Origin of the sequence: Umezawaea endophytica, assembly GCF_025061645.1 — a bacterium.
GTDB lineage: Bacteria > Actinomycetota > Actinomycetes > Mycobacteriales > Pseudonocardiaceae > Umezawaea > Umezawaea endophytica.
Genome location: NZ_JANYMP010000044.1, coordinates 1 through 56,047 on the forward strand (window position 1 = coordinate 1; position 56,047 = coordinate 56,047).

A 56,047-nucleotide genomic window follows, 5' to 3' on the forward strand; every position below is an offset into this window, starting at 1 on the left:
GGCCACGGTTGTGTAGGCGGCGTGCGGTTTTGTTGGGGTTGGGTGGGTAGGGAAAGATAAAAGATTTAGTTAAAGGCTTTGGCATGTTGTGGTGGTGGTATGGCGAAGGGCCCGACTCCGTGGTGTGGAGTCGGGCCCTTCGTTTTTGGTTTGTGTTGTCTATGCGCCTTCTGCGGCCATTTCGTCGTCGTCCAGGTGTTCCTTGCCTGGGGGCTTCTGGCCGTTCTTGCGGGTGCGGCGCTGGGGCCTTGGGAGGGCCGTGGGGGGTGGGGGTGGGGTGGGGGAGCCGCCGCCCAGGATTAGTTCTGCGAAGGTGGCCATGGCCTCGTCCAGTTGGCCGCCGATGCGCAGTTCGGATTCCTGGTTGCTCTTGCGGACCAGGGACGTGAGGGATTCCACGTCCGGGCGGGCTGCTACTGAGCCCTCTACCTTGACCAGGCCCTGCTCCACTACGCCGGACAGTTCGCCCAGGCGGGCGGTGAAGTCGTCCTCCACCGCGTCGAGGCGGTTGGTCATGGTGTCCAGGCGGGAGGTGACCTGCTCCAGGCGCTGGGCCAGGGCCTCGAGGCGGTCGGTGGCGTCTACCTGGTCGCGGGTTTCCTCAAGCGCGGTGTGCAGTGCTTCGCGGGCCTCGTCCAGTTTGCCGTTGACGGTGCTGCGGGTGTCCGCGAGGGATGAGTGCAGGCTGTCTCGGGATTCGGTGAGGGACGCGTGCAAGCCGTCGCGGGTGTTGTTGAGGTTGTCGCGGTTCTCGTCCAAGCGGCCGTGGAGGGCGTTGGCGGAGTCCGTGAGGGACTTCTGCAGGCCCTCGCGGGTGCCGTCGAGGTGCTCGTGGACGCCCTCGTCGACCTCGTCCAGGCGGCCGCGCAGGGAGGCTTCGAGGGCCTCGATGCGTTCGCGCAGGGGGCCGGTGACGAGAGCGGGGAGCTGCTCGGTCTTGCCGTCCTGCTTGTCGAGGTGGCCGTCGAGGTCGTCGATGCGCTTGTGGATGTGCGCGAGCTTGTCCTCGAGGCCGTCCATGCGGCCCGCGACGCCCTCGAAGCGGCCCGCGACGCCGTCCAGGCGGCCGTCGAGCTGCGCGAACGGCTTGGCGAGCTTGTCGACCAGGCCGTCGACGGCCCGGCTGATGCCCTGGACGGCGGTGTCCTGCGCCTCCAGCTTGGACAGTGCCTCGTCCAGGCGCTCGGCCAGCACGCTGACCTCGGTCCGGTCGGGCAGCTCGGAGAGGCGCTTGCGAACGGAACCCAGCGATTCGAGCGGAGACATCCGCGCGTGGATCTCGTCCAGAGCATCGAAGATCTGCTGCTGCTCGCTCTCACGAATCTCCGCGGCGCGCGTGAGCATGTTGCGCATCCGGTCGAAGGACATCGTGGAGCTGGTGTTCTCGGTCACGGCTGAATGCCTTCGTCCAGGGGAGGGGGAGACTTCCGGGAGCCTATCCAGGTTGGGGCCCGAGTTTGTACCACCCCCCGGCCTGGATCGCCCGGTTTCAGCGAGTGACTACTCCATTCGAGTTAACGGCCATGGGGTTACTCGGCGGTAACTGAGCGGAGGTAGACCACTCCTGCGCGGGATTCGCGACCGTGTGAGTGACTAAAGCCCGATTCCCGATCGCGGTCCGTAGCGCATCACGAGTGCGCAACGTCTTGTGGCCACACGACCGGGTTGTTTCAGGCGATCAAGGTAACGCGAGATTTGATCATAGAGCCTCCAAGATCGTTTGCGGTGCTGATCGCACGGCGTGTCGCCAGGTATAACGTGTCCGACATGTCGACTCCCCTTGCCCTGGAGGCCATCCGCAGCGCGCCCAAGGTGCTGCTGCACGACCACCTGGACGGTGGCCTCCGTCCCCAGACGGTGATCGAGCTCGCCGAGGCGTCCGGCCACCCCGGACTGCCCACCACCGACGCCGCTCAGCTCGGCGACTGGTTCCGCGAGAACGCCGACTCCGGCTCCCTCGTCCGCTACCTCGAGGGCTTCGCGCACACCTGCGGCGTCATGCAGGACGAGGCCGCGCTGGTGCGGGTCGCCGCCGAAGCCGCCGAGGACCTGGCGGCGGACGGCGTGGTCTACGCCGAGGTCCGCTACGCCCCCGAGCTGTTCACCGAGCGCGGTATGGGCCTGGAACAGGTCGTGGAGGCCATCCAGGAGGGCTTCCGCCAGGGCGAGCGCAACGCCGCCGCGACCGGGAAGCGGATCCGCGTCGGCACGCTGCTGTGCGCGATGCGGCAGAACGACGGCTGGCTGCCCTACGCCGAGCTGGCCGTGAAGTACCGCGACGCGGGTGTCGTCGGCTTCGACATCGCCGGTCCCGAGGCGGGCTTCGAGCCCACCCGCGGCCTGGAGGCGTTCGAGTACCTCCGCAAGGAGAACGCCCACTTCACCATCCACGCGGGCGAGGCGGCGGGCGTGGAGTCCGTCTGGGAGGCCGTGCAGCTCTGCGGCGCCGAGCGGCTGGGCCACGGCGTGCGGATCGTCGAGGACATCAAGTTCGACGGCGAGCACGCCGAGCTGGGCCGGGTGGCGAGCTACGTGCGCGACCGGCGCATCGCGCTGGAGGTGGCGCCGACGTCGAACCTGCACACCGGCATCGCGAAGACGCACGCCGAGCACCCGTTCGACAAGCTGTACAAGGCGGGCCTGCGGGTCACCGTCAACACCGACAACCGGCTGATGAGCCAGTGCTCCGCGTCCGGCGAGAACGCCGCGCTGGTCGAGGCGTTCGGCTACGGCTGGGACGACCTGGAGACGTTCGCGATCAACGCGATGAAGTCCGCGTTCATCCCGTTCGCCGAGCGCAACGCGATCATCAACGACGTGATCGTCCCCGGTTACGCGGCCCTGAAGGCCTGATGGCCAACGAAGAGGGCCCCCGTCGACGTCGGCGGGGGCCCTCTTCGTTCGTCACGGCTAGTGGATGTTCAGCCGGTCCTCGAACGCGGCGGACAGCGCGCGCCACGACGTGACCTCGGCCTCGAACGGCGCGCTCGGTGCGAGCCGCGTGGGGTCGGGCTTGAGCACGTAGGACACCAGCCAGCCGAGGCTCTCGGACTTGTTCAGCGCGAGCTTCACGCTGTCGTCGTGCGCCCATTCGGCGGCGTCCTCGAACAGCTCCACCGCGAGGTCGAGCTGCGTCGGGTCTACCGAGTCCGGGCCGTCGGCGATGTCCTCGTCCAAGCCGGTCAGCACGTAGACGTTGTCCGGGTCGACGTCGACCTCCAGGTCGCCGCCGGTCGCCTTGACGACGATCTCCTGGTAGGTCGACACCTCGGCGAGGTCGTTGTCCTCGGCCTCGACCAGGAAGCGCGACAGCGCGCGCGGTGACGAGAACGCGTCGATGCGGCCCTTGCGGCCCAGGAACACCGGCTGGTCGTCCAGGTAGCAGCGCAGCGTGTAGTACTCGCCCTGACCGGTGATGACCTTGATCGGGTCGATGCCGACCTCGGCCCAGAACCCGGTCGGTTCGTCCTCGTCGTCCTCGTCCGCGTCGTCGTCCTCGGCGGCCGCGGCGGTCCGCGCCTCCTCGAGGATCGCGAGTTCCTTCTGCGCGCCGGCGAGCACGCCCTCGTCCACGTCCGGAGTCGTCACGACGCCGTCGATGGCGTCGAGCACGTCGTCCCACTTCTCGGCGATGACCTCGGACAGCTCGGTCCACAGCGCGGCGCCCTCGCGACCGCTGAACGGCAGCGTGCCCTGCGGCAGGAGCGAGAAGCCCTCCGCCGAGTCCAGCACCTCGTGCACCTTCTCCAGGTCGCACACGTCCGCGAGCGAGCGCACGATCGCGATGACGTCGGCCAGCTCGCCGATCACCCACGTGTCGGGGTCGTCCGCGACCAGCTCGGGCACGCCGACCAGGTCGAACTGGTGGTTGTCGTCCGGTTCGAGGTCGCCGACCGACAGCGCGGGCACCGAGTGCCACGCCGGGTGGTCGGTCAGGTCGTGCTCCTCGACCTTGCGGACGAACGCCGCGAGGTGGGCGGCGTCGGGGAACGCGTACAGGTCCTCCTCGTGCCCGAGGAAGGCCTCCCACTCCTCACCCTCTTCACGCCAGCGGGGAGCCCACAGCGTGACCAGGTCCCCCTGGGTCAGCCCCAGTTCGATAGGGACGATGTCCTGCGCCATCAGACCTCCAGGTCACACCATGCCGTGCGGATGCGCGGCAAAGCCTACGGGGTGGATCAAGGGCGGAAACCGCCGGTGCCGAACGGGTCCGCGAAGTACGCGTCGTCATCGTCGTCCACCGGGGGGCGGGGCTTGCGACCGGCCTGCGCGGGCGGCTGCGGTGCTGGTGCGAACGGCCGAGCGGGCGGGGGTTCGGCGGGCGGCTCGATCGTGCCGCCGTACGGCGGCTGCTCGTCGGTCCGGAACGCGGGCTGGACCTCGCCGTGGAACCCGTGGGGCTGCGGGGACATCGGTTGGGCGCCCTGCTGAGGTGGGGCGTCGGTGTACGGCGCCTGGCCCGCGGCGTCGGCGGCGGTGCGGAACGGTGGCGGCCCGGCGAAGCCCTCGATCGCGATGGCCACGCTGTCGCCCAACGATTTCGCCAGCTCGTTGTACCCGTGCTGCACGGCGGCGTCGGTCGCCAGCTTCGCGGTCTCGACCACGAGCTGCCCGACGGCCCGCGGGCCGTGCCCGAGCGCGTGGGGGTGCAGGCGCAGCCACGTCAGCTCACCGGACGCGGTCGCCGTGGCCACCGCCATGCCGCTCGGGTGCTCGGCCGTCCCCGTGGAGCCCGCCAGCACCTCGGTCAACCGCTCCGCCGCCTGCCTGCGCTGTTCGGCGCGGTCGACCTCGTTCACCGGGACCACCGTTCCGGGCCGGGTTCGTCGGCCCTCGGCTCGAAGCCGAGTTCGGCGAGGCCGTTCGCGGTGCCGGGGTCGACGACGCGGCCCAGCGAGCGGTGCAGGCGGGCGCCCGCGTCACGGGCGGCGCGCGCGGCGACGCGGACGATCTCGGCGGCCAGCGCGTCCGGGCCCATGCGCAGCGCGCCGGGCTCGACCTGGACCTCCGACGGCGGGGCGCCGGGCGGCGTGACCACGGTGATGGTGCCGTCCGCTGAGGTCGCGCGGCCCAGCACCGGGCCGCCGCGGGCCAGGAGGTCGGCGACCCTCCGCTCGGTCTCCACCACCCGCTGGTTCGCGCGGTCGATCTCCGCGCCGACCTGGTCGTCGAGATCACTCACGTGCCCACCCCCTTTCCGGTCAGTGTGCCGGAACGGCGGCCACTACGTTGGCCGCATGCTCGTGCTCCGGTCGGTTCTGCTGTTCGCGTTGGCCGCCGTCGCGGAGATCGGTGGCGCCTGGCTGGTGTGGCAGGGCGTCCGCGAGCACCGCGGCTGGCTGTGGATCGGCGGCGGGGTGATCGCGCTCGGCCTGTACGGCTTCGTCGCGACGCTCCAGCCGGACGCCCACTTCGGCCGGATCCTCGCCGCGTACGGCGGGGTGTTCGTGGCCGGGTCGCTGGTGTGGGGCGCGCTCGTCGACGGCTACCGGCCGGACCGGTGGGACGTCACGGGCGCGCTGGTCTGCCTGCTCGGCGTGGGGCTGATCATGTACGCCCCGCGCTGATCAGGCCGTCGGCCGGTAGAAGCCGTAGAACTCCATGCCGCTGTTGCTGGTCCGCAGGTTGCCGACCTGGACGGGGTCGCCCGCCTCCACGATCTGGCCGTTGCCGATCACCATCGCCACGTGCCCGCTCCACACCACGAGGTCGCCGGGCAGCAGTTGGTCGGCGGGCACCGAGGCGCCCATCGCCTGCGACGACGCGGGCCGCGGCAGGTCGAACCCGGCGCCCGCGTAGGCCCACTGGGTCAGTCCGCTGCAATCCGTGCCCTGCGGCGGGTTCGCCCCGCCCCACACGTACGGCGTGCCGAGCGCGGACAGCGCGTTGCGCACGGCCGCGGCGGCCTGCTCGTTCGGCGCCTCGGCGCTGCTGCCGTCCGGCAGGTTCACGCCAACGCCCGAACCGGGCTGCGGCGGGATCGCGACCGGCAGTCGCGGACCGGTGCCCCCGCCTCCTCCGCCACCCCCGCCTCCGGCGCTTCCTCCTCCACCGCCGCCACCGCCGCCGGTACCGCCACCACCCGACCCGCCGCCGCTGTTCGACCCGGTGGACGGTGGGGCGGCCGGGTCGCCGCCGGTGGTCGTGCTCGCGCTGGACGTGGTCGTCGTGGCCTCGCTCAGCTCGATGCCGATCGGCTCGGCCAACGCCTTCAGCGCGCCCGTGTCGGGCTTCTCCAGCCCGTTGAGCTGCGCCACGGCCGCGGTCAACTGGTCGCGCACCTTCTGGAGCTCACCCGCCGAGCGGGCCTCGTACTTGTGCGCCTCGTTCGTGATCGACGCGGCCACGGCGATGGCCGCGCCCGGACCGCCGAAGAGGCCCGCGCCGACCGCCGCCGCCAGCCGCGGCGTCGCATAGGAGATGAACTCGTCGATCACGCCCTGGATGGCCGTGCGGCCGGTCGTCACCGCGGTCACGGCGCTGGTGGCGGCGGTCTGCGCGGTGGTGGCGTTGCGCGCCACCGCCTGCACGCCCCCGGACAGCGTCGCGACCCGCGACTGGAAGGTGTTGGCCTTGTCGCCGTACCAGGTGCCCAGCACCGCGTTGGCGGCCCCGGTGTGCCGACCGTCGATGTCGGTCAGCGCGGTGCTCGCCCTGGTGAACGCGTCCGCGGCGCGCGTCGCGCCACCGGTGTCGCCCTCCAGCTTGGCGAGGTGGTCCCGCATCGGCTGGACCAGCGATGAGATGAACCCCGCAACGTCGACCACGAACCGTTCCCCTTGCTCAGACCTGGTAGCTGCGCTTGATGTCGTCCTTGGCCTGCGTCTGCTGCTCGGCGTAGGCGGTGCCCGCGTTCGCCACGGCCGTCGCGAAGCCCGACAGGCCCGTCGCCGCGGCCGCGACGGCCTCCAACTGGGCCTTGGCGGCCTGCTGGAAGGCCGCGGCCAGACCCACCTCGCCGCCGAGCTTCCCGAACGCGTCGGCGGGCAGCGAGTCGACGCCGGTGAGCGTCGACGTGCCCACCGCGCCCAGTTCGGTGCCCAGTCCCGCCGCGGTCGTGCCGAACGACGCCAGCGCGTCGGTGTCGACGCCGAATGACTTCTCCACCACGGTCCCACCCCCTCCAAGACGTTGGACGGGACCGCCCTCCCCGGCGTTCCCCCGACCCTGCTCCGGGAATCCTGCACCATCCGCCGCGGTGCCGTGTGGGCTTTCGACCAGCCCGTTCGCCCTGATCGTGCCCCGATGAGCGGTACCACGCCCGGCGGGTCGCCTTGATCATGGACACGTGGGTGTTCTGGTGCACTGGAAGCGGATAGTGGACTGGCTCGGAGAGCACGCCCCGGTGACCGGTTCCGAGTTGCGCGATGGTGAGGACCCGGCAGCGGTGCAGGCGCTTTCGCTGGAAACAGGACTCGTCCCCCCGGACGAGCTCCGGACGTGGTGGTCGGTGTGCGGCGGCACGGAGAACCTGGCGTTCGCCGAGGTGCTCCCGCCGTTCTACACGCCGATCGGACCTACTGACGCGCTGCGCTCCTGGCGGCTGAAACGCGGTTTCTGGCCGTCCGAGTTCGACACCGAGGCGGGCACGCCCACCACCGGGTTTCACCCGTTGTGGTTACCGATCGCGTTCGACGGCTGCGGTGACGCGCTGGCCGTCGACATGCGTCCCGGTGTGCTGTCGGGCTGCGTCGTGGAGTGGGACCGGGAGTGCCACGAGATGGTGAAACCGGAGTGGACGTCCGTCACGGAGATGCTCGACCAGGTCGCGACGGCGCTGGAGCAGCGCAGCAGGCTCGGCCACTGCGAACCACTGGTCACGCACGACGGGCGGCTGGACTGGCGCACCGGCTGACCCGCTGGTCCGGTATGATCGGGGGAGCTGAAACCGCAGCTCACGTGGCTTGAGGGGGTGGCATGGCCGACGTCCACGACGTGGCGGCGGCGCTGCTGGCCGCCACCGGGCCCGAGTCGCCGATGAAGCTCCAGAAGCTCCTCTACTACAGCCAGGCGTGGCACCTCGCGCGCCGCGGCACGGCGCTGTTCGACGCGCCGATCGAGGCGTGGCAGCGCGGTCCCGTGGTGCCGGAGGTCTACCGGCGGCACGTCGGCCTGACCGAGGTGCACTCGTGGGACGAGGGCGACCCGTCCGGGCTGTCGGCGGCCGAGCGCGCGGTCGTGGCGTCGGTCGTCGAGCGGTACGGCGGGTTCAGCAGGCACGAGCTGAGCGAGATGGCGCACGAGGAGGAACCGTGGCGCTCCGCGCGCGGCGGCCTCCCGGACTCCGAGCCCAGCAGCGCGCCGATCCCGCACGAGGCGATGCGGCGGTACTTCCGCAGGCTCACCAGCGACCCCGAGACGGCCGTGGCGGAAGCGCGGGCGTCGGTGGGGCTCGAAGGGCTCGCCGTGTCCACCGAGGCGCTGGAGGCCGCGCGAGCGGTCGTGCGCGGCGAGGTCGACGCGGACGAGGCCGTGGCGCGGCGGATCGAGGCACTGCTCCGATCGTGACCGCCGAGGATCCCTACCTCGATCCCGGCTCGAAGGTGCTGATCAACAAGCTCGGCGTGGTCGACGCGGTGCTGTTGCGGCAGGTCGAGGCCGAAGCGACGTTCCTGCGCGACGCGCAGCTCAAGGCCGTGACGCTGCCCGGCCGGTTCGACCTCGCGCACCTGCGGGCGTTCCACCGGCACCTGTTCGGCGACGTGTACCCGTGGGCCGGGGAGGTCCGCCGGGTCGACCTGACCCGCACGGCGACGTTCGCGCACTGGGCGCACATCGAGTCCTACGCCGCCGACGTGTTCGGGCGGCTGCGCGCGGAGCACCACCTGGCCACCGAGGACGACGAGGGGTTCCTCGACCGGTTCACCTACTTCTACGCCGAGGTGAACGCGCTGCACCCGTTCCGCGAGGGCAACGGGCGGGCGCAGCGGGCGTTCTTCCGCCAGCTCGCGCTGCACGCCGGGCGGCGGATCGACTTCGGGCTGCTCGACCCGGCCTCGTACAACGAGGCCTGCCGGATCAGCATGGCCGGTTCGACGGACCCCCTGCGCGGGCTCTTCCGCGAGGCACTGGTCCCTGGTGCGTACGGCTGATCAGTCCACGGGACTACCCGGACGGTCGGCCGAACGGCCGACGGGATGCCCCCGCGGGGGCTCTCCGACCGATGCCCGCTCACGGGGCCCGCTCCTAGCGTCGAAGCATGACGAACGCACAGCTCGTGGCCATCGGATGGGGACTCGTCGGCTTCGCCGTCCTGTGGCCCGTCCTGCTCCTCGCCAAGCCGAAGCGCCTGGTCACCGCGAGCGCCGCGCTGCTGTACTCGTGCGCCCTGGTCGGTCTGGTGCTGCTGCCGCTCGGCGGGCCGACGCCGGAGCAGGTGTTCCAGCCGGTGCCGTTCCAGTGGGTGGCGGACATCGGGACGGAGTTGGCGAAGCACGGGCAACCCGCGTCGCGGGCGCTGGCCACGCTGACGTTCCAGCAGATGGCGTTGAACGTGCTGCTGTTCGCGCCGCTGGGGTTCTTCGGGAAGCGGCTGTGGCACCTCCGTCCGATGAGGACGGTCGCGCTCGGTTTCGCCGTGTCGCTGGGGATCGAGACCGCTCAGTTGACCGCGGGGCACCGGATCTTCGACGTGGACGACCTGATGACCAACACCGCGGGCGCCGCGGCCGGGTGGCTCGCGGCGGCCGCGGTGCTGGTCGTCACGTCACACGCCCGTCGGGTGCCAGACCGTCTTGGTCTCCAGGTACGCCCGCAGGCGGCTGGTGTCCGGCTCCGCGGTGAAGTCCTCGCCCGCTCGGGTGCGCAGGACCCGCTTGACGGTGCCCGCCGCGGACCGCTCCAGGTCGGCGCGGAGCGCGTCGGGGGCACCGGTCAGGTCCAGCGCGTTGACGTCCGCGTGTGACGCCAGCCAGGGCGCGATCTCCGCGGTCCGGCCGGTCAGCAGGTTCACCACACCACCGGGGAGGTCGGACGTGGCCAGCACCTCCGACAGCGTGATCGCGGGCAGCGGCCGGTCCTCGCTGGTGACCACGACGGCCGTGTTGCCGGACGCGATCACCGGGGCCACCACGCTGACCAGGCCCAGCAGCGACGACCGCTGCGGCGCGAGCACCGCGACGACACCGGTCGGCTCGGGCGTGGAGAACGAGAAGTACGGGCCTGCGACCGGGTTCGAGCTGCCGAGGACGGCGGCGATCTTGTCCGTCCAGCCCGCGTACCAGACCCAGCGGTCGATCGCCGCGTCCACCAGCGCCTGCGCCTTCTTCACACCGATGCCCTCGGCGGCGGACACCTCGGCGGCGAACTGCTCGCGACGGCCTTCGAGCACCTCGGCCACCCGGTACAGCACCTGGCCGCGGTTGTACGCCGTGGCGCCCGACCAGCCCGCGAAAGCCTTGCGGGCGGCCGAAACCGCGTCCCGCGCGTCCTTGCGGGACCCCTGGGCGGCGTTCGCCAGGAACGCGCCCTTGCTGTCGGTCACGGGATAGCTGCGAGCGGACTCCGACCGCGGGAACTTCCCCCCGATGTAGAGCTTGTACGTCTTCGCGACGGCGATCCTGTTCTCAGACATCGAGGTACGCCTCCAGCCCGGCCCGGCCGCCCTCGCGACCGAAGCCCGACTCCTGGTAGCCGCCGAACGGGGCGGTGGGGTCGAAGCGGTTGAACGTGTTGGCCCACACCACACCGGCGCGCATCTTCTGCGCCGCCCACAGGATGCGCGAGCCCTTGTCGGTCCAGATGCCCGCGGACAGCCCGTACGGCGTGTTGTTCGCCTTCGCCACGGCCTCGTCCGGCGTGCGGAACGTGAGCACCGACAGCACCGGCCCGAAGATCTCCTCGCGGGCGATCCGCATCGCCTGCGACACCCCGGAGAACACCGTGGGAGCGAAGTAGAAACCCTTGTCCGGCAACGGGCACGCGCTCGTCCAGCGCTCGGCGCCCTCGGCCTCGCCCGCCGCGGCCAGCTCCTGGATCTTGGTGAGCTGCTCGCGCGAGTTGATCGCGCCGACGTCGGTGTTCTTGTCCAGCGGGTCGCCGACGCGCAGCGTCGACACCCGGATCCGCAGCTTCTCCAGGAACTCCTCGGCGATCGACTCCTGGAGCAGCAGGCGCGAACCCGCGCAGCAGACGTGGCCCTGGTTGAAGAAGATGCCGTTGACGATGCCCTCGACGGCCTGGTCGACCGGCGCGTCGTCGAACACGATGTTCGCCGCCTTGCCGCCCAGTTCCAGCGTCAGCTTCTTGCCGGTCCCCGCCAGTTGGCTCTGGATCAGCTTGCCGACCTCGGTCGACCCGGTGAACGCCACCTTGTCGACGTCCGCGTGCCCGACCAGCGCGGCACCGGTGTCACCCGCGCCCGGCAGGATGTTGACCACACCCGGCGGCAGGTCGGCCTGCTGGATGATCTCGGCCAGCACCAGCGCCGTCAGCGGCGTCGTCTCGGCGGGCTTGAGCACCACCGTGTTGCCGGTCGCCAGCGCGGGCGCGATCTTCCACGCCGCCATCAGCAGCGGGAAGTTCCACGGGATCACCTGACCCGCCACGCCCAGCGGCCGCGGGTCCGGCCCGTACCCCGCGTAGGACAGCTTGTCCGCCCAGCCCGCGTGGTAGAAGAAGTGCGCGGCGGCCGTGGGGACGTCGACGTCCCGCGACTCCTTGATCGGCTTGCCGTTGTCCAGGCTCTCCAGCACCGCCAGCTCGCGCGAGCGTTCCTGGATCAACCTCGCGATCCGGTAGATGTACTTCGCCCGCTCGGTGCCGGGCATCTTGCCCCACACCCGGTCGTACGCGCGGCGGGCGACCTTGACCGCCGTGTCCACATCGGACGGTGACGCCGTGCTGACCTCCGCGAGCACCTCCTCGGTGCCGGGGTTGATCGTCTTCAGCGGCTCGCCGGAGCCCTCGACGAACTCGCCGTCCACGAACATCTTGTACGCGGGCTTCAGGTTCGCGATGTCCCGCGACTCGGGAGCCGGGGCGTATTCCCAGAGCTGACTCATCGTCCTCAGTCCACCGTCACGTAGTCGGGGCCGCTGTAGTGGCCGTCCAACTGGGTCCGCCGCTGCATCAGCAGGTCGTTGAGCAGGGTCGAGGCGCCGAACCGGAACAGGTCGGCGGTCAGCCACTCGGGCCCCGCGACCTCGTGCACGGCCACCAGGTACTTGATCGCGTCCTTGGTGCTCCGGATCCCGCCCGCGGGCTTCACCCCGCGCAGCTCACCGGTCTGCCGGTGCCAGTCCCGCACGGCCTGGAGCATCACGTGCGTCACCGGCAGCGTCGCCGCGGGCGCCACCTTGCCGGTCGACGTCTTGATGAAGTCCCCGCCCGCCAGCAGCGCCAGCCACGACGCGCGCCGCACGTTGTCGTAGGTCGCCAGCTCGCCGGTCTCCAGGATCACCTTGAGGTGCGCGGCCCCGCACGCCTCCTTGACCTGCCGGATCTCGTCGAACACCGCGCCGTAGTTCCCGGACAGGAACGCGCCGCGGTCGATCACCATGTCGATCTCGTCAGCGCCCTGCTCCACCGCGTACCGCGTGTCGGCGAGCTTCACGGCCATGATCGACCGCCCGGACGGGAACGCCGTCGCCACACTCGCGACGTGCACCCCCGTACCCTCCAACTCGGCCTTCGCCGTGGCCACCATGTCCGGGTACACGCAGACCGCGGCCACCTTCGGCACCTCACCCCGATCCGGATCGGGCCGCCGCGCCTTGGCCGCGAGCGACCGCACCTTCCCGGCGGTGTCCGCCCCTTCGAGCGTGGTCAGGTCCACCATGGAGATCGCGGTGTCGATGGCCCACATCTTCGAGGCCTTCTTGATGCTGCGCGTTGCCAGACCAGCCGCGCGTTGTTCCACGCCAACTTGGTCGACGCCGGGCAGACCGTGCAGGAACCGACGCAGCGAAGCGTCGTCCCGAACGGCATCGGCAAGGGCCGGTGGCAGCGGTGCCAACGGCGATGGTGACGGAGCGGCAGCCATGGGACCCACTCTAAGCGGACTGGCACGCCCGTCCCAAGCGAACGGGTTTCCGCAGGTCAGGAGAGATCCACACCACACCTTCGGGGGCCCGAAGCGCCGGTCGCGGCGCCACCGCCACCCACTGCCCCCAACGGCTCACCCGCAAGCCCACAACCCACCCGCACGCCGACGCAACTACTTCGAACGCCCGCAACCCACCCGCACGCCTACGCAGCTACTTCAAACGTCCGCAACCCCACCCCGGCGACCCGACTGACCCGGCCCGACGCAACCCGACCACCAGGTCACCCGAGCACACCTCCCGCACCCCGATCCGAAGCGCCCTCCTCTTTGATCTTGGTTTGTCAAGGCATCTTTCCCGCCTTGACAAACCAAGATCAAAGATCGAGACAATCGCGCGAGCGGGGTGAGGGAGACCCACCCCCGACAAAGGCGCGAGCAAACCCCCACCTCAAACGATCAGGACTCCAGCCAACCAACGATCAGCAGTCCAACCAACCAACGATCAGGACTCCAGCTCCGGCCGATCCCGATCCTTGTTCTTGATCTTCTTCCTCTTGGGCCGCTTCACGTCCACGCCCCCCATCAGCGCCAACCCGGTAATCCGCACCACCGGCCCTCCGGGGATCGACGGGGTAGACGTGGTCCGGTTCTCGAACGCCCCCATGAACCCCACACCGCTGACGATCACCGTCACCTCCTCGGGCACGACGATGTCCACACCGCCCCAGAACGCGAACACGTTGATCGTCACCTCGGCCTCGGCGAACCGGGCCTGGGTGAGGTCCAGCGTGACGCCGCCCATGATGGCCACGGCGTTGTGGTAGCGCGGGACGACCCAGTCGCCCTTGCGGTCGCAGCCGGACCAGAACGCGAACGAGATCGACGACCCCGGCGTGCCCCCGATCCGGTCCACCGCGGCGTGCTGCGGCACCGCGGGCAGCAAGGCGGGTGAGGGCACCCCGAGGTCGGAGGTGATCGGCACCAGTTCGCCGTAGGTCTTGGCCGAGTACGTGGCACCCAGCCGTTCGTCCAGTTCGTGCAGGTCCAGCCTGCCCTCGGCGGCCGCCTTGTGCAGCACCTGCGCCACGCGCTCGCGGTCGGCATCGGACGCGCGCATCCGAGTGGGGTCGTTGGGAACCAGCTCGTCGCTCACGCGGGCAAGTCTAGGAGTCGGGAGCCGCCGTGTCCGCAGTTACGCGGGGGTCGGCCGCCGGACCGGCAAACCGGCCGCCCGGTACACCGCGTCGATCAGCGCCATGTTGGCCACGGCGTCGGCGGGTGTGGTGGGGAACGGCGTGCCGTGCAGCACCGCGGAGGTGAAGGCGTCCAACTGGTAGGCGTACGTCGGGCGTCGGGTGAACCGCTCGACCCGGCTGTTCCCGTTGGCGCGCACCGAAAGCCGGTGCGGGGCCTGCGGGGCGAGCGGGTTGAACACGCGCATCGTGCCCTCGGTCCCGACGGCCTTCGCGGACAGCCTCAGCAGCGACCCGGCGGACCACATGGACGCGTGCACCGTCCCCGTGCACCCCGAAGGGAAGACGACTTCGGCCTTCATCGCGCGGTCGACGTCCGGCGTTCGGAGCAGCGCGCGCGCCGACCGCACCTCCGGCTCCCCGCCGCCCAGCAGCCGCACGATGCTCGCGGAGTACGAGCCCGCGTCCATCATCGCGCCGCCGGCCAGTCCGAAGTCGTACCGGATGTCGGAGAACACCGGCAGCGGGAAGCACACGTGCGCCTCGACGTGCCGCAGTTCGCCCAGCTCGCCGCTCGCCACGACGGCAGCCATCCGCTGCGCCAGCGGGTGGTAGCGGTAGTGGAAGGCCTCCATGACGACCAGCCCACTCGCCGAGGCCGCCTCCGCCACCTCGGCCGCCTCGGCGGCGTTCGCCGTGAACGGCTTCTCGCACAGCACGTGCTTCCCGGCCGCCAACGCCTCCAGCGTCCAGCGCCCGTGCAGCCCGTTGGGCAGCGGGTTGTAGACGGCGTCGACGGCGGGGTCGTCGAGCAGCGCCCGGTAGTCGTCGTGGATCCGCCCGATCCCGTGCCGGTCGGCGAACGCCCGCGCCTTGTCCCGCGACCGCGCGGCCACCGCCACCACGACCGCGGCCGACGACGTGCGCGCGGGCTTGATCACCGCCGTGGGAGCGATGCGGGCCGCGCCGAGCACACCGATCCGAACGTGGTCAGCCATGGCGGTGATCGTAGGGCGTCAGCCGACCACCACGACCGCGCTGACCGCGCCCCGGAACCTCCCGGTCTCCTGGAACCGCGCCCGCCACGACCCCGGCTCGCCGACCGGTGCCCTGCCGTAGAACTCGATCCCACCGTTGTGGTGCGTGGACACCCCTGCCGTGGCGACCCGCTGCCAGCGCTGCCCGTCCACCGAGTGCTCGACGTCCACGGAGAAGGGGGACGGCGAGTCGTAGGCGAAGTCGACCCTGCCGGTGAACGCCACGGTCGACGTGTCGACACGGGTGGCCGTGAACAGCGGGACGCTCACGGGTTCGAAGACCCGCACGTCGACCTTCGCGTTCCGCTGCGCCACGAAGGGGTCGTGGCTCACGGCGGTCGCGGTGTACGCGCCTGTCCGCTCCGGCGCGTCCGCGACCTCGAAACGGCCGTCGGCGTCGGTGGTCAGCGAGCCGATCGGGCGCCAGCCACCCGTCGGGGTCTCGAAGGTCACCGCCACCGCCGAGTTCGTACGGGGGCGCCACCCCTCGGGTGACTCCCACCGGACCTGGCCGCTGACCAACACGGACCCGCCCCTGTCGATCTCCGCGCGGTCGATCCGCGCCTCGACCTGGACCTCCGACTGCCGGACGGCGATCTGCACCGGGTTCGACTCGCCGTAGCCGACGTGCGGGTGGTTGTCGTCGAACTGGAAGAACGCCTGCACCCGCCCGGCGTACTTGATGTCGAGGTCCGCGGTGAAGGTGCCGTCGGCGGCCGTGACCGCGTCGACCCAGTCGAAGTCGGGGTAGGGCAGGTCCAGCCAGATCGCCGCGCCGCCGAGCGGGGTGACCTCGCGGGTGCCGGGGTGGCGGCTGCGCAGCCGCCCGGTCGCCGTGACGTGCCGGTTCGCGTGGTCGACGGTCGTCCGGTCCACGACCAGCGGGTCGAACAGGGCGGTCGCGAAGTACGCGAGACCACCAGCCCGTTCCGCGAGCACGTGGTCGCCGTCGGCGTCGGTCAGTTCGACGTCGACGCGGTAGCCGCCGAGCCGGTCGAGCAGCACCGGGGTGGCGGTCTCCCACGTCCCGTCGTCGGGAGTGCCCGCGGTCAGGGTGAAGTCGCTGACGACGGCGAACTCCTCGCCGGTGGCTTCGGAGAGCAGGTGCGTCCTGATCTCCGTGATCGCGCTGTCCGACCTGGCCCCCAGCGTGATGCGGCCGAGGTCGGTGTCGACGCTGTGCGCCCAGCGGACGGTCGGCCCGGCCGCCGCGTGCGCGACCGGAGCCGCGGCGACGAGCGTGAACAAGACCGTGGACAGCCCGAACAAGGCCGTGCTTTTGACGCGCATGACGTGCTTCCCCCTGAGCTCGGAACCCCCGTGTGGTGCTTCCTGCCCATCGTGCCCGACGGGGACGCCGTTCTCCGCGCGGTTCGCCGTCGTGCGGGGTGCGTGCAGCCGGTTACGGTGTGCCCCATGGACGTGCTTGTTGTCGACCACCCACTGGCCAGGGCTCGGCTCACCACGATGCGGGACGCGCGGACGGACAACGCGGCGTTCCGGGCGGCGGTGCAGGAGTTGACGGTGATGCTCGTCTACGAGGCGATGCGGGACGCGCCCGTGGCCGAGGAGCGGGTGCACACGCCGGTGGCGCGGACTACCGGGTTCCGGTTGGCCAACCCGCCGCTGCTGGTGCCGGTGCTGCGGGCCGGGCTGGGGATGGCGGACCAGGCGCACAAGCTGATCCCGGACGCGCAGATGGGGTTCGTGGGGCTGGCGCGCGACGAGGAGACGTTGCAGCCGACGCCGTACATGGAGTCGCTGCCGACGGACCTCGCGGGCCGTCCGGTGATGGTGCTGGACCCGATGCTGGCGACCGGCGGGTCGATGGCGTACACGATCAAGCTGCTCACGGGCCGCGGCGCGACGGACGTGACGGCGATCTGCGCGCTCGCGGCGCCGGAGGGCGTGAAGTTCCTGGAGGACTCCGGGCTGCCCGTCCGGTTGGTCACGGCGAGCATCGACGAGCGGCTCAACGACTCCGGTTTCATCGTGCCGGGGCTCGGTGACGCGGGCGATCGGCTCTACGGGGCCGTATGACACCGTTCCCAGCGTCCAGGTAGGCACGGATTAAGCCGTTCGGTCGTAGCAGTGGTCTAGACCTTGGTCCTACCGTGGTCTGGACCACACACCGTAGCCGCCGCCTCGCTAGGAGCAGCATGTCGAGTAGGAGAGTCGGGCTGTCCGTCCTGCTGGCCGGAGCCCTTTCCGCATCGCTCGCGCCCTCGGCCAACGCCGACGTCGAGTCGTACGGGCACGGTCACGGGAACGGGCAGCGGACCGTCGGGTACTACACCCAGTGGAGCGGCTACGACCGTAACTTCCTGGTGAAGGACCTCGTCGCCAACGGCACCGCGAAGAAGCTGACGCACCTGAACTACGCGTTCGGGTTCCTGGACGAGTCCGGGAAGTGCTACAGCAGCGACCCGTGGGCCGACTACCAGCGCCCGTTCACCGCCGAGCAGAGCGTGGACGGCGTCGCGGACGTGGCGGGCCAGGCGCTCTCGGGCAACCTGAACCAGCTCAAGGAGCTCAAGGCGAAGAACCCGCGGCTCCGGGTCAACATCTCGCTCGGCGGCTGGACCGGCTCCAAGTACTTCTCGAACGCCGCCCTCACGCCCCAGTCGCGCGCCGCGCACGTGAAGTCCTGCCTCGACCTGTGGATCAAGGGTGACCTGGAGGGCGCGCCCGGCGCGGCCGCCGGTCTGTTCAACGGGATCGACCTCGACTGGGAGTGGCCCGCGAGCGAGGGCAACACCGGCAACGTCGTGCGCCCAGAGGACAAGGTCAACTTCACCGCGCTCGTCGCGGAGTACCGCAAGCAGCTCGACCAGCTCGGCCGGTCGACGCGGAAGAAGTACGACCTGACCGCGTTCCTGCCCGCCGACCCGGTGCAGCTCGACCGGGGCATCGAGACCCGCAAGGTGTTCCGCGACCTCACGTTCGCGACCCTCCAGGGCTACGACTACCACGGCGCGTGGGACCCGATCACGAACCAGCAGTCGTCGCTGCGGACGCCCAAGGGCGACCCCTCGGCGTCGAAGTTCAGCTCCCAGGTGACCGTCGACGCGTACCTCTCGCGGGGCGCGCCGAGGGACAAGGTCGTGCTGGGCGTGCCGTTCTACAGCCGCGGCTGGACCGGCGTGACCAACGCGAACAACGGCCTCTTCCAGGCCGCGACGGGCCCCGCTCCCGGCACGTACGAGGCGGGCTTCGAGGACTACAAGGTCCTCAAGGGCCAGTTGTCGAAGTTCACGGTCCACCGCGACGCGAAGGCGGGCCACGCCTGGCTGTTCGACGGCACGACCTTCTGGACGTGGGACGACGCCGTGGAGATCAAGCGCAAGGGTCGGTACATCGCCGACCGCGATCTCGGCGGCGCGATGATCTGGTCGCTCGACGGCGACACCGCCGACGGCGAGCTGATCAGCGCGCTGCGCAGCGGACTGTCCGACTAGGGCAGTTCAGGACGGGGTTCGGGGAGGTTTCGCGGCGGCCGCCTCCCCGGATCTCGTCCGCCGGCTCAGTGCGTGCGCCAGCCGTCCGCGCTGGCCCGCACGGCCCGCTCGAACACGGGGGCGATCTCCAGTCCGGGCGGCAGGATGCCGTAGATCTCCAGGCTGACCAGGCCGTGGCAGATGCTCCACAGCGCCAGGCCGATGACCTCGGGCGCCTCGTTCGGCAGGAACGACCCGTTGTCGATGGCCCGCTGCACCGTCTTGACCACGGGCACGAAGGTGCCGGACGCGGCGATGTAGGTCTCGGTGGTCGGCATGAAGTCCGGCACCACCTTGCTGAACATGACCACGTAGAACTGGCGGTCTTGGAGCGCGCTGTCGCGGTAGGTCAGCGCGATCTGGATCAGGTCCTCCACCGGGTCGTCGGTCTCGGGGACCATCGCCAGCCGTTCGCCGAAGCGCCGGAAGCCCTCGTCGTAGAGGGCGTCGAGGAGCGCGGGCTTGCCACCGAAGAGCGAGTAGACGGCGGTGGTCGAGGTATTGACGTCCGCCGCCAGCCGGCGCAAGCTCAACGCACTGGGTCCCTCGTTGGACAGCAGTTCACCCGCGCGGTTCAGCAGCTTCACGCGCAGCGCGTCATCGTGAGTCTTGGGTCGAGGCACCTCCCCATCGTATCGTAACAGTGTTATAAAACGAAACCTGGTGTCTGTGGTATCAGATTGGTACCGTGTCCGGAATGGCGATGACCCTGCGTCTGAATGACGAGGAGAGTCGGCGGCTCGCGGAACTCGCGGCTGCCGAAGGCCGATCGAAGCAAGATGTGGTGCGGCTCGCATTAGCCGACCGCTGGGCCCAGTTGCACAAGGAAGAGCAGCTAGGCGAAGTGCTCAGCCGGGTGATGCCCAAGTACCGGGGTCTGCTGGACCGACTCGGTTCCGCTTGACCCGCCGAGAACTGTCGTACCTCTGTGATCAACTGACAGTGTGATCAACTACCTGGATGCCGGTGATCTGCTGGTGCTCGCCACCGCTGTGACCGGCGGCGATCTCGTGGTGCGCGATCTCGGCCTGCTCGATTCCGCTGCTCACCGCCCCCGCGCCACGGTGCTCGGCGTGGAGGCCTACGACACCCTGTGGCTGAAGGCCGCGTCCATCCTCGACTCCATCGTCCGCACCCGACCCCTCGTCGAGGGCAACTGGCGGCTCGCCTGGGTCGCCGTCGTCGCCTTCTGCGACATCAACGGGTGGTGGGTGGACGCGGACGAGGAGGACGCGCTCGACCTCGTGCGCGCGCTCGGCCGGGAGCAGACCGACGTTCCCGGCATGGCCGCGCACCTCGAGGCGTGGGCCCTGCCCAAGTCCGTCTGAGCGTCGGGGCTTGACCTGGAGTGCACTCCAGCTCCTACGGTCGTGGGGTGACTCATTCGATCGCCCAGGCAGCCGCGCACAGCGGGCTGTCGATCGACACCCTCCGCTACTACGAGCGAATCGGCCTCGTCGACCCACCCGCCCGCGACTCGGGCGGGCGGCGGACCTACTCCGACGCGGACCTGGAGTGGCTGGTCTTCCTGACCAGGCTCCGCACGACCGGCATGCCGATCAGGATGATGCGCGAGTACGCGCGCCTGCGGCACCTCGGCACCGTGACCAGGCGCGCGCGGCAGCAGATCCTGCTCGACCACCGGGCGGGCGTCCGTGCCCGCATCGCCGAACTCCAGTCGAGCCTCGACGTGCTCGACTACAAGATCGACTTCTACAGCGGGCTCATGGCCGGGGACGAGCAGGCCAGGGGCGCCACCGCGTGATCGTGCCGGAATGGGGGAAGGACATGACCAGTCGGTTCCTCGGCCCGCTCGAGGTCGGGCCGCAAGGGCTGGGCTGCATGGGGATGAGCCAGTCCTACGGTGCGGCCGACGAGGGGGAGTCGATCGCCACGATCCACCGGGCTTTGGAACTCGGGGTGACCCTCCTGGACACCGCTGATGTGTACGGCGCGGGTGCGAACGAGGAGTTGGTGGGCCGCGCCATCGCCGACCGCCGCGACTCGGTCGTGCTCGCCACCAAGTTCGGCTTCGTCGGAGGCCCCGGCCAGGTCAGGGGCGACGCCGAGTACGTCCGGCAGGCGTGCGACGCCTCGCTCGAGCGGCTCGGCCTCGACCACATCGACCTCTACTACCAGCACCGCGTCGATCCGGCCGTCCCCATCGAGGAGACGGTCGGGGCGATGGCGTCGCTGGTGGAGCAGGGGAAGGTGCGGTACCTCGGGTTGTCCGAGGCCAGTGCCGCCTCGATCCGTCGTGCGCACGCCGTGCACCCGATCGCGGCGCTCCAGAGCGAGTGGTCGCTGTGGACGCGTGACGTCGAGGCTGAGATCGCGCCCACGTGCTTCGAGCTGGGGATCGGGGTCGTGCCGTTCTCGCCGCTCGGGCGTGGGTTCCTGACCGGGGCGGTGACGTCCGTCGAGGATCTTGGTGAGGACGACATGCGTCGGAGGTTGCCCCGGTTCGAGCAGGCCAACTTCGAGCGCAACGCGGCCATCGTGGCTGTTCTGCGGGAGTTGGCCGCTGGGCACGGGATCAGCGCTGGGCAGCTCGCGCTCGCGTGGGTCCAGCACCGCGGGGCGACCGTTGTGCCCATTCCCGGCACGAAGCGCAGGAAGTACCTGGAGGAGAACGTCGCCGCGGCCGCTGTCGAGCTGTCCGCCGCCGATCTCGCCGCCATTGACGCCGCTGTACCGGCTGTCGCGGGAGACCGCTACACGGCCGAGATGCTCCGCCTGACCGACAACTGACCTTTGAGGATGATGATGAACAGTCGTTTTCTCGGCCCGCTCGAAGTCAGCTCGCAGGGGCTCGGGTGCATGGGGATGAGTGCTTTTTACGGTGACACCTCTGATGAGGGGGAGTCGATCGCCACGATTCACCGGGCGTTGGACCTGGGGGTCACGCTGCTGGACACGTCTGATGCTTATGGGCCGCACACCAATGAGGAGTTGGTTGGGCGGGCTGTGGCTGATCGGCGGGATTCTGTTGTGCTCGCGACCAAGTTCGGGATCGCTGAGCGGGATGCTGATGGTCACGCCCGTATTCGTGGTGAGGCCTCGTACGTGCGGTCGTCGGCCGAGGACTCCCTGAAGCGCCTGGGGCTGGACCACGTCGACCTGTACTACCAGCACCGGGTGGATCAGACCGTGCCGATCGAGGAGACGGTCGGGGCGATGGCTTCGCTGGTGGAGCAGGGTAAGGTGCGGTACCTCGGGTTGTCCGAGGCGAGTGTCGACAACATCCGGCGTGCGCACGCCGTGCACCCGATCACGGCTGTTCAGTTCGAGTGGTCGTTGTGGTCGCGCGAGATCGAGGACGAGATCGTGCCGGTCGCCCGTGAGTTGGGGATCGGGGTGGTTGCCTACTCGCCGCTCGGTCGGGGGTTCCTGACCGGCAGCATCAAGTCCACCGCGGATTTGGCGGACACGGATTTTCGGAAGATCGCCCAGCCTCGGTTCACCGAGGAGAACCTGGCGAAGAACCAGGCGATCATCGAATCGTTGCGGGCCGTTGCGGCGGAGCACGACGCCACGCCTGGGCAGATCGCGTTGGCGTGGGTTCAGCACCGGGGGGCCGATGTGGTGCCGATTCCGGGGACCAAGCGGAGGAAGTACCTGGAGGAGAACGTCGCCGCGGCCGGGTTGTCGTTGACGGTCGACCAGTTGGCCAGGATCGAAGCCGCTGTGCCCGTGGGTGAGGTCGCGGGTGAGCGGTATTCGGTCGGCAGCATGAAGTCGATCAACCGGTGAGGGCGTTGGGGCTCGGCCTGGGTGTGCTGCTGGTCCTCACCGGTACGTCGGGTGCTCGGCCGCCCGGTGTGCCGGACGGGTGGGTGGGTACCTGGGGTGGCGCGGCTGCCGCGGGGGTTGGTGAGGGGTATGCCAACTACTCGATACGCAACGTGGTGCACACGAGTGTGGGTGGGTCCGCGGTGCGGGTTCGGTTGTCCAACCGGTTCGGGACGCAGCCCGCGGTGATGGGGCGGGTGTCGGTGGCCGTTGCCGCGGCGCCAGGGTCGGCTGCGGCTGCTGAGGGGACGATGCGCGGGGTGACGTTCGGTGGGGTCGAGTCGATCACGATTCCCGCTGGGGCGGAGGTGGTGAGCGATTCGGTGGCGTTGCGGGTGCCTCGGGATGGGGATCTGCTGGTTTCTACGTATACGCCGGTGGCGTCGGGGCCGGTTACGTACCACGGGTTGGCTACGCAGACGTCGTTCTTCACGCGGGCCGGGGATTTTGTGCTGGAGGCCTCGGGGGTTAGTTATGGGGAGCGGACTTCGGCCTGGCACTACGTGAGTGGTGTGGATGTGCGGGGGTCTGGGGCTGCGGGGACCGTTGTGGCCTTTGGTGATTCGATCACTGATGGGGCTGGGGCTACTTCGGGGGCCAATCGGCGGTGGCCGGATTTGTTGGCGGATCGGTTGCGGGGGCGGCTTGGGGTGGTGAACTCCGGGATCTCCGGGAATCGGGTGTTGTTGGATGGTGGTGGGTTTGGGGTTAATGCCCTGGCTCGGTTTGATTCGGATGTGGTGGATGTCACCGGGGTGCGGTCGGTGATCCTGTTGGAGGGGATCAACGATATTCAGCAGGTGCCGCACCAGACTGATCCTGGGGTGGTTGTTGCTGCTTATCGGCAGTTTGTGGTGCAGGCTCATGCTCGGGGGATTCGGGTTGTCGGGGGGACTGTGCTGCCGTTTAAGGGGTGGCGGGTTTATGATCCTGAGTTGGAGGCTGTTCGGCAGGGGTTGAATTCTTTTATTCGGACTGGTGGGGTTTTTGATGCGGTGATTGATTTTGATGCTGTCATGCGGGATTCGGTGGATCCGTTGGTGATGCGGGCCGAGTATGACAGTGGGGATCATTTGCATCCGAATGATGCGGGGTATCAGGCGATGGCTGACGCGGTGGATTTGGGGAAGTTGTGACCTGCGGGTTTGTTTGAGGTGGGTTGGTCACCCCGCTGGTGATTGTCTCGATGCCGCGTTTGCTTTGTCAAGGCGGGAAAGATGCCTTGACAAAGCAAACGCGGCACGAGTGGGGAAAGAGCGGGGTGGTCCGGTGGGGTGGGTTTGGGTGGGGGCGGGCGTCGGTGGCTGTGGCGTTGGGGGTGGGTTGCATTGCCGCGGGTGGGGATGGGGGCGGGTTTGTGGGGGCGTGGGGCGGTGGGGTGGGGGGTTGGTGAGTGGGTGGGGTTAGTAGGTGGATGCTGCGAGGGTGGCGCCTAGGTTCCAGGCTGCTTCTCGGGTGGGTTTTGTTGGTGGGCCGGTTAGTTTCAGGGTTTTTGCTGCTGGTTTCCAGCCTAGGGCCTTGGTGATTGCTTGTACGCTGTTTACTGCTCCTTCCAGGCCTTGGTTTCCGTGTACGTATAGGCCGTAGGGGCGGCCGGTTGTTGAGTCGAGGCATGGGTAGTAGATGGTGTCGAAGAAGTGTTTTAGGGCGCCTGACATGTAGCCGATGTTGGCTGGGGTTCCCAGTAGGTAGGCGTCTGCTGCCAGTACGTCGGAGGCGGTTGCTTCCAGTGCGGCTTTGCGGACTACCTCTACCTGGTCCAGGTCCTTGTTTGTTGCGCCTGCCAGTGTGGATTCGAAGATTTCTTGCATGGCTGGTGAGGGGGTGTGGTGGACTATCAGCAGTCTGGGCATCAGTAGTCGATCTCGTAGTCGGTGTTTGGCGAGGTTGCGGCGCCCCTGAAGATGTCGTGGCCGTTCTTGCTGTGGGGTGGGCGTCCATCCAGCACGGCTGTGCCAGGGCGCGGCGGTCGTCGCCATCCGGCTGGCTCGTTGGGGGCTGGTGGGTGTTCGCGGTGATTGGTGGGGGGATGATCAACAGGTGTGGCGTGGAACCGGTGTGGTTCGTGTGCGTCCTAGTAGTCACACACAGGAGGGGGTCATGGACACTTCAATCATGCGGTCCAGCAGTCGTGAGAAGCGCATCACCTGGGGTGGCGGGTTGTCGATCAGTCTTGGGCTGATCGGGGGGCCGTTGGTGTTCGTCGGGGTTTGGCCGACGTTCGACCACAGCCCGTGGGACGTCAACACGATGATCCTGGGAGCTGGTGTCTTCCTCTGCACGGTGAGCTACATCCTCGGCCGGATCGCGGTCGCGGCGTTCACCGAGGAGCGGAGTCGGCCGGTGAGCCCGCCTGCTCGGCGGCCCTACGTGGTCGCGGGTGTCTCGTTGGCGGTCGCGGTGCTGTGCCTGGTGATCGCGCTCATGTGAGCAGTCGCTCCACCTGTGTCCTGAGTTTCGCCAAGCGCTCCTGGGCGCGGTCACGGGCGGGCGGTAGTTCGTCCGTGACCGGTTCCACGACCTCCAGGTAGGCCTTGAGCTTCGGTTCCGTGCCGGACGGTCGTACGACCACGCGCACGCCCGGTGCGGTGAGGCGGACCACGTCGGCTTCGGGCAGCAGGTCCTCGTAGGTGTAGCCGTCCGGCGGCGACTGCCGCAGCCGGGACATGAGGGCGCCGATGCCGGACAGGTCGGTGAAGCGCAAGGAGACCTGGTCGGTGAGGTGCACGCCGTGGTCGACCGAGAGCTGGTCCAGGGCGTCCAGGAGGGACTTGTCCGCCGCCTTCAGGGTGGCGGCCAGGTCGCAGGCCAGTACGGCGGCCGAGATGCCGTCCTTGTCGGTGACCGAGTCCGGGTCGACGCAGTGGCCGAGGGCCTCCTCGTAGGCGTAGACCAGGCCCTCGCCCGCGCGGACGAGCCACTTGAAGCCGGTCAAGGTCTCCGCGTACCTGGAGCCCTGGGCCTTCGCGATCTCGCCCAGCAGTGAGGACGACACGATCGTGGTCGCCACCAACGGGTCGGGGTGGGCTGTGCGGTCCAGAGTGGACAGGACCAGGGAGCCGAGCAGTGCTCCCGTTTCGTCGCCGCGCAGCATGCGCCACGTGCCGTCGCGGTCCCGCACGCCCAGCGCGCAGCGGTCCGCGTCGGGGTCGAGGGCGATGGCGAGGTCGGCGTTCTCCGCCGCCGCCAGCGCGAGCAGTTCGTCCGCCGCGCCGGGTTCCTCCGGGTTGGGGAACGCCACGGTGGGGAAGTCCGGGTCCGGCACGGCCTGGGCGCGGACCACGCGCACGTCGGTGAAACCGGCGCGCCGCAGTGCCTCCACGGCCGTCCGGCCGCCGACGCCGTGCATCGGCGTCAAGGCCACGCGCAGGTCGCGGGCGGTGCCGTGGGGAAGTGACGAGACGCGTTCCAGGTACTCGTCGACCTCGGTGTCGTCGACGTGCTGCCAGTCCGTCGACGTCGGTACGGACACAGCGGCGGGCACGCGGGCCACGGCGGCCTCGATCTCGCGGTCGGCGGGCGGCACGATCTGGCCGCCGCCCTCCAGGTACAGCTTGTAGCCGTTGTCCGCGGGCGGGTTGTGGGAGGCGGTGATCTGCACGCCCGCCACGGCCCGGTGCTTGCGCACGAGGAACGCCAGCACGGGGGTCGGCAGCGGGCCGGGGAGGACGCGCACGGTGAAGCCCGCGGCGGCCAGGACACCCGCGGCGGCCTGGCAGAAGTCCTCCGAGCCGTGCCGGGCGTCGCGGCCGACGAACACGGTCCCGGTGTGGCCGTTGGTGCGGAGCCAGTCGGCGAGGCCCGCGGTGGTGCGGATCACGACGGCGCGGTTCATCCCGTTCGGGCCCGCGCGGACCGGGCCGCGCAGGCCCGCCGTGCCGAAGGTGAGCGGCCCGGCCATGCGGTCGGCCAAGTCCTCCGCCGCGCCCGGAGCGCCACCCATGGCCTGCGCGAGCAGGCCTTGCAGCTCGGCGCGGGCGGCGGGGTCGGGGTCGTCGGCGATCCAGCGGAACGCGGCGTCGCGCAGGGCCGGGGACAGGCTCATGCCCTGGTCACCAGCTCGCGCAGCAGCCCGCCCATGCGGGACGCGGCGGCGGCGCCCGCCTCCAGGACCTCCTGGTGGTTCAGCGGCTCGCCGGTGATGCCCGCGGCCAGGTTCGTCACCAGCGACAGGCCGAACACCTCGACGCCCTCGGCGCGGGCCGCGATGGCCTCCAGCACCGTCGACATGCCGACCAGGTCGGCGCCCATCGTCCGGAGCATCCTGATCTCGGCGGGCGTCTCGAAGTGCGGCCCCGGCAGGCCCGCGTACACGCCCTCCTCCAGCGAGGGGTCGATCTCCAGCGCGACCGCGCGCAGCCTGGGCGAGTACAGGTCCGTCAGGTCCACGAACCGGGCGCCCACCAGCGGGGACGACGCGGTCAGGTTCAGGTGGTCGCTGATCAGCACGGGCTGGCCGACGGTCATGCCCTGGCGCAGGCCGCCCGCGGCGTTGGTCAGCACGACGGTGCGCGCGCCCGCGGCGGCGATGGTGCGCACGCCGTGCACGACCTTCGCGACGCCCTTGCCCTCGTAGCCGTGCGTGCGGCCCAGCATGACCAGCACGTTCTTGTCGCCGACCGGCACCGAGCGGATCGTGCCGCCGTGGCCGACGGCGGTCGGCGCGTCGAAGCCCGGCAGGTCGCCGATCGGCACCTCCGCGGCGGGCTCGCCGATCAGGTCGGCGGCGGGCCGCCAGCCGGAGCCGAGCACCACGGCGACGTCGTGCTTCGCCACGCCGGTGCGGTTCGCCAGCTCCTCGGCGGCCTCGGCGGCCAGCGCGTCCAGAGCGGTCTTGTCGTCGTTTGTCCCGGTCACCGCGTGAGCGTAACCGCGGTCAGCCCGCCGCGGAGAACGTGCCGACGATGGTGTCGAACAGCTCCGCGCGGCCGGTCTCCTCCTGGTCCGTGGGGAACACCACCTCGACGACCCACAGGTCGCTGCCGTGCGGCAGGACGCGGGAGAACCGGGACCGCCGCAGGTCGGGGCCCGGCTGCTCGGGGGCTCGCGTCAGCGCGAGCGCCGGTTCGACGGTCCGGTAGCCGAGCTGGACGGGCGCGTCGAAGTCGTTGCCCGGCACGCCCGGCAGCGCGGCGACCGACTCGGAGAAGTACCGGCCCTCCGGCCAGTGGGACCGGACCAGCCCGAGGTAGTCCTCGACCCGCCACTTCGGGTAGAAACCGCCGAACCGCTGCACGGCGACCTCGTACAGGCCGTTCGGGGCGACCAGGTGGGTGGTGGTGCTGGCGGGCAGGTCGTCGTTGACGCGCTGCTCGACGAACGTCGTCCAGTCCGCGCCGACGCTGATGGTGAACTCGGCGCCCTGGTCGCCGTTGGCGGACGCCGCCGACGCGCGCCTGGGCACGAGTTCGAGGGTCGTCCCGATGCTCGGCAGGCTCGGCGCGCTCGTCCTTTGCGGCGGCAGCAGCGGGGCGCCCGCGACGAACCGGGTCAGCGCGAACCCGCCGACGCCCGACGCGGCGAAGACGAGCAGCGCGACCACGGCGAGCAGCACCGTCCGGGCCGGGCCGCGGGGCTTGGCCAGCGACCGGGTGGCCGCGGTCTGCCGGGTGAACGGCAGCGGGCCGGGGTCGGCGGCGAGCGGGGCGTCGTCGGGGATGACGGGCTTCGGCACGACCAGCGGCGGCCGGACGACGGTGCGCGCCCCGCCCGCCCGCGCGGCGGACCGGGTGACGGCGGTGTCGGCTTCGGACGGGTCGGCGGTGCCGGACGGGGTGGTCGGGAACAGGTCGACGCCCGGTTCGGCCAGCAGCGGCCGGACCAGCCTGCGGACCTCGGCGAGCGGCATCCGCCCGTCCGCGTCCTTCACCATCAGCCCGGAGATCACCGGGGCCAGCCCGTCCGCGCCGACCGGCGGCGGCACGTCGGCGTGCACGACCGCGTTGATCGTGCGCAGCACGTTCGTGCCCTCGTACGGCGGCTGGCCGGACATGGCGGCCCACAGCGTCGCGCCGAGGCTCCACAGGTCGGCGGCGGTGGTCAGCGGCGCGCCGGACGCGACCTCCGGCGAGATGAACGAGGGGGTGCCGAGCATGATGCCGCGGCTGGTCATGGTCGCGTCGGCGACGTTGCGCGCGATGCCGAAGTCGGTGAGCTTGATCCGCCCGTCGTCGGCGATGAGGACGTTCCCCGGCTTCACGTCGCGGTGCGTGATGCCCGCCTTGTGCGCGGACGCGAGCGCCGCGGCCACGGCGTCCGCCACGGCGGCGCCCTGTTCGAGTGTGAGCGGTCCTCGCAACCGGATGAGGTCGGCGAGGCTGGAGGACGGCACGAGCTCCATCACCACGTACGGGTCACCGTCGAGCTGCACGACGTCGTAGAGCGTCACCAGGTTCGGGTGCGACAGGCGGGCCACCGACCTGGCCTCGCGCATGGTGCGCTCGCGCAGTTCGTCGGCTTCGGCGTCGGTCGTGCCCGGCGGGCGCAGCACCTCCTTCACCGCGACGTCGCGGCGCAGGACCTCGTCGTGGGCGGCCCAGACGACGCCCATGGAGCCGCGGCCGAGCACGTGGCGCAGTCGGTAGCGCTCCCCGATCAAGCGCTCGGGCTGCTCGTTCTCCACCGGGTCATTCTGCACAACTAGGGGGGCTTAGGGGCATCGGACGCCGGAGGCGCGTGGAATGCTCACTGCATCGTTCACGGCGGTGAACCTCACATAGCCGCCTCACTACTTGTCGGTAAAACTGCGGAGCATGATGGAACCGTCCGGCGAATTGGCCCTGGCCGCCGAGTTCCCGACGCCTGACCGGGAACGCTGGCGGGAACTGGTGGACGGGGTGCTGAAGAAATCGGGCGCCCCGTTCGAGTCCCTGCTCTCCACGACCTACGACGGCATCCCCATCGCCCCGTTGTACACGGCGGAGGACGTCGCTCCACCGAGTGGTTTTCCCGGCGTCGCGCCGTTCGTGCGCGGCGGGAGGCCGGACGGCGCCGTCGACGGCGGCTGGCTGGTCCGCCAGCTCCACGCGCACCCCGACCCCGCGGTCGCCAAGAACGCGGTGATGGGCGACCTGCTCAACGGCGTCGGCTCGCTGTGGCTCAAGGTCGGCTCGGCGGGCCTGCCCGCGGCGGCGCTGGACGAGGTGCTCGCGGACGTCTACCTCGACCTCGCCCCCGTCGTGGTCGACGGCGGCGCGGAGTTCACCGAGGCCGGTCGCGCGCTGCTCAAGGTGTTCGACGAGCGGCCGCTGCTGCCGAGCGAGGTGCGCGGCAACCTGGGCGCGGACCCGATCGGCGTGCTGGCCCGCACGGGCGCCGCCGCCGACCTCGGCGCGCTGCTCGACCTCGTCGGCCGGTCCCGGAAGCTGTTCCCCGAGCTGCGCTCGGTCGTCGTGGACGGCCTGCCGTTCCACGAGGCGGGCGGCTCGGACGCGCAGGAGCTGGGCGCCTCGCTCGCCGCGGGCGTTGCCTACCTGCGGGCGCTCACGGACGCGGGCCTGTCCGTGGCGGAGGCCGCCGCGCAACTGGAGTTCCGCTACTCGGCGAGCGCCGACCAGTTCCTCACCATCGCGAAGTTCCGCGCCGCCCGACGGCTCTGGGCGCGCGTCACGGAGGTCGCGGGCGCGACGGCGCCGCAGCTCCAGCACGCCGTGACGTCCACGGCGATGATGACCCGCCGCGACCCGTGGGTGAACATGCTGCGCACCACCACCGCGTGCTTCGGCGCCGGGCTCGGCGGGGCGGACGCGGTGACCGTGCTGCCGTTCGACGCCGCGATCGGGCTGCCGGACGACTTCGCCCGCCGCATCGCGCGCAACACCCAGGCCGTGCTGCTGGAGGAGTCGCGGCTCGCGGGCGTGATCGACCCGGCGGGCGGCTCCTGGTACGTGGAGCGGCTGACCGACGACCTCGCGCACGCCGCGTGGGCGTGGTTCCAGGAGGTCGAGCGGGCGGGCGGGATCGTGGCCGCGCTCGGGTCCGGGCTGGTCGCGGACCGGCTCGCCGCCACGTGGGCGGCCCGGTCGGCGAACCTGGCCGACCGCACCGACGCGATCACCGGCGTCAGCGAGTTCCCGAACCTGGCCGAGAAGCCGGTGGCCAGGCCCGCCGCGCCCGTCGACCCGACCGGCGGCCTGCCGGTGGTCCGGTACGCGCAGGCGTACGAGTCGCTGCGCGACCGCTCCGACGCCCACCTGGCCGCGCACGGCGCGCGGCCGACCGTGTTCCTCGCCACCCTCGGCCCCGTCGCGGCGCACACCGCGCGGGCGTCGTTCGCGGCGAACCTGCTCCAGGCGGGCGGGATCGACACGCCGAACGCGGGCCCGACGAAGACCGTGGAGGACGTGGTCGCGAAGTTCCGCGAGAGCGGCGCGCGGATCGCGTGCCTGTGCGGCAGCGAGACCAGCTACGGCGACCTCGCCGCCCCGGTGGTGGAAGCGCTGCGCGCGGCCGGTGCCGAGCGGATCCTGCTGGCGGGCAAGAAGTCCGACGCCTCGATCGACGAGTTCGTCTTCACCGGGTGCCCGGCACTGGACGTGCTGGACCACACCTTCGCGGCCCTGGAGGTGGCGTGATGATCCCGAACTTCGCCGACGTGCCGCTCGGTGACCCGGCGGCGTCCACAGTGGACGACTGGCAGCGGGCGCTGCACGAGAAGACCGGCAAGGGCGCCGACGCGCTGATGTGGGAGACGCCCGAGGGCATCGGCGTGAAGCCGGTGTACACGGCCGCCGACACCGAGGGCCTGGACTTCCTCGCCACCTACCCCGGCATCGCGCCGTACCTGCGCGGGCCGTACCCGACGATGTACGTCAACCAGCCGTGGACGATCCGCCAGTACGCCGGGTTCTCCACCGCCGAGGAGTCGAACGCCTTCTACCGCCGCAACCTCGCGGCGGGCCAGAAGGGCCTGTCGGTCGCGTTCGACCTGGCGACCCACCGCGGCTACGACTCCGACCACCCGCGCGTGGCGGGCGACGTCGGCATGGCGGGCGTGGCGATCGACTCGATCTACGACATGCGGCAGCTCTTCGACGGCATCCCGCTGGACAAGATGAGCGTGTCGATGACCATGAACGGCGCGGTGCTGCCCGTGCTGGCGCTCTACGTCGTCGCGGCCGAGGAGCAGGGCGTCGCCCCCGAGCAGCTCGCGGGGACCATCCAGAACGACATCCTCAAGGAGTTCATGGTCCGCAACACCTACATCTACCCGCCCGCGAAGTCGATGCGGATCATCTCCGACATCTTCGCCTACACCTCGCAGCGGATGCCGAAGTACAACTCGATCTCGATCTCCGGCTACCACATGCAGGAGGCCGGGGCGACCGCCGACCTGGAGCTGGCGTACACCCTCGCCGACGGCGTGGAGTACCTGCGGGCGGGCCGGGAAGCGGGGCTGGACGTCGACGCGTTCGCGCCGCGGCTGTCGTTCTTCTGGGCCGTGGGCATGAACTTCTTCATGGAGGTCGCGAAGCTCCGCGCGGCCCGGCTGCTGTGGGCGAAGCTGGTCAAGGGCTTCGACCCGAAGTCGCCGAAGTCCTTGTCCCTGCGCACCCACTGCCAGACGTCGGGGTGGTCGCTGACCGCGCAGGACGTGTTCAACAACGTGACTCGCACGTGCGTCGAGGCGATGGCCGCGACGCAGGGGCACACGCAGTCGCTGCACACCAACGCGCTGGACGAGGCGCTCGCCCTGCCGACGGACTTCTCCGCGCGGATCGCCCGCAACACGCAGCTCTTCCTCCAGCAGGAGTCCGGCACCACGCGGGTCATCGACCCGTGGGGCGGCAGCGCGTTCGTGGAACGGCTCACGAACGACCTGGCGCACCGGGCGTGGGGCCACATCACCGAGGTCGAGGCCGCGGGCGGCATGGCGAAGGCGATCGAGGCCGGTATCCCGAAGCTGCGCATCGAGGAGGCCGCCGCCCGCACCCAGGCGCGGATCGACTCCGGGCGGCAGCCGGTGATCGGCGTGAACAAGTACCAGGTCGAGTTCGACGAGAAGATCGACGTCCTCAAGGTCGACAACGCCGGCGTGCGGGCGCAGCAGGTGGAGAAGCTGCGGCGGCTGCGCGAGGAACGTGACTCGGGCGCGGTCGAGTCGGCGCTGGACGCGTTGACCAAGGCCGCTGACGGTGACGGGAACCTGTTCGCCCTGGCCATCGAGGCCGCGCGGGCGAAGGCGACCGTCGGCGAGATCTCCGAGGCGCTGGGCAAGGTGTGGGGCCGCCACTCGGCGCAGATCCGCACCATCTCCGGCGTCTACCGGGAGGAGTCGGGCTCAGTGTCGAACGTGGACGCCACGCGGGCCGTCGTCGAGGAGTTCGCCGAGGCCGAGGGCCGCCGTCCCCGCATCCTGGTCGCCAAGATGGGCCAGGACGGGCACGACCGCGGCCAGAAGGTGATCGCGACCGCGTTCGCCGACCTCGGCTTCGACGTGGACGTCGGCCCGTTGTTCCAGACCCCCGGCGAGGTGGCGCGGCAGGCCGTCGAGGCGGACGTGCACGTGGTCGGCGTGTCGTCGCTGGCCGCCGGGCACCTCACGCTGGTGCCCGCGCTGCGCGACGAGCTGGCGGAGCTGGGCCGCGAGGACATCATGATCGTGGTCGGCGGCGTGATCCCGCCGCAGGACTTCGACGCGCTCCGCGAGGCGGGCGCGGCGGCGATCTTCCCGCCGGGCACGGTGATCGCGGACGCGGCGGGCGACCTGCTGGGCAAGCTGTCCGCCCAGCTCGGCCATGCCTAGGGCGGTCGACGTCGGCGCGTACGCCAAGGGCGTGCTCGCCGGTGACCGCGGCACGCTGGCGCGCGCGATCACGCTGGTCGAGTCCACGCGGGCCGACCACCGCGCGGCGGCGCAGCAACTGCTGGTCGAGCTGCTGCCGCACGCGGGCGGCGCGCACCGGGTCGGCATCACCGGCGTCCCCGGTGTCGGCAAGTCGACCTTCATCGACGCGCTGGGCACCAAGCTCACGACCGCGGGCCACCGGGTGGCCGTGCTGGCCGTGGACCCGTCGTCCACCCGGACCGGCGGCAGCATCCTCGGCGACAAGACCCGCATGGCCAGGCTGGCGGTCGACCCCGCCGCCTACATCCGGCCGTCGCCGACGTCCGGCACGCTCGGCGGCGTCGCACAGGCGACCAGGGAGACCGTCGTCCTGGTCGAGGCGGCGGGCTACGACGTCGTGCTGGTCGAGACCGTCGGCGTGGGACAGTCCGAAGTGGCCGTGGCGAACATGACGGACTGCTCGCTGTTCCTCACCCTCGCCCGCACCGGTGACCAGCTCCAGGGCATCAAGAAGGGCGTGCTGGAGCTGGCGGACGTGATCGCGGTCAACAAGGCCGACGGCGAGCACGAGCAGGAGGCGAAGAAGGCCGCGCGGGAGTTGGCCGGCGCGCTGCGGCTGCTGCGTCCGTCCGGCGCGCTGTGGCACCCACCGGTGCTGACGTGCAGCGCGTTGACCGGAACCGGTCTCGACGACGTGTGGGACCAGGTCGAGAAGCACCAGGCCGCGCTCGCCGGGGCGGGTGAGCTCGCCGAGCGGCGCAAGCGCCAGCAGGTCGACTGGACCTGGGCGATGGTCCGCGACCAGCTCCTGTCCGGCCTGCGCTCCCACCCGGAGGTCCGCGCGCTGGCGCCCGAGCTCGAACGCCAGGTGCGCGAGGGTGAGCTGACCGCCACCCTGGCCGCCGAGCGCATCCTCGAAGCGTTCACCGCGCGATGACCGGGGCCCCCGCGCGGTCCGGCCGGGGTGCCGGTGGTGCTCCGGCCCGCTCCGGGTCCCCGAAGTCGTCCGCGCCGGTGAACCCGGTTCGCGCTTCGATCCGAACCTTAGGGGTACGCCCGTGTACGCACGGTCGGGCTCGCGGCTCTTAGTTCACGACGGAAGGGAGGGATACAGCGGGTGAGGACGTACCCGGTCGGACGACCACTGACAGTGGTAACCGGGACGTGCGGTGACTAACCTGTGACCATGCGGCGATCAGTGTCCAGTGCGTGCGTGGCTCTCCTCATCGCGCTGGTCGGTGCGTTCACACTGGTGGCGCCCGCGAGCGCGGCGGAGGACACGGGTGTCCACGTCGCCGCGCGGCAGACGGAGGTCGTCACCCCGTCGAACACCGGTCCTGACCTCAACCCGCAGCAGGAGCCGGACCTCTCGATCAAGGCCGAGACGAAGAACAAGCTCTGGATCGGTGCCATCGCCGTCCTCCTGTTCGTCTTCGTCTACTGGCGCAACAAGCGCCGGTACACGAAGTGGCGGAAGGGCAAGAAGGCCTAGGTCCGGGCCCCCGAAGCGTTCCATCTGCTGGGAAACGGCATCCGGGATACGGTCGTCCGGTCAGAATCGCGAGGCAGTGATCGGTCAGGCCGAACCCCGGCCGCCGTTTGGCGCATCGTCGTGACCGGCCGTCGGTTGATCACCGGAAGGGGACTTCGCCCCGCCGGGACGTGATGCAGGATGGAAGCAAATGGGTACCGACTTCAAGATCAGCACACGCTCATCCGTGGAGCGGTACTCGACGGTGCTGGTCGACCTGTCGCGCAGCATCCACGCCGAGCCCGAGATCGCCTTCCAGGAGCACCGGAGCGCCGAGAAGGTCGCCTCCCTGCTGGAGGGGGAGGGCTTCGAGGTCGAGCGGGGTGTCGCCCGGCTGGACACCGCGTTCACCGCGACCTACGGCGACGGTGACCTGGTCCTCGGCCTGTGCGTCGAGTACGACGCCCTGCCCGGCCTCGGCCACGCGTGCGGCCACAACGTGATCGCGGCCGCGAGCACGGGCGCCGCGCTGGCCCTGCGCGACCTGGCGGACGCGCTCGGCGTCACGGTGAAGGTGATCGGCACGCCCGCCGAGGAGGTGGGCGGCGGCAAGGTGCTCATGCTGGAGCGCGGCGTGTTCGACGACGTCGCGCTGTCCATGATGGTGCACCCCACGCCCTACGAGGCCATCGCGGCCCGGTCACTCGCGATCACGGACGTCGAGGTCCACTACACCGGCAAGTCGTCGCACGCCGCGGCCGCCCCGCACCTCGGGGTCAACGCGGCGGACGCGGTCACGGTCGCCCAGGTGGCGATCGGGCTCGCGCGACAGCACCTGGAGCCCGGCCAGATGGTCAGCGGCATCGTCATCGACGGCGGCGCGGTGCCGAACATCGTGCCCGCCAAGGCGGCGGCGATGTTCGACCTGCGCGCCGAGAACCTCGAATCATTGCAGCGCCTCGAGAACCGCATCGGGGCCTGCTTCCACGCCGGGGCCATTGCCACCGGCTGCACCCATGAGGTCGTCAAGGTCTCGCCGATCTACGCCGAACTCACCCCGGACCCGTGGCTGGCGGACGCCTACCGGCAGGCCGCCGTCGCGCTGGGGAGGCGCCCGTTGAGTCCCGAACGGGAACAGCGGGAGAAGATCGGCAGCACCGACATGGGCAACGTCACCCGCGTGCTGCCCGCTATCCACCCGACCATCGCCATCGACTGCGGAGACGCGGTGAACCACCAGATCGAGTTCGCGAACGCCTGTGCGTCGGCTTCCGCCGACCAGGCCGTGCTCGACGGTGCGCTGGCCATGGCATGGACGACCATCACCGCGGCCACGGACCCGGACCAGCGCGCGAGGCTGCTCGCCGCCGCTGCCGAACGTGCCGCTGCTCTCGGAGGTACGGCATGACCGTCGTCGATTCGCGGACCGATCTGTCACGGGAGGAGTCCGACGTGCTGTTGAGCAGGCGGGGGGTGAGCATTGCCCCTGTGGATGACCCCGGTGAGGGACGCGGTCCCTCTTGGCTCGACGACTGGCTGACCGCGAACGCGGCCGAGGTCGTCGCCTGGCGCAGGCACCTGCACGCGAACCCGGAGTTGTCGCGCAAGGAGTTCGCCACCACCGAGCTGATCGCGGGCCTGCTGCGGTCCGTCGGCCTCAAGCCGCGGATCCTGCCCGGCGGCACCGGGCTCGTCTGCGACATCGGCTCCGGGCCCCGGTGCGTCGCACTGCGGGCGGACATGGACGCGCTGCCGTTGCAGGAGAACACCGGGCTGCCCTTCTCCTCCACTGTGGAGGGTGCTTCGCACGCCTGCGGGCACGACGCGCACACCACGGTGCTGCTGGGGACCGCGCTCGCGCTGGCGTCGGCCACCGAGCTGCCCGGCCGCGTCCGCCTGGTGTTCCAGCCCGCGGAGGAGGTCATGCCCGGCGGAGCGCTGGACGTGCTCGCCGCGGGCGGGCTGGACGGGGTGGAGCGGATCTTCGGGCTGCACTGCGACCCGCGCCTTGAGGTCGGGCGGGTCGGCACCCGGATCGGGGCCATCACGTCGGCCAGCGACCTGTTGGAGCTGCGGCTGACGTCCCCCGGCGGCCACACGTCCCGGCCCCACCTGACCGCGGACCTGGTCAACGCGCTGGGCACGGTGATCACCGGGCTGCCGTCCCTGCTGTCCCGCCGCGTCGACCCCCGTTCGGGGACGGTGCTGGTGTGGGGTGCCGTGCACGCGGGTGAGGCGGCGAACGCCGTGCCGCAGGACGGTGTCCTGCGCGGCACCCTGCGCACCGGCGACCGGGAGATTTGGGCCGAGCTGGAGCCGTTGGTGAAGGAGCTGGTCGGCGCGCTGCTCGCGCCCACCGGGGTCGGCTTCGACCTGCACCACCGCCGCGGTGTGCCGCCGGTCGTGAACGACCGCGATTCGACGCTGCTGTTCCGCGCGGGCATCGAGGCCGCGCTGGGTGAGGACGCGCTGGCGGGCACCGAGCAGTCGTCCGGCGGCGAGGACTTCGGGTGGTACCTGGAGCACGCGCCCGGCTCGTTCGCCCGGCTCGGCGTGTGGGACGGGGTCAGCAAGCAGCGCGACCTGCACCAGCCGACGTTCGACCTGGACGAGCGGGCGCTGCTCGTCGGCGTGCGGGTGATGGTGCACACCGCGCTGGCGGCGTTGGCCTGATCCGCGAGGCGGGAAGCTGGCTCGGGAACCCCTTGATCGGAGCGCGGATGGTGGACCCGCCCGACGGTCGAGGGGTGGACCCGGTCACCGCGCCTACGGCGTGGACGCCGGTTTGACCCGGATCGGGCGGCCCTCGGGGCCGTTCACCCGGACCTCCGCGGGCGTGACCTCCAGCACCGCGCCGGAGTCCTCCTCGCAGGCCGCCTCGGAGATCAGCACCACGTTCGGCTCCCCGGTTTCGCGGAGCACCTCCGCGACGGCGTCACCGTCCAGCGCGTTCGCGGTGATCAGCTTCCAGGTGGCGTCGCTGTCGCGCACGCCCTCGGTCAGCCACTCCCGCTGTTCGAGGTCGGTCCCGGTGCGCTGGTCCAGGACGATGACGTCCACCAGCCTGCCGAACGTGAGACCGCGGAAGCGGCGGCCGTCGCGCACCGGCTGCCAGTCGAGGTGCGCGGTGCCCGCCACGACGACGGGGTGCGCGGCGTGCAGCCTCCGGACGTCCGGGTTGGCCAGGTGCCTGGCCAGCATGCGCTTGTCGGTGGGGAGCGAGCCGACCTGGAGGACCGCGTCGAGGCCGCTGCGCTGGGCCAACTGGGCGTGGGCCTGGCCGCGCAGGACGCCGAAGCGCAGCAGGTCGCACTCGTCGTGGGGCGCGGTGGTGGTGCGGCCGGTTTCCGACACGACGCCACCCACCCGGAAGCGGTAGTAGTACGCCGTCCTCGGTCTCAGGCCGGTCACCGGGACCTTGACGGTGTGGTCACGACCGGCGGTGGCCAGGGCCATGCCCGCCGACACCGGGCGCTCGAACGTCAGCGTCCTGGAGACCTCCCAGGTGACGCTCACGACCGGCAGGCCGGTCGTGACCCGTGTCCACAGCAGGACGCCGTCCGGCCAGGGGTCGCCGGACGCGACACCGTGGTCGAACGACACCTGCCAGTCGAGCGGGGAACTCATCTGCGGATCCTGCCCCAGCGGAGGGCCCTCGCCGTAGTCCCGGCGGGGCACGTGACAGCTTCAGGTCAACAGGGGTCTGGCCTGCAACCGATCAGGACACCGGTTCGATCAGTTGCGGACGGGCTTCCGGGGCCGCCGACCGGACGCCGTCGGCCGACTCGTCGTTCGGCTGCGCCTGCGACTCGCGCTCCGCTTCGACCCGCGAGTTGTAGACCTCGACCTCGCGCTTGATCCGGTCCTCGTCCCAGCCGAGCACCCCCGCGACGAGGCGGGCGACCGGCTCGGCGCTCTCGACGCCGCGGTGCGGGTACTCGATCGAGATGCGGGTCCGCCGGGTGAGCACGTCCTCCAGGTGGAGCGCGCCCTCGTGGCTGACCGCGTAGTACGCCTCGACCTGGAGGTAGTCCGGCGAGCCTGGGATCGGCTTGAGCAGGTCCGGGTTGTCGCGCGACAGGCCCAGCACCTCGTGCACCAGCGAGCCGTAGCGGTCGAGCAGGTGGCGCACGCGGTACGGGTGGAGGCCGTAGCGGGCGGCCAACTGGTCCGCCTGGTTCACCAGCGCGTGGTAGCCGTCCGCGCCCACCAGCGGCACCTTGTCGGTGATGGACGGCTGGATGCGGCCGGGCACGTCCACCGACGCGGCGTCGATCGCGTCGGCGCCCATCACCCGGTACGTCGTGTACTTGCCGCCCGCGATGGCGACGAGGCCGGGGGAGACGCGGGCGACGGCGTGCTCGCGCGACAGCTTCGACGTCGACTCGTTCTCGCCCGCGAGCAGCGGGCGGAGGCCCGCGTAGACGCCTTCGATGTCCTCGTGCGTCAACGGGGTCGCGAGGACCGTGTTCACGTGCTCGAGGATGTAGTCGATGTCCGCGCGGGTGGCGGCGGGGTGCGCGAGGTCGAGGTTCCAGTCCGTGTCGGTGGTGCCGACGATCCAGTGGTTGCGCCACGGGATGACGAACAGGACGGACTTCTCGGTGCGCAGGATCATGCCGGACTCCGACACGATCCGGTCGCGCGCGACCACGATGTGCACGCCCTTGCTGGCGCGCACGCGGAACCGGCCGCGGCTGCCCGAGAGCCGCTGGAGCTCGTCCGTCCACACGCCCGTGGCGTTGATCACGGCGTGCGCCCGGACGTCCGTCTCGCGGCCGTCCTCGACGTCGCGGACGCGGACGCCCGAGACCCGGTCCGCCTCGCGGAGGAAGTCGACGACCTGGGTGGACGTCCGCACGACGGCGCCGTAGTGCGCGGCGGTGCGGCCGACCATCATGGTGTGGCGGGCGTCGTCGGCCTGGGCGTCGAAGTAGCGGATGCCGCCGATCAGCGCGTCCCGCTTCAACGCGGGCACCATGCGCAGCGCGCCCGCCTTGGTCAGGTGCTTCTGGCCGGGGACGGACCGCCCGCCGCCCATGGAGTCGTAGAGGAACAGGCCCGCCGCCGTGTACGGCCGCTCCCACACGCGCTTGGTCAGCGGGTAGAGGAACGCGACCGGCTTCACCAGGTGCGGGGCGATCCGGTTGAGCATCAGCTCGCGTTCGCGGAGCGCTTCGCGGACCAGGCCGAACTCGAGCTGTTCGAGGTAGCGCAGGCCGCCGTGGAACAGCTTGCTCGACCGGCTCGACGTGCCGGAGGCGAGGTCGCGGGCTTCGACGAGCGCCACCCGCAGGCCTCGCGTCGCGGCGTCCAGCGCGGCTCCGACCCCGACCACGCCGCCGCCGACGATGACGACGTCGAAGGTCTCGGTCTCCAGCCGCCGCCAGGACTCCTCGCGTTCCAGGGGCCCCAGACGACCGGTGACGGCCGCCTCGACCTCGGTCTCGGTCTGCTCGTGCACCGCTTCTTCTCGGGGCTTGCGCGTGGCCACGACAAACGCCTCCCTGCGCTGACCTGCTGCTGACTCCCAGCACGTTACCCGTAGGTACGGACATTCGGGGATCGTGGGCGTCGCGTTGGCGCGCTCTAACGGTTTGTGATGTGCTGACCAGGAGCGAACGACCCTAAAACGGCCCGAGCTGACAATCGGACCGTAGACAACCGATCAGTTCGGCGGTTAGCGTCAGGTCGCATCACGGGGTGGGCAGCGCGGCCGAACCCGAGCTCGAACGCGCCTCCCTACCCGGTCCGCCACACGGCGAGGAGGCTGGCGAGTGAGTGCAGGTTCGATCTTCGTCTGGGAAACCCTCGGCACCGCGATATTGATCTTGCTCGGTACCGCTGTCGTCGCAAACCACGTGCTCCGCAACACGAACGGCAACGGTGCGGGCACCCTCTTCATCAACGTCGGCTGGGCGTTCGCCGTCTTCACCGGCGCGAGCGTCGCCGCGGGCAGCGGCGCGCACCTCAACCCCGCCGTCACCCTCGGCCTGGCCATCAGCGGCAAGACCGACTGGGTCGACGTCCCCGTCTACTTCGCGGGCCAGATGGTCGGTGCGATCATCGGCGCGATGCTCACCTGGGCCACCTACAAGCTCCAGTTCGACGCGCACGACGAACCCGGTGGCACGCTCGGGATCTTCTCCACCGCGCCGACCATCCGGAACACGCCGTGGAACCTCGTCACGGAGATCATCGGCACGTTCGTGCTGGTGGCGTGGATCCTGCTCAGCCCAGGCGTGAAGATGGCGGAGGGCGGCCTGCCGAACTTCGGCAACTCCGCGCTCGGCTACGCCGGTGTCGCGTTCGTCGTCCTGGTGATCGGCACCTCGCTCGGCGGTCCGACCGGGTACGCCATCAACCCGGCGCGCGACCTCGGTCCCCGCATCGCCTACGCGTTCCTGATGCCCATCAAGGGCAAGGCCGACCCGGACTGGGGCTACTCCTGGATCCCGGTCGTCGGCCCGCTCGTCGGCGGTGCCGTGGCGGCCCTGCTCTACCTGGTACTCCCGGTCTGAAGTTGAGAGGACACCTCGCATGACCCAGTACGTGGCCGCGATCGACCAGGGCACCACCTCGACCAGGTGCATGATCTTCGACCACTCCGGTCGGGTGGTCTCGGTCGACCAGAAGGAGCACGAGCAGATCTTCCCGAGGGCGGGCTGGGTCGAGCACGACCCGGAGGAGGTCTGGACGAACACCCGCCAGGTCGCCGCGGGAGCGCTCGCCAAGGCCGACCTGACCACCGCGGACATCGTCGCGGTCGGCATCACCAACCAGCGCGAGACCGCGGTGGTGTGGGACAGGACCACCGGCAAGCCGGTCTACAACGCGATCGTCTGGCAGGACACCCGCACGGACAAGATCTGCCAGGAGCTGGAGGCGTTGGGCGGCGGGCAGGAGCGGTACCGCGAGAAGACCGGGTTGCCGCTGGCGACCTACTTCTCCGGCCCCAAGGTCCGGTGGATCCTGGACAACGTCGACGGTGCCCGCGCCAAGGCCGAAGCCGGTGACCTGCTGTTCGGCAACATGGACACGTGGGTCCTGTGGAACATGACCGGCGGCGTCGACGGCGGCGTGCACGTCACCGACCCGACGAACGCCTCCCGCACGCTGCTGATGGACCTGGACACGCTGACGTGGGACGAGTCCATCGCGGCTGACATGAAGATCCCGGTGTCGATGCTGCCGGAGATCAAGTCGTCGTCGGAGGTGTACGGGCAGGTCCGCGAACGCGGCGCGCTGGCCGGGCTGCCGATCGCGGGCATCCTCGGCGACCAGCAGGCGGCGACGTTCGGCCAGGCCTGCCTGTCGCCCGGCGAGGCCAAGAACACCTACGGCACCGGCAACTTCGTGCTGCTCAACACGGGCACGGAGAAGGTGCTCAGCAACAACGGCCTGCTCACCACGGTCTGCTACAAGATCGGCTCGAACGACACGGTGTACGCGCTGGAGGGCTCCATCGCGGTCACCGGGTCGCTGGTGCAGTGGCTGCGGGACAACCTCGGCATGATCGGCACGGCCGCCGAGATCGAGGAGCACGCGCGGTCCGTGGACGACAACGGCGGCGCGTACTTCGTACCCGCGTTCTCGGGGCTGTTCGCGCCGTACTGGCGGTCCGACGCGCGCGGCGCGATCGTCGGCCTGACCCGGTACGTCAACAAGGGCCACCTGGCCCGCGCGGTGCTGGAGGCCACGGCGTTCCAGTCCCGCGAGGTCATCGACGCCATGAACGCCGACTCCGGCGTGGAGCTGACGTCGTTGAAGGTCGACGGCGGGATGGTCGTCAACGAGCTGCTGATGCAGTTCCAGGCCGACATCCTCGGCGTGCCGGTGATCCGGCCGGTCGTCGCGGAGACCACGGCGCTGGGCGCGGCCTACGCGGCCGGGCTCGCGGTGGGGTTCTGGAAGAGCGAGGACGACATCCGCGAGAACTGGGCGCAGGACAAGCAGTGGGACCCGTCGATGGACGAATCGCAGCGGGCCAGTGAGTACAAGAACTGGAAGAAGGCCGTGAGCCGGACGTTGGACTGGGTCGACAAGGACGAGTGAGGTGAGCGAAAAGGCCCGTCCCCGTTGTGGGGACGGGCCTTTTTCGCTGTCTTCTAGTCCAGGTCGTCGTGCCGCATGAGCTGGCGGCCGGACTCCGTGATGGAGCCCGAGAGGGACGGGTACACGGAGAACGTGGTGGCCAGGTCCTCGACGGTGAGCTGGTTCTGGACGCTCAGTGCGATCGGCAGGATCAGTTCGCTCGCGTTCGGGGCGACGACGACGCCGCCGATGACCACGCCGGTGGCGGGGCGGCAGAACAGCTTCACGAAGCCGCGGCGCAGGCCCTCCATCTTGGCGCGGGGGTTCGTCGCCAGTGGGAGCATGATCGTGCGGGCCGGGACCTTGCCGGAGTCGATCGCGTGCTGGCTGATGCCGACGTTCGCGATCTCCGGGTTGGTGAAGACGTTCGCGGCGACCGTCTTGAGCTTGATCGGGCTGACGCCCTCGCCCAGCGCGTGCCACATCGCGATGCGGCCCTGCATGGCCGCGACCGACGCCAGCAGCATCAGACCGGTGCAGTCGCCCGCCGCGTAGACGCCGGACACGTTCGTGCGCGACACCCGGTCGACCGGGATGTACCCGCCGCGACCCAGTTCGATGCCGATCTTGTCCAGGCCGATGTCGGTGGTGTTCGGGACCGAGCCGACCGCCATCAGGGCGTGGCTGGCCTCGATCACGCGGCCGTCCTCCAGGTGGATCTTCACGCCGTCGCCGACGTTCTCCACCTTGTCCGCGCGGGCGTGCTTCACGACGGTCGTGCCGCGCTCGGCGAACACGTCCTCCAGCACCGCGGCGGCGTCCGCGTCTTCGTGCGGGAGCACGCGGTCGCGGCTGGACACCATCGTGACCTTGACACCCAGCTCGGTGTAGGCGGAGGCGAACTCGACACCCGTGACACCGGAGCCGATGACGGCCAGGTGCTCGGGGAGTTCGGGGAGGTCGTAGATCTGCCGCCAGTCGAGGACGCGCTTGCCGTCCGGCTCGGCGCCCGGCAACACGCGCGGGGTCGCGCCTGTGGCGATCAACACCACGTCGGCCGACAGCGTCTCGGTCTCGCCGTTCGAGTCGACCACGACCCGGTGCTGCGCCAGACCGCGCGTGTCGTCGCAGAACTTGGCGGTGCCGTTGACGATCCGGACACCCTCGCGCTGGAGCCGCGCCCGGATGTCGGCGGACTGCGCGAGCGCAAGGCCCTTCACCCGACCGTGTACAACCGGGAGGTCGACCTCCGCCGCGTTGTCGTCGGTGTGAATGCCCAGCTCACCGGCGTTGCGGAAGGCGCTGCGACCGCCCGCGGACGCGATGAACGTCTTGGAGGGGACGCAGTCGTAGAGGACGCAGGCGCCACCCACGCCGTCGCTTTCCACGACCGTGACTTCGGCCCCGTGCTGAGCTGCGACAAGAGCGGCTTCATAGCCTGCGGGGCCGCCGCCCATGATGACGATGCGGGTCACGCGAGATCCTCCTCAGACAGCGGCAACGGCCGCGCACAACCGTACGCGGTCGGGTCGTTGTCCGTGTCGTCCGGTCTTGTGTTCCTCAAGGTGATCGCCGTGTCGCTAGGCTGTCGGTCGTGCCGCTCTATGCCGCGTACGGGTCGAACATGGATCCGAACCAGATGATGGAGCGAGCCCCCTACTCCCCGATGGCGGGGACTGGCTGGCTCGCTGGTTGGCGTCTGTCGTTCGGTGGCGAGGACCTCGGCTGGGAGGGCGCGCTCGCCACCATCGTCGAGGACCCCGATTCCCAGACCTTCGCCGTCCTCTACGACGTGTCACCGCGGGACGAGTCGCGGTTGGACCGGTGGGAAGGGGCGCTGGGTCTGTACAAGAAGATCCGGTTGAGGGTGCAGACGTTGGAGGGGTCCGTGGTCGCCTGGCTGTACGTGCTGGACGCGTACGAAGGTGGGCTGCCCTCGGCGCGGTACCTGGGGGTGGTGGCGGACGCGGCTGAGGCCGCGGGGGCGCCTGACGACTACGTGTCGGATTTGAGGACCAAGCCCTGTCGGGGGATTGGGTCCTGAGGGTTGGGGTGGCGGTGGGCACCCCGAATCGCGCGAGTGTCTCCATGACTGTGCGGCTTTGTCAAGGCGGGAAAGATGCCTTGACAAAGCCGCACAGTCATGAGGTGCGCTAAGAGTCGGGGTGCGGCCGGGGGAAGGGTTTTAAGGGACGGAACGCTTGGGTTGCGGGCGGTGCGGGTTGCGGCCGGGGGCCCAGGTGGGCGTGCGGTTGGGTCGGGGGCGGGTTGCGGCCGGGGGCCCGAGTGCGCGCCGGTTGGTCCGGGGGCGAGTTTGGGCCGGGGGCCCGGAAGGCGCCGGTGGGTTGGGGGCAGGTTGCGGCCGGGGGCCCGAGTGCGCGCCGGTTGGTCCGGGGGCGGGATTGGGCCGGGGGCCCGGAAGGCGCTGGTGGGCCGTGGGTTAGAGGCTTTCTGCCAGTAGTTCTGACAGGTGGTGGTCCAGGCGGCGGTGGTCTACCGGGGAGACTGTGCTCCACGGTTGTTGGCCTGGGGATGCGCGGCGCATTTGTACGTATCTGCCTTCTGGGGTGTCGTAGAAGGCGATCACTCTTTCCGGGCGCCTGCGTTTGCCCCACTTGTCTCTTGCCGCTGTGCCGAATTGGCCTCTGTTTCCTGCGTCTCGCATCATTTCCGCGAGGGTGTGGGCGTCGTCTTGGCGTACGCCGCGGGTCCGCAGTGCGTTTTCCAGGTCTTCCGCGGTTTTTGCCGCTGCTGCTGCCGCGTCCAGGTCTGCGCTGGGCAGGGTGATGGAGTGGCCTGGGCCTGCTGGTGCGTTGGGTAGTACTGAGAGGGCTTCTCTGGGGAGGCTTTCGCCGGAGGCCGGTCGTAGGGTTAGGCGGTCGCCGTCCAGTACTGCTACTACGCCTGCCTGGCCTTTTGCGGCTGCCAGTACGCGGACGCTGCGGCCTAGCCACAGGCGGCCGTCCACCTCGGTTTGTGGGCGGTTGAGCAGGTGCAGCAGGTCTTCCAGGGCTGGGTCGAGTGAGACTGGTTTGCCCAGGCCTCGGCGTTCCAGGCCTGCCCAGACGGTGTGTTCCAGTTCCGCGCGTTCCGCGTAGGTCTTGCCCGGTGAGGGGACCTTGAGGACCAGCGGCATCGTTTCCAGGCGGAGGTGGTCCCAGAGCACGTCGAATTCCAGTGCTGTGATGATCACCGGTTCACGCAGTTCGCTCGTGCCCAGGTCCACTCCGAAGCTCGTCATCAACTGCTCTGGTTCTCCCCGATCACCGGAGGCGAGATCATCCCGCCGATGCCGTAGATGTCGTCGGTTTCCCGGAGGTAGTCGGCGGCGTCGTGCTCGCCGTCCTCCTCCTCGTTGGCGCGTGCCGCGCCCGCGCCGCCCGCGTTGCCGAACGGGTCGAACGACGCCTGCGCGGGTACCAGCGGGGTGGCCCTGCGGTGCACGGTGTCGTTGTCGGTCGCGGTGCCTGCTGCCGGGCCGCCTGCTGGGCCGTGGCCGGTGGGGCTGCCCGGTTGGGCGGTGGGGGTGGCGACGGGGCCGAATTCCGCGCCGCTGACCGTGGTGACGCCGGACTGCCTGCCCGCGCCGCCCGCCTGGCCGCCCGCGCGGTCCGGGTGGCCGTCGTCTGCCGAGGAGGACTTCGTGTCGTCCTTGCGGGGCTTGGAGTTGGGGCCGCCGATCACGCCGCCGGTGAAGCCGCCCGTGGTGCCGGGTGCGCCGACGCCGTTCGCGGTGCGGGTGGTGCCGGTGGTGGACGTCGTGGGCGAACCCGTCGCGCCCGACGTGCCGGTGGTGTTGCCCGCGACGCCCCTGGGGGCGGTGGCCTGGCGGTTGGTGCCGCCGGGGCGGGAAGCGGGACGGCCTCCTGCGCCGCCGCGGCCCGAGACCACGCCGTACTCGCCGCCCAGGCCGCCGCTGATGCCGTGCACGTTCCCCAGCGAGTGCTGCGACGGGTTGATCACGAGCTGCGGCGGCTGGTGGAACTGGCCGAGGGTGCTGGTGTTCGTGGTGGTGCTGGACGCGTAGGTGGCCATGACCTCGCGGGCGCGCTGCTCGGCGGCGCTGTGCGCCTTCTCCTGCACCTCGTAGTCGGTCTGGCCGCCGACCAGGTGCGTCAGCGCGCTCAGGATCTTGCCGGGGTCCTCGGCGGTGACCGGGACGGGCGCGGGCATGTCGGAGCGGGCCTTGCTGATGAAGTCGGCCTGCATCTCGGCGGACACGCGCATCACGTCGGCGCCGGTGCGGGCGTCGTCCGCCCAGGCGGCGAGCGGGTTCAGGCCTGCTCGCGCCGTGTCGGCGGCCTTGCCCTCCCACCTCGCGCCCGAGTTCAGGACGCCCGAGTACAGCTCGTTGTTGATCTCCACGAGAGCCGCCGAAACGCCTTGCCAGCGTTCCATGGAGGCGTGCGACGCCTTCGGTCCAGGCCCCGAGTTGATCTGCTTGTAGAGCTCCTCGTGGCTGTACCCGTTCCAGCGGTGTCCGTCGGGCATGAAGATTTCCCCTCGCTTCGCGGCCTGCCGTTCGTGCGGTGTCAGCAGCCGCTTTGCTTCATCAGACCGGTGGCGTCGTCGTCCATCGCCCGGTACTGCTGTTCGACCAGGTCCAGTGCGTCCATCGCGGACTTGAGCTGCCGCTGGTAGCTCGTCAGCGCGCCCAGCGCCGAGTCCCCGGACTCGAAGGCGCGCTCGTTGAACTTCTCCGCCGCCTCCACGCTCACGCCGTCGCCCGCCCAGGGCCGCACCCTGACCTCGGTGACCGCGAGTTCGATCTGCTTGTCCAGTTTCGTCAGCGCGCTGGCGAAAGCGCTCCGGAGACTGGGGATCGCCCCTGGCTCCACGGTGAGCGTGTGGGTAGTCAGGAACGCCTCGACGTCGGCACCACTAACCTCGGACGGCATCCCGGCCTCCTGCGTAACGTCGTTCTCGGTCAACACTCTAGCCACCTCGGCGGACCACCAGGGAGGGGCTGAACGGACTTCCCCCCAAGTGGGTCAGCGCTGTTCCAGCAAACCGCTCAACGCGGCCTCCGCGGCGGTCCTGGCTCCCGCGCACAGCGTGTCCTGGGTGGCCTTCTTCTCGTTGCCGCCGTCCCGGAACATCACGTCCAGGAACTGCCCCTCGGCCACGTCCACCTCCACGTTGCACACGTCGTCCAGGCCCGGCGTGCGGATGACCATCGCCGGGAACCCGCCGATGGTGGTGAACTCGGGTTCCACCTGCGCGTTCTCGGACAACCACACCCCGACGCCCTCCACTGTGACGAGCGCGAGGCGCATCACGTTCCCGCTGATGCCACTTCGGAACGAACACACCTTCGACTCCCCGAAGGTGGCGTCGACGTAGGCGTTCGGCGCGTGGTCGAGGCTGAGCTGGGCGCGCTGCTCCTCGCTGAGGATCGTGCACGGGTCGAGCCCGTTGAGCTTGACCTCCCGCGGCCGGGGTAGCTGCGACACGGTCGTGGTGGTCGTCGTGGGGTCGCTCGGAGGAGCGGACGAGGACCCGTGGTCCGCCGTCGGTTGGGTCGGCGTCGAGCAGCCGACGAGGATCAGTGCCTGCAGGGCGAGCGCGAATGGCAGGAGACGCCGCATGGGCGTTCACCGTAGTGCGGCTCGGTGACGACCCGGTGTCGGCGGGTGGCTGACGGGGGTGACCACAATCCACACCCGGTACCGCGTGCCCGACCCGGAACTCCCTGGCGGGGGCGCGGCGGGCGCCCGGCTAGTCGGTGGAGAGCCTCGACCAGATGTTCAGGTCGTGGTGTTCCCCCTGCACGAGCTGGGCGCCGCGGAGCCTGCCCTCCAGGGTGAACCCGGTCTTCTCCGCCACCCGCCGCGACGCGGTGTTCCCCACGGCCTGGCGGTAGCTGACCCGGTGCAGGCCGACGAACCCGAAGCCGAAGCCGATCACGGCGGTGGCCGCGTGGCCTGCGATCCCGCGCCCCCGGTGCTCGGCCGCGGTCCAGCAGACCAGTTCGGCCGATCCGTTGTGCGGGTCGACGTCCTTCAGCGCGATCTCGCCGACCGGGTTGCCCAGGAGCTGGTCGCAGACCGCCCACGAGTACCGCTGGTCGCTCTCCCACTGCCAGGCCCGGAACTCGACGTACTTCTTCGCGCCCACCGCGTCCTCGACGAGGAGCCCGCCCTGCCAGCGGCGGATCTCCGGGTCGGCGAACGCCGCCACCAGCGCCGCGCCGTCGTCGATCCGGTCGTCCGCGCGCAGTTGCCGCAGGTAGTACTCGCCCGCGTTGATCTCGACTGGCTCCACCGGGGCACCCTAACCGTTGTCGCTGGTGAAACCGTCGTGCTCCTCGGCGAGGGCGTCGAGCCAGTCGCGCCGCGAACCTGCCGGGCGGCCGTCCGGCGCGGTCAGGAGTTCCACGACCCAGTCCGCGGCCTCGGCGTCGTCCTCGCCCGCCAGGAGTTCCTTGTGCACGGCGGCGGGTGCCCAGCCACGTTCGGCCAGGTCCTTCGCGATCCGCTCCGCGTCCTCGCGGTCGGGCAGCACCAGCAGCACCTCGTCCGCCACGACCGGCAGCGCGACGCCCGGCGAGCCGTCCAGCAGCCCGCGTTCGCCCAGCGCCTCGCGCAGCGCGGCCGTGGTCGGGGTGTGCACGCCGTCGACGCCGACCGCCCTCGCCCCGGCGGCGTTCTCCGCCTTGTCGTCGCAGAACACCGTGCCGCCCGGCGAGTGCTGGAGCACCCGCAGCGCGCGCCGGAACGCCTCGGGCGACGGCTTCGCCACACCGATCCGCGCCGACGACACGACGGCGTCCACCTCGCGGTCCAGGCCGAGCAGCCGCAGGTCGTCGGGCAGCCTGCTGGTGGCATTGGTGAGCAGCGCGACCCGGCAGCGCTTGCGGGCCTGCCGCACCAGGTCCAGCGCCTCGGTGACCACCTCGCCCGGCCGGGACCACTCGGCGACGGCCGCGGCGGCTCCGGGCGCGGCGAGCCGGTCCACGACGGACGCCCGCCACACCTCGTCCGGCACCGCACCGACCAGCGCCGGCGTGATCAGGTCCGGGGCGAAGCCCGCGCGGGCCAGCGCGCCGCGCGGCAGGCCGTGGGCGTCCTCGATCGGGGCGTCGGGTGGGAAGCGCCGCAGCACGCCGTCGAGGTCGAGCAGCAGCAGGGTCGGTGTGGTCAGCGCCGCCGCCCGCGGTCGCGCCGGTGGTCGCGCCTGCCGTCGTCGCCGAGCACGCTGCCCGCGATGATCGCGATGGCGGGCACGATCAGGAAGATCAGCGGGTTCCTGATGGCGAAGAACAGCGCGACCGCCAACAGACCGGCCAGCGGCACGGCGGCGCGCAGCAGCCGGTGGCTGACCGGCGAGGCCGCGATAGGCCGCTGGACCACCTCGGCTGCGACCGGCCGCGGCTCCACGGCCTGCCCGAACCGCGGGTGCGGCTGGGGCAGGTCGGCGAACAGCGCGAGCAGGTCACCGCGGGTCTTGGCGGTCGTGACGAGCGCGGAGCGGTCGCCGTACTCGTCCAGTTCGAGCCGACCGGCGCTCATGTGCTCGCCGAGCGCCTTGAGTGCTTCTTCGCGTTCGGCGTCACCGATGCGGATGTCGGACTCGCTCACACCTACGAATCTAGTCCTTCAGCTCGCACAGCACGGTTCCCTGCGTGACAGCGGATCCGGACGCCGCGGACAGACCGGTCACCGTGCCCGCCTTGTGCGCCGTCACGGGGTTCTCCATCTTCATCGCCTCCAGGACGACGATCAGCTCGCCCGCCGCGACGACCTGGCCCTCCTCGACGGCGACCTTGACGATCGTGCCCTGCATCGGGGCCGTCACCGCGTCACCGGACGCCGCCGCGCCCGACCCGCCGGACCGCTTGCGGGGCTTGGCCTTCACCGCCGTCCGACCGCCACCGCCACCGCCGCCTCCGAGCGCGAGGTCGCCGGGCAGTGAGACCTCGAGGCGCCTGCCGCCGACCTCGACGACCACGGTCTGCCGGGGCTCGTCCTCGCCCGCCTCGGCGGGGTTGGTGAACGGCTCGATCGTGTTGTCGAACTCCGTCTCGATCCACCGGGTGTGCACGGTGAAGCCGTCTTCCGCGGTGAACGCCGGGTCGCGCACGACGACCCGGTGGAACGGCAGCACGGTCGCCATGCCGTCCACGACCATCTCGTCCAGCGCCCGCCGGGCCCGCTCGATCGCCTGCGCGCGGTCCTCGCCGGTGACGATCAGCTTGGCCAGCAGCGAGTCGAACTGCCCGCCGATCACGCTGCCGCTCTCCACCCCCGCGTCGACCCGCACGCCGGGGCCGGACGGCGCGGTGAACGTGGTCACGGTTCCGGGCGCGGGCAGGAAGCCGCGACCGGCGTCCTCGCCGTTGATCCGGAACTCGATGGAGTGCCCGCGTGGAGTCGGGTCCTCGGTGAAGCGGAGCTCCTCCCCGGCCGCGATGCGGAACTGCTCGCGCACGAGGTCGAGCCCGGAGGTCTCCTCGCTGACCGGGTGCTCGACCTGGAGGCGCGTGTTGACCTCCAGGAACGAGATCGTGCCGTCCAGCGCGACCAGGTACTCGACCGTGCCCGCGCCGTAGTAGCCCGCTTCCTTGCAGATGGCCCGCGCGGAGCTGTGGATCGACGCGCGCTGCTCGTCGGTCAGGAACGGCGCCGGGGCCTCCTCGACCAGCTTCTGGTGCCGCCGCTGCAACGAGCAGTCGCGCGTGCCGACGACGATCACGTTGCCGTGCTGGTCGGCCAGCACCTGCGCCTCGACGTGGCGCGGCTTGTCCAGGTACCGCTCCACGAAGCACTCGCCGCGGCCGAACGCCGACACGGCCTCGCGCACCGCGCTGTCGAACAGCTCGGGGATCTCCTCCATCGTGCGGGCGACCTTGAGGCCGCGCCCACCGCCGCCGAACGCGGCCTTGATGGCCACCGGCAGGCCGTGCTGCTCGGCGAAGGCGATCACCTCGTCCGGCCCGCCGACCGGGTCGTTCGTGCCGGGGACCAGCGGCGCGCCCGCTCGGGTCGCGATGTGCCGGGCGGTCACCTTGTCACCGAGGTCGCGGATGGCTTGCGGGCTCGGCCCGATCCAGGTCAGCCCGGCGTCGATGACGGCCTGGGCGAAGTCCGCGTTCTCCGACAGGAACCCGTAACCGGGGTGCACGGCGTCGGCCTCGGCGCGCTTGGCGACGTCCAGCAGCTTGTCGACGGACAGGTACGTCTCGCTCGACGTGCCGCCGTTGAGGGCGAACGCCTCGTCGGCCAGGCGCGCGAACGGCGAGTCCCGGTCCGGGTCGGCGTAGACCGCCACGCTGGTGAGGCCGGCGTCTCGGCACGCGCGGATGACCCGGACGGCGATCTCACCGCGGTTCGCGACGAGGACCTTGCGCAGTGCCACCACGTCCTACCTCCCAGGCGACGACGACTCGGGGAACAACCAGCAGTTTAGTGACCCACCAGTAACCTCGGGACCGAGAGCATGCTCACTTTCCGGGGGAATCGTGCTCCGCGTCGGATGATCTTCACAGGGGGGAACACGTGGCCGAAGCGCCCAGGTCGGTGCTGTTCGCGGCGGGCGCGGCGGTGCTGGTCGTCGTCGGCTGCCTGGTGACGGCGTACGCGCTGAGGCCGCCGTCGGCGCCCGAACCGAGGACCGGGGACTCCACCTCGGCCGACGCGGGCCTGCGCTGCGGCACGAGCACGTGCCGCACGGTGGTCACGTCCACCGTCGGCTCGGACGTGGTGGAGGTGCTGGCCGGTGACGGCGGCGGCCGGATCAGGGTGAACGGCCCGGCGGGCCTGAGCATCTTCGAGTCGACCGTCGTGGAGTCCGGCGGCCAGGTCGACCCCCAGTCGCTGGAGTGCGTCTCCGCGGAGGTCAGCGTGTGCCTGGTGCGCGGGCGGTCGGGGGACCAGCTCCTGGGCGAGGTGCTGGTCGGCCGCACGGGCACGTGGACGCGGGCCCAAGCGCGCTACCTCGCGACCGGCGGCTACCTGGCGCTGCACGACGTCGACGGTGACCAGGTCGCGGACGTCGTCGCCGTGCAGCGGCCGTGCGACGCGGCGGGCTGCGGCAAGCCCTACGCGCAGGTGTTCTCGTTCACCGGCGGCAAGGCGCTGCTGGGGTGCACCGCCGCCGTGACCGCGCTCGAGGACCTGCCGGGGTGGCCCGCCGTCGCACCCGCGGCGGCGGACCTCCGGACGTGCGCCTAGGCGGGCACCGGCTCCCGAGCGGGCTCGGGCCCTGACAGCAGAGGCGGGGCGCTCGGGGCGTTGAGCACCTCGTCGTCGATCAGGCCCTCGCCGCGCGCCACCAGCACCGGCACGGTGATCTGGCCCGCCACGTTCGTCGCGGTCCGCACCATGTCCAGGATCGGGTCGATCGCGTAGACCACGGCCACACCGGTCGCGATGACCTCCGGCGGCAGGTTCACCGCGCCGAGCGTCAGCGTGAGCATGGTGAACCAGCCGGTCGTGCCCGCGGTGGCGATGGCGCCGAACACGGCGACGGCCACGATGAGCAGGTACTGGCCGATCCCGAGCTGGATGCCGAACAGGTTCGCGATGAAGATCGTCGCGATGGCCGGGTACACCGCGGCGCAGCCGTCCATCTTGGTCGTGGTGCCCAGCGGCACCGCGAAGCTCGCGTAGTCGGCGTCGACGCCGAGGTTCGCGGCGGTCTGCCTGCTCAGCGGCAGCGTCGCGCCGGACGAGCGGGACACGAACGCGAACTGGATCGCCGTCCACGCCTTGGCGAAGAACGTCACCGGGCTGACCCGGCCGACGAACTTCAGCAGCAGCGGGTACACCACGAACAGCACCAGCAGCGCACCCGCGTAGACGGTCGCGATCAGCGAGAACAGCGGCTTCACGAAGCTGTTGCCGTAGGTCGCGAACGCCGAGCCGATGAGGCCGAACACGCCGAGCGGGGCGAGCAGGATGATCCAGCCGACGACCTTCTGGATCAGGTCGAACGCCGAGCGGGTGAGCGAGACGAACGGGGCGGCGCGCTCGCCGATCGCGTACGCGGCGAAGCCGATCAGCAGCGAGATGAACACCACCTGGAGCACGCGGCCCTCGGTGAACGCGCTGAACAGGTTCGACGGCACGAGGCTGTCGAAGAACGCGCTCCACGAGCCGGTGTCGCGGGTGGCGAGCTTCTTCAGCGCGGACTCGGACGGCGTGACCTGCACACCGCTGCCGGGCTTGAAGATCACCCCGATGGCGATGCCGATCAGCACCGCGATGAGGGACGTGATCGCGAACCACAGCAGCGTCTTGCCGCCGAGGCGGGCCGCGGTGCGGGAGCCGCCGAGCCTGCGGAGGCTGGTGATGCCGACGACGATCGCGGTGAAAACGAGCGGGATGACCGTGAGCTGGAGCAGGTCGGTGAAGAGGCCACCGATCTTGGACAGGGTGGTCACGAGCCAGGTCTGGCCGGTCTGCTTGGCCAGGAACCCGGTGAGGGCGCCGAGGACGAGCCCGGCGAGGACGGTGAGACCGAAGACCTTCGGCCTGGTGTACGTGCGGATGAACGACACATCGGCTCCGAGGTGCGCGCAGGGGTGGGGTGGCGGGGGCGTTCCCCGGTCAGCCCGTGCTCTTCCTGCGGCCAAGGTCGATGTGGCGGCGGCGCGTCAGCAACTCGTTCATGTCAGCTCCCCCAACGTCGTGAGCGTGGGTCGAGCTTCCCGAAAACCCCTGGTTGTGACCAGGGCTACCACATGTCGGACACCCGAACGCCGATCTCGGCGAGCAGGCGGCGGGTCAGCGGCAGGCTGATGCCGATGACGCTCGACGGGTCGCCGTCGATGCCGTCGACGAACCAGCCGCCCATCCCGTCCAGGGTGAACGCGCCCGCGACCTGCAACGGTTCGCCGGTCGCCAGGTACGCCTCCAGGTCGGCCTCGTCCGGGCGGCCGAACCGGACGGTCGTCGGCTCGCTGCCCGCGCCGCGCGCGACCACCTCGCCGTCCCGGAGTCGCAGGACGGCGTGGCCGGTGAGCAGCGTGCCGGACGTGCCCGCCATCCGCTCCCAGCGGTCGCGGGCCTTCTCGACCGTGCCCGGCTTGCCCTCCAGCGAGCCGTCGGCGGTCAGCAGCATCGAGTCGCAGCCCACCACGACGGCGTCCGGGAACTCCTCCGAGACCAGCGGCAGCACCGCTTCCGCCTTGGCCGCGGCCAGCGCCGTCACCACCTCGGCGGGCTTCGGGTCGACCAGCGCGGCGGCCACGGCGTCCTCGTCCACACCGGACACCCGCACGACGGGCTCGATCCCCGCTCCGCGCAGGACGGACAGGCGGGCGGGGGAGGCCGAAGCCAGCACTAGGCGCACGTGATCAGCCTAGTGCCGGCTCCCTGGCTCACCCCGCCTGCTGCGCCGGAACCGGGTCCTGCACCGGGGCGACGACGGCGGCGGGCCTGCGCATCGCCAGCGTGCAGGCGGTGCCGACGAGCAGCACGGCCACCAGCATCCACATCGTGTCGCCCGCGGCGTCGGCGAACGCCACCGGGTAGTCGCCGCGGGTGTCCGCCAGGTGCGTGTCCAGCCGGGCCTGGAGGAGCACGCCGACGGCGGCGCTGCCCAGCACCGAACCGAACTGCCGGGACGTGTTGAAGATGCCCGAGCCGGCGCCCATCAGCTTCCGGTCCACCCCGCGGGTGGAGATGTTCGCCAGCGGCGCGAACACCATGCCGAGACCCGCGCCGCACACCAGCAGCTCCGGGATCAGCTCCCAGCTCGCGATGCCCGGCTCCAGCCGCCACGACAGCAGCGCGATGCCGATCGCCAGCAGCGTGAAACCGGTGGCGGGCAGGAAACGCGCCCACGGGCGGTCCGACAGCTTGCCCGAGATCGCGCTGAACACACCGGACAGCAACGACATCGGCGCCGTCAGCAGTCCCGACTCCACAGCGGACAGGCCCAGCACCGACTGGATGTAGATGATCAGCGGCAGGAACAGGCCCGTGACGCCGAAGCCGATGAGGACGTTGGCCGCGTTGCCCAGCGAGAAGTTGCGGTTCGCGAAGATCCGCAGCGGCAGCAGCGGCTCCTTCTTGTTCACCGCCTGCCACACCACGAACCCGACCAGCAGCACCACACCGGCGGAGATGACCTCGGGGATCGTGATCGGCCCCCACACGGCACCCCACTCGTACTGCTGGCCCTCCTGCACGCCGAACACCACCAGCGTCAGGCCGACGCAGCACAGCAGGATGCCCAGCGGGTCGAAGCTGTGGCTCGCGCCGGGCTTCCAGTCGGGCACGAGCACGGCCGTCATCACCAGCGCGAC

Annotated in this window: 55 protein-coding genes and 1 pseudogene (1 of these 56 cut by a window edge); 25 read left to right on the top strand and 31 right to left on the bottom strand. The window is 70.7% G+C overall.

Annotation, left to right across the window (positions count from 1 at the left end; all coding sequences use genetic code 11):
- Positions 1–159: 159 nt before the first annotated feature.
- The gene (locus NZH93_RS46255; protein ID WP_276025309.1) at positions 160–1,353 is read right to left on the bottom strand and encodes a hypothetical protein; all 1,194 of its coding nucleotides are present in this window, start codon (positions 1,351–1,353) and stop codon (positions 160–162) included.
- Between the two features lie 414 nt (positions 1,354–1,767).
- Between NZH93_RS46255 and NZH93_RS46260 the strand changes: the two genes are divergently transcribed.
- Complete coding sequence (locus tag NZH93_RS46260; protein ID WP_259629733.1) at positions 1,768–2,853, top strand: adenosine deaminase; 1,086 nt, start codon at positions 1,768–1,770, stop codon at positions 2,851–2,853.
- A gap of 57 nt (positions 2,854–2,910) precedes the next feature.
- On the opposite strand, the gene NZH93_RS46265 is transcribed toward NZH93_RS46260, so the two are convergent.
- Genes NZH93_RS46265 through NZH93_RS46275 form a run of 3 tightly spaced genes read right to left on the bottom strand, consistent with a single transcriptional unit; the run spans position 2,911 to position 5,182 of the window.
- Positions 2,911–4,122 carry a SatS C-terminal domain-containing protein gene (locus tag NZH93_RS46265; protein WP_259629734.1) on the bottom strand — a complete coding sequence of 404 codons (1,212 nt, stop codon included), beginning with the start codon at positions 4,120–4,122 and terminating at the stop codon, positions 2,911–2,913.
- A 56-nt stretch (positions 4,123–4,178) separates the two neighbouring features.
- Positions 4,179–4,799, bottom strand: a complete 621-nt coding sequence (locus NZH93_RS46270) for a YbaB/EbfC family nucleoid-associated protein (protein ID WP_259629735.1) — start codon at positions 4,797–4,799, stop codon at positions 4,179–4,181.
- The gene (locus tag NZH93_RS46275; protein WP_259629736.1) at positions 4,796–5,182 is read right to left on the bottom strand and encodes a hypothetical protein; all 387 of its coding nucleotides are present in this window, start codon (positions 5,180–5,182) and stop codon (positions 4,796–4,798) included. Before NZH93_RS46275 ends, NZH93_RS46270 begins: the two co-directional genes overlap by 4 nt.
- Before the next feature lie 55 nt (positions 5,183–5,237).
- Here NZH93_RS46275 and NZH93_RS46280 point away from each other — a divergent pair, with 55 nt between their 5' ends.
- A complete protein-coding gene (locus NZH93_RS46280; RefSeq protein ID WP_259629737.1) occupies positions 5,238–5,567 on the top strand; it encodes a YnfA family protein in 330 nt (109 codons plus the stop codon).
- Here NZH93_RS46280 and NZH93_RS46285 read toward each other — a convergent pair whose 3' ends face one another.
- Both NZH93_RS46285 and NZH93_RS46290 read right to left on the bottom strand, forming a co-directional pair.
- Entirely contained in the window at positions 5,568–6,767 is a 1,200-nt protein-coding gene (locus tag NZH93_RS46285; protein WP_259629738.1) for a C40 family peptidase, read from the bottom strand.
- 16 nt (positions 6,768–6,783) lie between these two features.
- A complete protein-coding gene (locus NZH93_RS46290) occupies positions 6,784–7,110 on the bottom strand; it encodes a hypothetical protein (protein ID WP_259629739.1) in 327 nt (108 codons plus the stop codon).
- A gap of 178 nt (positions 7,111–7,288) precedes the next feature.
- On the opposite strand from NZH93_RS46290, the gene NZH93_RS46295 reads away from it, so the two are divergent.
- From NZH93_RS46295 to NZH93_RS46310, 4 genes and pseudogenes are all read left to right on the top strand, one after another.
- On the top strand, positions 7,289–7,855 hold the full coding sequence (locus tag NZH93_RS46295; protein WP_259629740.1) for an SMI1/KNR4 family protein: 567 nt from the start codon (positions 7,289–7,291) through the stop codon (positions 7,853–7,855).
- A gap of 62 nt (positions 7,856–7,917) precedes the next feature.
- The gene (locus tag NZH93_RS46300; protein ID WP_259629741.1) at positions 7,918–8,508 is read left to right on the top strand and encodes a type II toxin-antitoxin system antitoxin SocA domain-containing protein; all 591 of its coding nucleotides are present in this window, start codon (positions 7,918–7,920) and stop codon (positions 8,506–8,508) included.
- Positions 8,505–9,092, top strand: a complete 588-nt coding sequence (locus NZH93_RS46305; protein ID WP_259629742.1) for a Fic/DOC family protein — start codon at positions 8,505–8,507, stop codon at positions 9,090–9,092. The genes NZH93_RS46300 and NZH93_RS46305 overlap by 4 nt, the downstream gene beginning before the upstream one ends.
- A gap of 107 nt (positions 9,093–9,199) precedes the next feature.
- Positions 9,200–9,676 (top strand): annotated as a pseudogene (locus NZH93_RS46310) (VanZ family protein); the annotation flags it as partial.
- 30 nt (positions 9,677–9,706) lie between these two features.
- Here the strand turns inward: NZH93_RS46310 and NZH93_RS46315 are convergent.
- From NZH93_RS46315 to NZH93_RS46340, 6 genes are all read right to left on the bottom strand, one after another.
- A complete protein-coding gene (locus NZH93_RS46315; RefSeq protein WP_259629743.1) occupies positions 9,707–10,573 on the bottom strand; it encodes an aldehyde dehydrogenase family protein in 867 nt (288 codons plus the stop codon).
- Positions 10,566–12,002, bottom strand: coding sequence for an aldehyde dehydrogenase family protein (locus NZH93_RS46320; protein ID WP_259629744.1), 1,437 nt, complete (start codon positions 12,000–12,002; stop codon positions 10,566–10,568). Before NZH93_RS46320 ends, NZH93_RS46315 begins: the two co-directional genes overlap by 8 nt.
- A gap of 5 nt (positions 12,003–12,007) precedes the next feature.
- Positions 12,008–12,982 carry a deoxyribose-phosphate aldolase gene (deoC, locus tag NZH93_RS46325; RefSeq protein ID WP_259629745.1) on the bottom strand — a complete coding sequence of 325 codons (975 nt, stop codon included), beginning with the start codon at positions 12,980–12,982 and terminating at the stop codon, positions 12,008–12,010.
- Positions 12,983–13,487: 505 nt separating this feature from the next.
- A complete protein-coding gene (locus tag NZH93_RS46330; RefSeq protein ID WP_259629746.1) occupies positions 13,488–14,138 on the bottom strand; it encodes a DUF1707 SHOCT-like domain-containing protein in 651 nt (216 codons plus the stop codon).
- A 39-nt stretch (positions 14,139–14,177) separates the two neighbouring features.
- The gene (locus tag NZH93_RS46335) at positions 14,178–15,176 is read right to left on the bottom strand and encodes a Gfo/Idh/MocA family protein (RefSeq protein WP_259629747.1); all 999 of its coding nucleotides are present in this window, start codon (positions 15,174–15,176) and stop codon (positions 14,178–14,180) included.
- Between the two features lie 18 nt (positions 15,177–15,194).
- Positions 15,195–16,505, bottom strand: coding sequence for a hypothetical protein (locus NZH93_RS46340; protein ID WP_259629748.1), 1,311 nt, complete (start codon positions 16,503–16,505; stop codon positions 15,195–15,197).
- A 126-nt stretch (positions 16,506–16,631) separates the two neighbouring features.
- Between NZH93_RS46340 and upp the strand changes: the two genes are divergently transcribed.
- The gene (gene upp / locus NZH93_RS46345) at positions 16,632–17,255 is read left to right on the top strand and encodes a uracil phosphoribosyltransferase (protein ID WP_259629749.1); all 624 of its coding nucleotides are present in this window, start codon (positions 16,632–16,634) and stop codon (positions 17,253–17,255) included.
- Positions 17,256–17,374: 119 nt separating this feature from the next.
- Positions 17,375–18,673 (top strand): glycoside hydrolase family 18 protein, encoded by a 1,299-nt coding sequence (locus tag NZH93_RS46350; RefSeq protein ID WP_259629750.1) that lies wholly within the window; start codon positions 17,375–17,377, stop codon positions 18,671–18,673.
- Between the two features lie 65 nt (positions 18,674–18,738).
- Here NZH93_RS46350 and NZH93_RS46355 read toward each other — a convergent pair whose 3' ends face one another.
- Complete coding sequence (locus NZH93_RS46355; protein ID WP_259629751.1) at positions 18,739–19,335, bottom strand: TetR/AcrR family transcriptional regulator; 597 nt, start codon at positions 19,333–19,335, stop codon at positions 18,739–18,741.
- A 74-nt stretch (positions 19,336–19,409) separates the two neighbouring features.
- On the opposite strand from NZH93_RS46355, the gene NZH93_RS46360 reads away from it, so the two are divergent.
- The 6 genes from NZH93_RS46360 to NZH93_RS46385 all read left to right on the top strand — a co-directional run bounded on the left by NZH93_RS46360 (position 19,410) and on the right by NZH93_RS46385 (position 23,640).
- Positions 19,410–19,616, top strand: coding sequence for a ribbon-helix-helix domain-containing protein (locus NZH93_RS46360; RefSeq protein WP_259629752.1), 207 nt, complete (start codon positions 19,410–19,412; stop codon positions 19,614–19,616).
- Between the two features lie 40 nt (positions 19,617–19,656).
- Positions 19,657–20,040, top strand: a complete 384-nt coding sequence (locus tag NZH93_RS46365) for a type II toxin-antitoxin system death-on-curing family toxin (RefSeq protein ID WP_259629753.1) — start codon at positions 19,657–19,659, stop codon at positions 20,038–20,040.
- A gap of 47 nt (positions 20,041–20,087) precedes the next feature.
- On the top strand, positions 20,088–20,477 hold the full coding sequence (locus NZH93_RS46370) for a MerR family transcriptional regulator (RefSeq protein WP_259629754.1): 390 nt from the start codon (positions 20,088–20,090) through the stop codon (positions 20,475–20,477).
- A gap of 23 nt (positions 20,478–20,500) precedes the next feature.
- Entirely contained in the window at positions 20,501–21,463 is a 963-nt protein-coding gene (locus NZH93_RS46375; protein ID WP_259629755.1) for an aldo/keto reductase, read from the top strand.
- Positions 21,464–21,475: 12 nt separating this feature from the next.
- On the top strand, positions 21,476–22,465 hold the full coding sequence (locus tag NZH93_RS46380; RefSeq protein WP_259629796.1) for an aldo/keto reductase: 990 nt from the start codon (positions 21,476–21,478) through the stop codon (positions 22,463–22,465).
- A gap of 290 nt (positions 22,466–22,755) precedes the next feature.
- Complete coding sequence (locus tag NZH93_RS46385; RefSeq protein ID WP_372507016.1) at positions 22,756–23,640, top strand: SGNH/GDSL hydrolase family protein; 885 nt, start codon at positions 22,756–22,758, stop codon at positions 23,638–23,640.
- Between the two features lie 267 nt (positions 23,641–23,907).
- On the opposite strand, the gene NZH93_RS46390 is transcribed toward NZH93_RS46385, so the two are convergent.
- A complete protein-coding gene (locus NZH93_RS46390) occupies positions 23,908–24,357 on the bottom strand; it encodes a flavodoxin family protein (RefSeq protein ID WP_259629756.1) in 450 nt (149 codons plus the stop codon).
- 247 nt (positions 24,358–24,604) lie between these two features.
- Here NZH93_RS46390 and NZH93_RS46395 point away from each other — a divergent pair, with 247 nt between their 5' ends.
- Positions 24,605–24,934, top strand: coding sequence for a hypothetical protein (locus NZH93_RS46395; protein ID WP_259629757.1), 330 nt, complete (start codon positions 24,605–24,607; stop codon positions 24,932–24,934).
- Here NZH93_RS46395 and NZH93_RS46400 read toward each other — a convergent pair.
- From NZH93_RS46400 to NZH93_RS46410, 3 genes are read right to left on the bottom strand one after another with little or no spacing between them, the layout of a single operon-like run.
- Entirely contained in the window at positions 24,927–26,549 is a 1,623-nt protein-coding gene (locus NZH93_RS46400) for a phospho-sugar mutase (protein WP_259629758.1), read from the bottom strand. The genes NZH93_RS46395 and NZH93_RS46400 overlap by 8 nt on opposite strands.
- A complete protein-coding gene (locus tag NZH93_RS46405; protein WP_372507017.1) occupies positions 26,546–27,361 on the bottom strand; it encodes a purine-nucleoside phosphorylase in 816 nt (271 codons plus the stop codon). Before NZH93_RS46405 ends, NZH93_RS46400 begins: the two co-directional genes overlap by 4 nt.
- 19 nt (positions 27,362–27,380) lie before the next feature.
- Positions 27,381–29,126: a serine/threonine-protein kinase gene (locus NZH93_RS46410; protein WP_259629759.1), complete on the bottom strand. Its 1,746-nt coding sequence runs from the start codon at positions 29,124–29,126 to the stop codon at positions 27,381–27,383.
- A 133-nt stretch (positions 29,127–29,259) separates the two neighbouring features.
- Here NZH93_RS46410 and NZH93_RS46415 point away from each other — a divergent pair, with 133 nt between their 5' ends.
- From NZH93_RS46415 to NZH93_RS46440, 6 genes are all read left to right on the top strand, one after another.
- Complete coding sequence (locus tag NZH93_RS46415) at positions 29,260–31,077, top strand: methylmalonyl-CoA mutase family protein (protein WP_259629799.1); 1,818 nt, start codon at positions 29,260–29,262, stop codon at positions 31,075–31,077.
- Positions 31,074–33,248 (top strand): methylmalonyl-CoA mutase, encoded by a 2,175-nt coding sequence (gene scpA, locus NZH93_RS46420; RefSeq protein ID WP_259629760.1) that lies wholly within the window; start codon positions 31,074–31,076, stop codon positions 33,246–33,248. The genes NZH93_RS46415 and scpA overlap by 4 nt, the downstream gene beginning before the upstream one ends.
- Entirely contained in the window at positions 33,241–34,227 is a 987-nt protein-coding gene (gene meaB / locus NZH93_RS46425) for a methylmalonyl Co-A mutase-associated GTPase MeaB (protein ID WP_259629761.1), read from the top strand. The genes scpA and meaB overlap by 8 nt, the downstream gene beginning before the upstream one ends.
- Positions 34,228–34,503: 276 nt before the next feature.
- Positions 34,504–34,782 (top strand): hypothetical protein, encoded by a 279-nt coding sequence (locus tag NZH93_RS46430; protein WP_259629762.1) that lies wholly within the window; start codon positions 34,504–34,506, stop codon positions 34,780–34,782.
- A 190-nt stretch (positions 34,783–34,972) separates the two neighbouring features.
- Complete coding sequence (locus NZH93_RS46435) at positions 34,973–36,169, top strand: M20 family metallopeptidase (protein WP_259629763.1); 1,197 nt, start codon at positions 34,973–34,975, stop codon at positions 36,167–36,169.
- Positions 36,166–37,434, top strand: a complete 1,269-nt coding sequence (locus tag NZH93_RS46440; RefSeq protein WP_259629764.1) for a M20 family metallopeptidase — start codon at positions 36,166–36,168, stop codon at positions 37,432–37,434. The genes NZH93_RS46435 and NZH93_RS46440 overlap by 4 nt, the downstream gene beginning before the upstream one ends.
- Positions 37,435–37,527: 93 nt before the next feature.
- On the opposite strand, the gene NZH93_RS46445 is transcribed toward NZH93_RS46440, so the two are convergent.
- Together NZH93_RS46445 and NZH93_RS46450 are read right to left on the bottom strand one after the other, a co-directional pair.
- Entirely contained in the window at positions 37,528–38,388 is an 861-nt protein-coding gene (locus NZH93_RS46445) for an alkaline phosphatase D family protein (RefSeq protein WP_259629765.1), read from the bottom strand.
- A gap of 91 nt (positions 38,389–38,479) precedes the next feature.
- Complete coding sequence (locus NZH93_RS46450) at positions 38,480–40,225, bottom strand: glycerol-3-phosphate dehydrogenase/oxidase (RefSeq protein ID WP_259629800.1); 1,746 nt, start codon at positions 40,223–40,225, stop codon at positions 38,480–38,482.
- 313 nt (positions 40,226–40,538) lie between these two features.
- Between NZH93_RS46450 and NZH93_RS46455 the strand changes: the two genes are divergently transcribed.
- Together NZH93_RS46455 and glpK are read left to right on the top strand one after the other, a co-directional pair.
- Entirely contained in the window at positions 40,539–41,282 is a 744-nt protein-coding gene (locus NZH93_RS46455) for an MIP/aquaporin family protein (protein ID WP_259629766.1), read from the top strand.
- 19 nt (positions 41,283–41,301) lie between these two features.
- Positions 41,302–42,816, top strand: coding sequence for a glycerol kinase GlpK (gene glpK / locus NZH93_RS46460; RefSeq protein ID WP_259629767.1), 1,515 nt, complete (start codon positions 41,302–41,304; stop codon positions 42,814–42,816).
- 53 nt (positions 42,817–42,869) lie between these two features.
- Here the strand turns inward: glpK and NZH93_RS46465 are convergent, their stop codons facing one another.
- A complete protein-coding gene (locus tag NZH93_RS46465; protein WP_259629768.1) occupies positions 42,870–44,270 on the bottom strand; it encodes an NAD(P)H-quinone dehydrogenase in 1,401 nt (466 codons plus the stop codon).
- Positions 44,271–44,389: 119 nt separating this feature from the next.
- On the opposite strand from NZH93_RS46465, the gene NZH93_RS46470 reads away from it, so the two are divergent.
- Positions 44,390–44,839: a gamma-glutamylcyclotransferase family protein gene (locus NZH93_RS46470; protein ID WP_259629769.1), complete on the top strand. Its 450-nt coding sequence runs from the start codon at positions 44,390–44,392 to the stop codon at positions 44,837–44,839.
- Between the two features lie 396 nt (positions 44,840–45,235).
- On the opposite strand, the gene NZH93_RS46475 is transcribed toward NZH93_RS46470, so the two are convergent.
- The 8 genes from NZH93_RS46475 to NZH93_RS46510 form a co-directional block, all read right to left on the bottom strand.
- The gene (locus NZH93_RS46475) at positions 45,236–46,036 is read right to left on the bottom strand and encodes an ESX secretion-associated protein EspG (protein ID WP_259629770.1); all 801 of its coding nucleotides are present in this window, start codon (positions 46,034–46,036) and stop codon (positions 45,236–45,238) included.
- A complete protein-coding gene (locus tag NZH93_RS46480) occupies positions 46,036–47,286 on the bottom strand; it encodes a PPE domain-containing protein (RefSeq protein ID WP_259629771.1) in 1,251 nt (416 codons plus the stop codon). Before NZH93_RS46480 ends, NZH93_RS46475 begins: the two co-directional genes overlap by 1 nt.
- Before the next feature lie 41 nt (positions 47,287–47,327).
- A complete protein-coding gene (locus NZH93_RS46485) occupies positions 47,328–47,729 on the bottom strand; it encodes a transcriptional regulator (RefSeq protein ID WP_259629772.1) in 402 nt (133 codons plus the stop codon).
- 57 nt (positions 47,730–47,786) lie between these two features.
- Positions 47,787–48,383 carry a DUF3558 domain-containing protein gene (locus tag NZH93_RS46490; protein WP_259629773.1) on the bottom strand — a complete coding sequence of 199 codons (597 nt, stop codon included), beginning with the start codon at positions 48,381–48,383 and terminating at the stop codon, positions 47,787–47,789.
- A gap of 130 nt (positions 48,384–48,513) precedes the next feature.
- Positions 48,514–49,059 carry a GNAT family N-acetyltransferase gene (locus NZH93_RS46495; RefSeq protein ID WP_259629774.1) on the bottom strand — a complete coding sequence of 182 codons (546 nt, stop codon included), beginning with the start codon at positions 49,057–49,059 and terminating at the stop codon, positions 48,514–48,516.
- A 9-nt stretch (positions 49,060–49,068) separates the two neighbouring features.
- A complete protein-coding gene (locus NZH93_RS46500; protein ID WP_259629775.1) occupies positions 49,069–49,899 on the bottom strand; it encodes an HAD-IA family hydrolase in 831 nt (276 codons plus the stop codon).
- 35 nt (positions 49,900–49,934) lie between these two features.
- Positions 49,935–50,375 carry a DUF1707 SHOCT-like domain-containing protein gene (locus tag NZH93_RS46505; RefSeq protein WP_259629776.1) on the bottom strand — a complete coding sequence of 147 codons (441 nt, stop codon included), beginning with the start codon at positions 50,373–50,375 and terminating at the stop codon, positions 49,935–49,937.
- A 10-nt stretch (positions 50,376–50,385) separates the two neighbouring features.
- Positions 50,386–52,152 (bottom strand): acetyl/propionyl/methylcrotonyl-CoA carboxylase subunit alpha, encoded by a 1,767-nt coding sequence (locus tag NZH93_RS46510; protein WP_259629777.1) that lies wholly within the window; start codon positions 52,150–52,152, stop codon positions 50,386–50,388.
- A gap of 140 nt (positions 52,153–52,292) precedes the next feature.
- Here NZH93_RS46510 and NZH93_RS46515 point away from each other — a divergent pair, with 140 nt between their 5' ends.
- Positions 52,293–52,967, top strand: a complete 675-nt coding sequence (locus tag NZH93_RS46515) for a hypothetical protein (protein ID WP_259629778.1) — start codon at positions 52,293–52,295, stop codon at positions 52,965–52,967.
- Here the strand turns inward: NZH93_RS46515 and NZH93_RS46520 are convergent.
- The 3 genes from NZH93_RS46520 to NZH93_RS46530 all read right to left on the bottom strand — a co-directional run.
- A complete protein-coding gene (locus NZH93_RS46520; RefSeq protein ID WP_259629779.1) occupies positions 52,964–54,295 on the bottom strand; it encodes a dicarboxylate/amino acid:cation symporter in 1,332 nt (443 codons plus the stop codon). The genes NZH93_RS46515 and NZH93_RS46520 overlap by 4 nt on opposite strands.
- Before the next feature lie 176 nt (positions 54,296–54,471).
- Positions 54,472–55,089, bottom strand: coding sequence for a Maf family protein (locus NZH93_RS46525; protein ID WP_259629780.1), 618 nt, complete (start codon positions 55,087–55,089; stop codon positions 54,472–54,474).
- A gap of 28 nt (positions 55,090–55,117) precedes the next feature.
- On the bottom strand, positions 55,118–56,047 hold the 3' portion of the coding sequence (locus NZH93_RS46530) for an MFS transporter (RefSeq protein ID WP_259629781.1). The gene runs 522 nt beyond the window's last position; only the last 930 of its 1,452 coding nucleotides appear in the window; its start codon lies off the right edge, out of view; the stop codon is at positions 55,118–55,120.

Excerpts from the sequence above, each read along its gene's own strand:
- NZH93_RS46280 (WP_259629737.1), top strand. The coding sequence starts at position 5,238 with ATGCTCGTGCTCCGGTCGGTTCTGCTGTTCGCGTTGGCCGCCGTCGCG.
- NZH93_RS46335 (WP_259629747.1), bottom strand. The coding sequence starts at position 15,176 with ATGGCTGACCACGTTCGGATCGGTGTGCTCGGCGCGGCCCGCATCGCT.
- NZH93_RS46360 (WP_259629752.1), top strand. The coding sequence starts at position 19,410 with ATGGCGATGACCCTGCGTCTGAATGACGAGGAGAGTCGGCGGCTCGCG.
- NZH93_RS46400 (WP_259629758.1), bottom strand. The coding sequence starts at position 26,549 with ATGAGCCTGTCCCCGGCCCTGCGCGACGCCGCGTTCCGCTGGATCGCC.
- NZH93_RS46350 (WP_259629750.1), top strand. The coding sequence starts at position 17,375 with ATGTCGAGTAGGAGAGTCGGGCTGTCCGTCCTGCTGGCCGGAGCCCTT.
- NZH93_RS46375 (WP_259629755.1), top strand. The coding sequence starts at position 20,501 with ATGACCAGTCGGTTCCTCGGCCCGCTCGAGGTCGGGCCGCAAGGGCTG.
- NZH93_RS46440 (WP_259629764.1), top strand. The coding sequence starts at position 36,166 with ATGACCGTCGTCGATTCGCGGACCGATCTGTCACGGGAGGAGTCCGAC.
- NZH93_RS46340 (WP_259629748.1), bottom strand. The coding sequence starts at position 16,505 with ATGCGCGTCAAAAGCACGGCCTTGTTCGGGCTGTCCACGGTCTTGTTC.
- NZH93_RS46445 (WP_259629765.1), bottom strand. The coding sequence starts at position 38,388 with ATGAGTTCCCCGCTCGACTGGCAGGTGTCGTTCGACCACGGTGTCGCG.
- NZH93_RS46260 (WP_259629733.1), top strand. The coding sequence starts at position 1,768 with ATGTCGACTCCCCTTGCCCTGGAGGCCATCCGCAGCGCGCCCAAGGTG.
- NZH93_RS46300 (WP_259629741.1), top strand. The coding sequence starts at position 7,918 with ATGGCCGACGTCCACGACGTGGCGGCGGCGCTGCTGGCCGCCACCGGG.
- NZH93_RS46380 (WP_259629796.1), top strand. The coding sequence starts at position 21,476 with ATGATGAACAGTCGTTTTCTCGGCCCGCTCGAAGTCAGCTCGCAGGGG.
- deoC (WP_259629745.1), bottom strand. The coding sequence starts at position 12,982 with ATGGCTGCCGCTCCGTCACCATCGCCGTTGGCACCGCTGCCACCGGCC.
- NZH93_RS46395 (WP_259629757.1), top strand. The coding sequence starts at position 24,605 with ATGGACACTTCAATCATGCGGTCCAGCAGTCGTGAGAAGCGCATCACC.
- upp (WP_259629749.1), top strand. The coding sequence starts at position 16,632 with ATGGACGTGCTTGTTGTCGACCACCCACTGGCCAGGGCTCGGCTCACC.
- NZH93_RS46265 (WP_259629734.1), bottom strand. The coding sequence starts at position 4,122 with ATGGCGCAGGACATCGTCCCTATCGAACTGGGGCTGACCCAGGGGGAC.
- meaB (WP_259629761.1), top strand. The coding sequence starts at position 33,241 with ATGCCTAGGGCGGTCGACGTCGGCGCGTACGCCAAGGGCGTGCTCGCC.
- NZH93_RS46385 (WP_372507016.1), top strand. The coding sequence starts at position 22,756 with ATGCGCGGGGTGACGTTCGGTGGGGTCGAGTCGATCACGATTCCCGCT.
- NZH93_RS46415 (WP_259629799.1), top strand. The coding sequence starts at position 29,260 with ATGGAACCGTCCGGCGAATTGGCCCTGGCCGCCGAGTTCCCGACGCCT.
- NZH93_RS46255 (WP_276025309.1), bottom strand. The coding sequence starts at position 1,353 with ATGCGCAACATGCTCACGCGCGCCGCGGAGATTCGTGAGAGCGAGCAG.
- NZH93_RS46315 (WP_259629743.1), bottom strand. The coding sequence starts at position 10,573 with ATGTCTGAGAACAGGATCGCCGTCGCGAAGACGTACAAGCTCTACATC.
- NZH93_RS46390 (WP_259629756.1), bottom strand. The coding sequence starts at position 24,357 with ATGCCCAGACTGCTGATAGTCCACCACACCCCCTCACCAGCCATGCAA.
- NZH93_RS46490 (WP_259629773.1), bottom strand. The coding sequence starts at position 48,383 with ATGCGGCGTCTCCTGCCATTCGCGCTCGCCCTGCAGGCACTGATCCTC.
- NZH93_RS46480 (WP_259629771.1), bottom strand. The coding sequence starts at position 47,286 with ATGCCCGACGGACACCGCTGGAACGGGTACAGCCACGAGGAGCTCTAC.
- NZH93_RS46320 (WP_259629744.1), bottom strand. The coding sequence starts at position 12,002 with ATGAGTCAGCTCTGGGAATACGCCCCGGCTCCCGAGTCGCGGGACATC.
- glpK (WP_259629767.1), top strand. The coding sequence starts at position 41,302 with ATGACCCAGTACGTGGCCGCGATCGACCAGGGCACCACCTCGACCAGG.
- NZH93_RS46435 (WP_259629763.1), top strand. The coding sequence starts at position 34,973 with ATGGGTACCGACTTCAAGATCAGCACACGCTCATCCGTGGAGCGGTAC.
- NZH93_RS46475 (WP_259629770.1), bottom strand. The coding sequence starts at position 46,036 with ATGACGAGCTTCGGAGTGGACCTGGGCACGAGCGAACTGCGTGAACCG.